This window comes from Bacillus sp. ES1-5, assembly GCF_022487605.1.
Lineage (GTDB): Bacteria > Bacillota > Bacilli > Bacillales > Bacillaceae_G > Bacillus_A > Bacillus_A wiedmannii.
The window spans coordinates 1,359,939-1,417,609 of the sequence record NZ_JAKVPU010000001.1; the positions used below are offsets into that span (position 1 = coordinate 1,359,939).

Below are 57,671 nucleotides of genomic sequence, written 5' to 3' on the forward strand. Positions count from 1 at the left end.
TATGGCTGGTTTGTCCTTCTTCAGAGCTTTATCCCCTACCAGCCGTTGGAACGGGGTAAAGGGAAACTTTCTTTTGCGATTTTTGCAAAAGATCAGCCCGAACCAATCGGATTTTTGTAGCCTTCACTATTTTTACTAACAACTAGAAATTACTTATCATTAGGTTTTACCGTTTCAGCGGAGCAATGCAATCTACATAATTAGGGGGATTTCTATATGACATCAAATTTGAAGATTCGAAATATCATTTTCATTTTAATCGGTTCCGCTATTTTTTCTTTCGGTATTGTGAATATCAATATTGAAAATCACCTTGCGGAAGGTGGATTTACCGGTATTACACTATTATTGTATTTTCTATTTAAGTTTGACCCTTCTTACTCAAACTTAATTTTAAATATCCCTATATTTATTATTGGCTGGAAGTTACTTGGAAGAACGACATTTTTATATACGCTAATCGGCACCTTTAGCGTATCTTTATTTCTATGGATTTTTCAACGTTACGATGTTCTGAACTTACATTTAAATTTACAAAATGATATGACACTCGCGGCTTTATTCGCCGGGGCATTTATTGGTATCGGTCTTGGAATAATATTTAAATATGGCGGGACTACTGGCGGTGTAGATATTATCGCGAGACTCGCTCATAAATATGTTGGCTGGAGTATGGGGAAAACAATGTTTATGTTTGATGCTATCGTCATTATCGTCTCGATTCTTACATATTTATCATACCGCGAGGGCATGTATACGTTAGTTGCTGTTTTTATCGGGGCGAAGGTCATTGATTTTATGCAAGAAGGAGCCTATGCGGCGAAAGGAGCAACTATTATCTCAGATAAAAACGATGAAATTGCTGCCAAAATTTTATCTGATATGGAACGCGGAGCTACTTTTTTAAAAGCTGTTGGATCGTATACAAAAGTGGAGCGGAACGTATTATATTGCGTTGTTGCTAAAAATGAAATCGTGAAATTAAAAAATATTATTACTTCTGTAGATCCTCATGCCTTTGTTGCAGTAAGTGATGTACATGATGTAGTTGGTGAAGGTTTTACATTAGATGAAAATAAAAATCCGTTACATACATAAATGCAACTAGAAAAGCTCTCTAGCTTTTCTAGTTTTTTATTACATATTTTTTAAGTTTCTCTAAATCCTCATAAATAAGCTCCAATAAACTCCGATTATAAAAAATGGAAGCAGGATGAAAAGTCGGAAAGATATGATATTCTTGCTCTGACCATGTAAACGCTGCACTTTGCATATCCTTTAATTTTTGAATAGGCTGTTTTAATAATTGTCCGTGCACATCTGTGATTTTTGTATTTTTTCCCGTTAAACGTTGAAGACCGATATTTCCAAGTGTGACAATAAGCTTCGGGTTTATTTTCTCTAATTCATAATCTAACAAAGGGGCATGGGCAAGTATTTCTCCTTGATTTGGCGTTCTATTATACTTTTTCTGTATGATTTCACCATTTCGTTCTTTTTTCTCTCGCCACTTATAAGGTCTACTTCGAACAGCGCTCGTAATATATACTTCTTCCCTTGTAACATGAATCCGTTCTAAAAAACCCATTAATTGTTTTCCAGCTCTCCCGCTAAACGGAATCCCATTATGAATTTCTGTTTCACCAGGCGCTTCTCCTAACAACATAAATTTTGGATTTTCAGGACCTTGTCCACTTAAAAAGCCTTCTAACTGATAAGAAGCGCTTTGTTCTTTCACTTGTTTTACTAAATGGCTTGGATATTTCACTTCCCACACTGCCTTTCCGCATTACTTCTATTGCTTCTATTATTTCTATTTGCAGTACATTATATAATTCAATCCACAATACAAAAAAAGACTATCAAATGATAGTCTTTAGTCGTCGCTACGCTGCATACCAGTATACATTAATACGAGACGTAATAATTCAAATACCGCTACAGCTGCAGCCGCTACATATGTTAATGCCGCCGCATTTAATACTTTACGAGCTTGGCCATATTCATCTGTTGATACGATACCTAACGCTTCAATTTGTTGCATTGCACGCTTTGATGCATCAAACTCAACTGGTAATGTAACGAGTTGGAACACAACACCTGCTGCCATTAAAATAATTCCTAATAACAATAGTTTTGACATTGTCGCAAATATACCAATCATAATAAATACCCATGATATATTCGATCCAAAATTCGCCACAGGCACTAACGAATGACGAATACGCATAAAGTTATAATCTTTTGCATCTTGAATTGCGTGTCCTACTTCGTGTGCTGCCACTGCTGTACCAGCAACTGAATGACCATAATAGTTATCTGTTGATAATCGAACTGTTTTGGCAGTTGGATCATAATGGTCTGATAAATGACCTGGTGTTTCTTCTACAGCTACGTTGTATAATCCATTTTCATCTAAAATCTTTCGAGCCACTTCCGCTCCTGTCATACCTGATGTTGAATAAACTTGTGAATACTTGCTATAAGCACTACGTACTCTTGACTGTGCATACAACGGTATGATCATTATGATCGCGAAGTAAATTAAATAAAACATCATGAACCTCCATTGAAGTTTTAATTATAGTACTTCTCATTCTATTTTCTTCTGCCATCATTGTCAATGAATAAACCTTACAATCCATATCTTTATTTATTGCATTATCTATTCTTAGAGTGTACATTACTTTTTCTTTTTTCTCTCTCTCCTTTATATTTTCTCCATCCAACATAAGTTAATGTGAATAAAATAAGACCTCCAGTAATTGTCATAAACCAAATGAGAGAGGGTGCAATTTCATCTTTTTTTACTGTGTGAAATATTTTTTGCAAATCCCCTTTAATGATTCCTACTTGCATTTGCCCACCTTTCGTATTTAACATAACGTTACGAAATTCATCCAAATAAGATAAATGGGCATTTACACGCTGCACTTCGTTTTCTGGCAGGGCAATCATTAAACTTGGATAAATAATATTAAATTCATGTAAAAATGTGTTTAACGTTTGCTGAAACTGTCCCGTATCTTCTTTTTTCATCGCTTTTTCCATTTGAGAAAAGGCACCCATTACTTTTCTTTCTCTTTCCATCCAAAGTGGTTGATATTTCGACACTTGCGCATCAACAGCGAGCTGCAGGGCTAACACATTATCAATTTTAACTTGTTTACCTACATCTGTTTCCGAGAGAGATTGTTTCGCCTTGTCGTAAGCTAAAGAAATAACTCTAACTTGATCTGGCGTTACTTCTTGCTTCTTTTCATTCCCCTTGATAACAAACTGCTCGGAGAAATGTTGTAATACTTGTACTGCTTTTTCATCTTCATTACGCTTCACTAATTGTAATGAGTCGTCTAACAACCCTGTTAGTTCACTCCACTCTTCAGCATATATACGTAACGGAAACATTATAATTAGAAATGCTATTAATCCAATTAATGTTCTCTTCATCACGGTCCCCCCTATAACTACTAGTACAAAATATGTTAATTTGGACAAGAATAGAACAGTACTAGACCGAAAAATATATTATCGTTTTACAAACAAAAAAATTCTCTTTAAACAGAGAATTTTTCCTTTGAAATCCTTTTCTTTTTTACGAAATATCTATACAAGCTGTAACAAAGTATGCTGCCGCATAAAATAAATAATAAAATTGCACACGCAGCATGCATAAAGAATTCTTCTGGTAACATTAATATAATTGGATCCGTTTCAATATCAAACATCCAATAATCATTACTGAATAAAAGCTTATGGAATAATACAAAACTCTTTTCAAAATTAATAGCGATCGGTAACATGAGCGCTATCGGTAACATAATTGTTAAAATTGATCCGTGCAGTAAAAACTTTTCATTTTTCTTTTTTAATAAATAAATCCCGCCTATTATTGAAATCATAATTGTCACATACATTACATATTGAATCTTTACTAAAATATTTTTAACATCTACAAAATGAATACGTCCATTTGTAGACATATCTAATGTTGGCAACTGCAATGCTCCATCATAAAACGGCGATAAATATGTAATAAGCACATCATAATTTCTTTTAATATCATCCTTCGTCATATCCGCTAAATCTGGAATGTTTAAAAAATCAATTTCAAAATAATATAGCCATTTTCCGTATACAACCGCCGTTGTTGCGAGTGCAAATATAGAAAATGCTATGCTATATGAAACAATTATAGTAATCAATCGATCCAATATTTTTGTACCACTCTTATTTTTTTTCATTTTCTCCCCCTAAATGTTCTAGCTATCATAAAGAAAACTGTTTTCGGTTCTCACGCAAGCAATAATAATATGTAAGACATAGTGTGACGATGCTTAGCCAAAACGTAAAGTAACCAATTTTTTCTACAAACAAATGCATAATTCCATATCTCGGCATTTGCCAAAATAAATAATCAATTGCATCATTATGTAATGTCCATATAGCCGCTACCGCAAAATGCCATTTTTTTATACGGTAAAACGGTGCATATAACAATCCTTGTACTGCCATCGCAAAGTGCGAAAGCATTAACATATACCCCATAAGACCAATAGGACCTTTTACATAGATCATAATTGCATTTACAACAACAGCCCATATACCATATTTCATTAAAGTAACAATCGCTAGCGCCTCTATTAATCCCCAATTTCTCTTCCTTAAAAAAGCAATTAAAACAAAGACAAAAAAGAGACTCGCCATCGGGCTATCGGGTACAAACGGCCAAAATATAAGTGAGGTTTCTTTTAATTGATTTCCATACCATATAAATCCGTATATTGTACCTAATATGTTAATAACTAATAAAAATAATAATATAGAGCGTTGTCTTAACATTGCATACAAGTAAACCAAGCTGTATGTCCAACACCTTTCAAACAAAGTCATTCTTTCCTCAAACTCTACTCTATTATATAGTAAACTTTCTTTCATCAAAATAAAAAGCTGACTACAAATTTTGTAGTCAGCTTTTTATTATTTTTTATTATACTTTGCAACGAATTCCGAAAGTTTCTTCAGTTCCTCATCTGTACCTTTAAATACACCTTTAGGCATGGAACCTTTTCCATCTTTCGCAATTTTAGCAATTTCTTCTGGCTTTAAAGTTAAATTTTGCAGTGTCGGTGCTGCTGCCCCGCCCTGTAAATTGTCACCGTGACATGTTAAACAAGTATTTTTTTGCATTAATTTATAGCCGTCATCATTTTTATCAACTGGTGCTGTTTTTACAATTGCTCCTTGTTTTTTTGCAGCTTCCCAGTCGTGGTGTGCTACAGATTCCCAAGTTAAAAAGATAATCGATGCAATTGCTAAAAGCATAAATCCAGTTGCTACAGGACGCTTCAATGGGCGTCTTTCTGGTCCTCGATCAAGAAATGGAGCTAACAGTAATGCGCCAAACGCAATCCCTGGCATAATAAACGCTCCAATTACAGTAAATGAACCAGAAGCATAAGAATACTTTAATAACTGATACAAGAATAAGAAATACCAATCTGGAAGTGGTATATATCCAGCATCAGTTGGATCCGCCATTCTCTCAAGTGGTGACGGATGCGCCACTGTTAAACATAAATAACCGATTAAAAAAACTGCACCAACCATCCATTCTTTTAACAAGAAGTTCGGCCAAAACGCTTCTGTTTTTCCTGGGTATTCAGAATAGTCTTTTGGAATATTTGGTTTCCGAGCTACTGGTACCCGAGAATCTCCTACAAACTTCATCCCTTTGCCGCGATGCATAATCTCCCTCCTTTAGTTCTTTCCCCTTTAATTTAGCAATCTCTTATAGCGGACCGGAAATACCTTGTTTGCGAATCATGATGAAGTGGAAGGCCATTAAACCTAGAAGTGCTGCTGGTAAGAAGAAGACGTGAATAGCAAAGAAGCGAGTTAATGTTTGAGCGCCAACAATTTCGGAATGACCAGCGAGTAATGTTTTAATATAAGGACCAATAAGCGGCGTTTGCTCTGCAATTTGAATCCCTACTTTCGTAGCAAATAATGCTTTCATATCCCACGGTAATAAATATCCGGTAAAACCAAGACCTAACATAACAAAGAAAATAAGAACACCAACAATCCAGTTTAACTCACGAGGCTTTTTATACGCACCCTGGAAGAAAACTCTAAGTGTATGTAAAAACATCATTACAATGACGAGACTAGCGCCCCAGTGGTGCATACCACGAACAATTTGCCCGTATGCAACTTCATTTTGTAAATAATAAACCGATTCCCAAGCATTTTTAATATCAGGCACATAATACATCGTCAAAAACATTCCTGATAAAATTTGAATTACAGTAACGAAAAAGGTAAGTCCTCCAAAGCAATAAACGAATGCAGAAAAGTGATGTGCCGGGTTTACATGTTCAGGTACTTCATGATCAGCGATATCACGCCATATTGGTGTAATATCTAACCTTTCATCTACCCAATCATAAATTTTATTTAGCATCTACTTTGCACCCCCTTTTGGCTTCGCTTTGCCTAAATACAGCGTTCCATCTTTTACTTTGGACTCGTATACATCAAGCGGAGCAAGGGGCGGCGTGCCTTTAATGTTCATTCCGTCTTTTGTGTAACGGCCCCCGTGACATGGACAAAAGAATTGATTAGGATGTGCTTTGTCCGAATTCCAGTTAACTGTACATCCTAAATGTTTACATACTGGAGAGAACGCAACAATGTCTCCGCTTTCATCTTTATGAACCCAAGCTGATTTTGGCTCTTCGGACTTGTACCAACCATCAACCTGCTTCACCTTAAAGTCGAAACGTTTCGGCTCTGTTGTAATATCCTTTACTTGTGCAACAGCAACCATATCCGTTCCCGCTTCTTTTCTTAACACCGGATCAAGCGCAAATCGCGTCATCGGCATTAAAATACCCGCTGCCATAAAGCCTCCTACCCCTGTAAGGGTGTAATTTAAAAACTGTCTTCTTGATACACGATGTTCTTTCTCGCCCACGAAAATTTCCCCCCTCTATCAGAAATTGTCCCCTCGTGATAAATTATATAAAAAATAAAAACTAGGACACTATCATGATATAATACGCTTAGGTACAGGTCAATATCATACTACTCATAATAATAAGAACTTTCTGTTTATTATTACTTTCCCCATTTTTCTTCTAACATCACCATTATATTTTTTATATGTGCATGAATAACTTCTCTTTTCGCTTGATCACTAAATTGTTCTAACGCTAATGAAGGAAACCAAAATAAATCTCCTTGTAACTCTTGCATATCTTCTTTCCATGAAAAATCACTTGTAACATAAGCAATATGCTTAAAACCTTGCTTTTGCAAATGATTTGTCCATTCTTGCAAACGACCTTTTTCATTTTTTTGACTTTCTACTAAATACGTAAATGCCGGTAGTAAAAGTACTCTTCCTTTATATTCTCTTTCCAACTCCATACTCAACAATTCGATAAATTCACCTTGTTCTACTACCATTTTCATTTCTTTTGCTGCCGAAATTGATAAAAGTGGTATAACACCTGTATCTACATACTCTCTTGCTTGCTCAAACTGCTCCACATCTTTTACACTCCATTTCAAATGTCTTCCCTCCCCTCACCTGTAAATGACAGAACTTTCACTTTATATATATTAAACCATACTAAAAGAGGTAAAAAAAGAAAAACTACCTATATTAAGGTAGTTTTTCTTAAAAAGTCTGAAATTTGTAAAATTTTATGAATCCAAATGAATTCTATAACATCTTTAACTCAGCTGTTAACTTATGAAAGGCTTCCTTATCTTGCTTATCCAGCGCTTCATCAATTTGTTTCAAAATACGTTCTCTTCTAAAAGAAAATACACTTTCTTCTAAAAATCTTTCTGCAAGTAAACGATCTTTTTCATTTACTTCAATATGCTTTGGTAAATACGGGTTTTCTTCTAATACAGCTACATAATTGGCATTTTGAAACGATGATTTAAAATTGAGTTGAATATAAATATCTTCATCTCGATTTAAACGAATATCATGAAACGATTTTTCAGCATCTGTTGTCATAACATTTTGTTTAAAAAAGTGAAATGGTGTGTCCTTCACACAATTCGCGGACATCACTAAACCACGTGGACAATATTTTGCATGCTCTACGAAGTGGACTTTATGCATCAATTGGTCATGACTCATTAAATAATTCAAAATCCATACGCATTCACGCTGTTTCAGTTGGTAATTATTCAAAAACCATTTTACAAAATCCTTCTTCTCGTTTACAGAAACAGGGGTATTCATAGCAATTAAGTCCCTCCTCTGTCTTTCTCTTTTCTTTTTAGATTCAAGAAGCGGCATTCAGTTTCCTTCCAACTTATGAAAAATCCTCTAAATTATATAACAATTCTTCAATATGAATTTGTGTCGGGTCTAGTTGTATTAACTGAGTAAATACTTCTTTCGCCTCTTTTCGCATACCTTCTTCCAATAAGAAATAACCGTACTCTTCCAAGAAGTCTGGATGATTCTTAAAAGAAGTATATGCACTTTCATAGTGTTTTAATGCATCCGAATACATTTCTAATTGTTTTTTTGCAAACGCAAGATCCCAAAGTAGTTGTGTATCTGGTTCTCCGCTATCAATCGCACGCTCTACAACTGCAATTAGCTCTTCATACTTTTCTTGTTCTTTTAAGATATACGCATATTTTAATATCGCACCTAAATGTCCTGGATCTAACTCAAGCGCTTTTTGAAGCACTTCCTCTGCTTCTGCTATTTTTCCTAATTTCGCCGCAATGTTCGCTAATTCTACATAAAATGGTACAGAAAGCTCATCTACTTTAATTCCTTCTTGAAGTGTTTCATAGCTTTCTTGAAGCATTCCTTCTTTTTCATAGCTTTTCGCTAAATACATGTACAGCGATGCATACTCCGGATCTAATTCTTTTAGTTCTTGCCAAGCACCAATTGCTCTTTGGTATTCTTCACCTTGGTATAATGTGAAGGCATATCCAAATAATGAGTGGATATCTTTTTGTTCCTCTAAACCTGCTTCATAGTAAGAGATCGCTTCTTCCCAATTTCCAATCGCACTTAACGTTTCTGCGAGGCGAAGTGCAATGACAACACCACCCATGACTTTATGTTCTGCTAATAGCGACTCATAATGAGTGATTGCCTTTTGTTCTTCACCTTTACTACTATATAGCTCTGCTAATCCAAACGTAATAACAGGTTCGTCAGGCATCATTTCTTTCGCCTTTAATAGTTTTTGTTCTGCTACATCATCGAAACCTTGCATTTGGAATAAATCTGCAACAAGTAATAACGATTGAACATATAAGTCATCATTTTCTGGAATATCATGAAGCACTTCAATCGCTTCATCTTCTTTGTCTAGATCAATATATAATTCCGCTAAAAATACAGTGAATTCACTTTCTTCCGGGTACAATAAACGCAAGTCTTCTGTAATAGCTAACGCTTCATCCGTAAATCCAAGTGTATGATAATAGCGAGCGATATCATACTTCTCTTCATCATTCGCAATTTGTAATTGTTCTTTTAATAATTGTAATCCTTTTTCCGCTTCACCATTTTCAATATATGAAACAGCTTGTTCAAACTTTTGCATAAACGTCTCCTTTAATTCTAACAAATATTATTTTCTGTTCATTATCATAAGCAACTAGGTGTATGAACGCAATCTTTAGAATGAGCATACTTCTTCTTGTACTTTCACTGATAACGATTCGAATATGACACCGATACCGCATTACTACTTTCTATTGTACCGTTTTCTTTCATTACCGTGCAAATAACTTCCCTTATTAATTATTAACACGCACGGATCAAGCTTTACAGGCCTTCATTTAAATAAAAAAGACTCCTATATTAGGAGCCTTCACAAACTCTTAAGAGTATGTTTCTTCTTTCTTTACTTGCTCATTTACAAGCTCTTTCAATAATTCTATAATTTCATCATTTTCTTCTTTCAAACCGACAGTAATACGAATACCATCATGTATACCAAATGCAGCACCAGAACGAACAATATATCCTTTCTTCATTAATCGTTCGAAAGCCTCATTACCAGGAATACCGAGTTTTAAGAAAATGAAATTTGTTTGAGATGGATAATAAAATACGTTATATTCCTTACAAAATGCGTAATATTGATTTAATCCTTTTTCATTCTTTTTCACACATTCTTGTAAAAATACTTGATCTTCTAATGCAGCGAGTGCTACAGCCTGCGCTACAGTCGATGTATTAAATGGTAACCTTGCTACTTCTAACTGCCCGATTAAATTTGCATTACCAACCGCATATCCGATACGGAAAGCAGCTAAACCATATGCTTTTGAAAACGTGCGTAAAACCATAAGATTTTCATACTTTTCAAGAAGTGGTAATGTTTGCGGATAGTCTTCTGCCCCCACATATTCATAATATGCTTCGTCCATAATAACGAGCGCTGACTTAGGAACTGATTCTAAAAATGAAAGTAAGTTTTGTTTCTCTACATATGTACCTGTCGGATTATTTGGGTTACAAATCCATACAATCTTCGTTTTATCATCTACTCGCTGTAACATCGCATCTAAATCGTGAATGCCATCTTTAAGTGATACTTCACGAACTTCTGCTCCTTCAATAACAGCATGGTGATGGTATTGCGAGAATGTTGGATTCGCCATTACAACATTTGTTCCTTCATGTAGTAATGCACGGCTAATCATTTGAATGACTTCATCTAATCCACTACCAAACAACAGTTGTTCTGCTTTGACACCTAACTGCTCTGCTACTTTTGTCCGAAGTTCAAATGCATATCCATCTGGATAAAGAGCGTATTGACTCGCTAAAGAAGTTAATGCTTCTGTTACGCGTGCTGAGCAACCGAATGGATTTTCGTTCGATGCTAATTTCACAATTTTTGATAATCCATATTCCCTTTTTACTTCTTCAGTATTTTTCCCAGGTACATATGCTCTCAAAGTTAACAATTGCTCTTTCACTCTCATTTTTCTTCCCCCAGTCATTTTATTCAATTACAATATGGTTATAATCCCTTACTATAATCGTTTATCATTACCGTCACTATTACGAGAATACCTCTAAACAAGCACTTCGCACCTTTTAAACCATATCCTTTTGAAATGCCTCTAACGCAATATGAACAGTCTCATCTGGAATAGATACGACATTCACTACCCCATATTCCTGCATAAGCACCATATGAATCGCTCCAGCATTCGCTTTCTTATCCTGTTTCATCAATTGAACGAGGTTCTCTACATTCAAATCACTTGGCATTTTGGGATATCCGTACTTCAAGAACCACTGCTTCATCTCTTCATAGGAAAGATCAACCTTGTACACTTGCTCACTTAAAAACAAGGCAAATAACATTCCAACCGCTACTCCGTCACCGTGAGTAATATTTCCATATCCTAGTTCTTTTTCAAGAGCATGGCCTAACGTATGTCCAAAGTTCAAATGCGCACGTACACCTTTTTCTGTTTCATCTTGTGATACAATATTTGCCTTTACAGGAATTGCCTTCGTTAATATATGGATTAACTTCTCATCACGAAGATCCGCTAATGTTTGCACTTCTTCTTTTAACCAATGATACAGCTTTACATCACCAATAAGAGCATGTTTTATCACTTCTGCATAACCTGAACGCCACTCTTTTTCAGGAAGTGACTGTAAAAACGGCGTATGATATACAACTACTTCCGGTTGATGGAATGCACCGATCATATTTTTACCTAACGGATGATTGATCGCTACTTTCCCACCTACTGCGCTATCGTGAGCTAATAAAGTCGTTGGAACTTGAACAAAGCGAATTCCACGCATAAACGACGCAGCAACAAAACCAGCTAAATCTCCAATCATCCCGCCTCCAAGTGCAATAATTAAAGAATTTCTATCTAATTTATTTTCAAGAGCTGACGTATGAGCCGCATAGAAATTTTCAAAAGACTTCTCTTTTTCGCCACTCGGTACAATGAATGAAAATACTGTTTGCTCTATTTGCAACGCGTCTACAACTGTCTGTAAATGTAAAGTTGCAACAGCTTCATCTGAAATAATCATGATGTTTGATACAGATGGCTGCATGTTTTGAATGATTGTTGTCAAATGTGACAACGATTCTTTTCCTACATGTACATCATATTCTTTTGATTTCGTTTGAATATGTATGTTTCCCATTAAAATCCCCTCGCATATTCATTATGTTTCTCAATATTTTCACGAATAAGGTCCATACGATCTAATCCGAATTGTTCTATTAAAGCTGTCGCTAATTCCCAAGCCACAACCGCTTCTGCAACGACACTAGCTGCTGGCACAGCACAACTATCTGAACGTTCAATGCTCGCTGTAAAAGGCTCTTTCGTTTCAATATCTACACTTTGAAGAGGTTTATATAGTGTAGGTATCGGTTTCATCACACCGCGCACCACAATTGGCATTCCAGTCGTCATACCGCCTTCTAATCCACCTGCATTATTTGTTCTTCGTGTATATCCATGTTCCTCATTCCACAGAATTTCATCATGAACTTCACTTCCCGGTCTATGCGCTGCTTCAAAACCAATTCCAATCTCGACGCCTTTAAAAGCATTAATGCTCATAATTGCGGCTGCTAATTTTGCATCCAGTTTTCGATCATAATGCACATAGCTACCGACCCCAATTGGCATTCCTTCCACAATCACTTCAACGATTCCACCGATTGAATCTCCATTTGCTTTTGCATCATCAATTGCTTTCATCATTTGGTTACCTGCTTCTTCATCTAAGCAACGTACAGGTGATGCTTCCGTAATACTTTTTAATTCTTCAATTGAACTATACGTAATTTCCTTAGCCTGTACACCGCCAATTTCAATTACATGGCCCGCTACTGTAATACCAAGTTCTGCTAACACCTTTTTAGCAACCGCACCAGCAGCAACACGCACTGTCGTTTCGCGTGCTGAAGAACGCTCCAGTACATTTCTCATATCTCTATGACCATATTTAATCGCACCATTTAAATCAGCATGTCCAGGTCTTGGTTTTGTTACTTTCCTTTTCATTTCTTTTTCTTCTTGTTCCGTTAAAGGCTCTGCGCCCATAATTTTTGTCCAATGTGCAAAATCACGATTTTCAACAACAAGTGCAATTGGAGAACCTAATGTCTCTCCATGTCTAACACCACTTACAATTTGCACTTGATCTGTTTCAATTTGCATGCGTCTACCACGCCCATGCCCCTTTTGCCTTCTAGCTAACTCTTCATTTATATCATCCGCTACTAAAGGCAGTCCTGCTGGAACACCTTCTATAATTGTTGTAAGTTGTGGACCATGAGATTCACCAGCTGTAATATATCGCATACGTTATTCCTCTTTTCGTATATGTATTTATCTCGCTATATTAAGCAATGATATTATCTTTCCTTACTCTAAAAATATGAAAGAAATTATATATTTGATCAGCCATTCGCTTATTCTCCGATAGGCCTTTTACTTTACATATCAATATATCATAACAGCTCTAACTTCGTAACTAATTGAAATAAAAAAAGTGCAAGAAGAATACCCCTATTCTCCTTGCACTTTCTACTATTATCACAGTGATTAAAGCGTTTACAAATTATTTCAAAATAATTAGTAAATCCATTCATTCATTAATTTTGAGTAGTCAACTAATTCTTCTTCCTTAAAGAAAATAGCAATCTCGCGCTCTGCACTTTCTAACGAATCAGAACCATGGATAATGTTTTTCGCAACAGTTACACCGAAATCTCCACGAATTGTTCCAGGAGCTGCTTCATGTGGTCTTGTTTTACCCATCATGTTACGAGCTGTATCTACTACACCTTCACCTTGCCATACCATTGCGAATACAGGGCCAGATGTAATAAAGTCTACTAATTCACCAAAGAAAGGTTTCTCTGTGTGCTCAGCATAGTGTTGTCCAGCAATTTCCGGAGTGACTTGCATTAATTTTGCACCAACTAATTGAAAGCCCTTCTTCTCAAAACGAGCTACGATTTCCCCAATGAATGCACGTTGTACACCGTCTGGTTTTACCATTAGAAATGTTTTTTCCATAAAAAATCTCTCCACTTCTGAATTATGTATGTAATTGTATATCCCCACACACATATTAACACCCTTATCACAATTGTGCAATAGTTTTGAAATAGAGAGATTATTTTATTTTTTAGAAAAAACACTAAAATTTTCGTTTCCCAATATACTTTGCTACATTTTGTAATGCATACTTCGCTTGTCCACGCGGGAGTGGTTTTATGATTTCTAATGCTTTATGTAAATAACGTTCACTAAACGCAAATGCTTGATCAATAGCGGTACTATTTTTTACAGCCTCAATAATTTCTTTCATTTCGTCCGCTGTTGTATTTTCATGTACAGATATGATTTTCTTACGAAGCACTGGATCTTCCATAGCGTATAGGGCAGGAAGCGTAATATTCCCTTGTAGTAAATCTCCGCCAGCAGGTTTTCCAAGCTTCTCTTCTGTGGAAACGAAGTCTAAAATATCATCAATAATTTGATACGACATTCCTACAAAATATCCATACCAAAATAGTCGATTTACCGTATCACGATTAGCACCAGCAGCAATCGCTCCTAGTTGGCAACTCGCAGCAATTAATAATGCTGTTTTTCGCTTTATTCTTCTTAAATACGTTCGTAAATTTTGGTCATAATTGTATTTATCTTTAATTTGTTCAATTTCACCTTTACACACTTCTAAAATGGTATGCGATAGCGCCTGATGCGCCTCTGGAATTTCAATATTTGTAATACATTCAAGAGACTTAGCAAACAAATAGTCCCCTGTATACATTGCAATACGATCTCCCCATTTTGCATTCACAGTTGCACTACCACGTCGTAAAAATGCAGCATCAATAACATCATCGTGAACGAGAGAAGCCATATGAATAAGTTCTAACGCAACAGCTACATGCTTAATTGCATCTAACTTATAATCTCCAAATTTTCCCGCAAGCAACACAAATACAGGACGAATTCGCTTCCCACCAGCTTCAATAAGTTGTAATGCCGCCTCTTCTACCAATGGCTGTTCAGAAGCAACTGTCTTTTTTAATTCTTTTTCTATCACATTAATATCCGATCGTAAAAAAGAGTACATAAGTTGTAACTTCATATTGTTCACCTTAACCTAAAACTTCTTTTTTCTTTTTTCTTTTTTCTATTTCGATTCTGGTTTCATACCTAAATGCATCGCTGCTACCCCAAAAGTAAACGGCTTCACTTGTACACGTTCAAGTCCAGCTTCTTCAAACATATGAGCCAATTCTTTCATACCCGGGAATGTACTAGCAGATTCTTGCAGCCATGAATATTCTTTAAAACTTTTCGCAAATAACTTTCCAAATAACGGCATGATATATTTAAAGTATAAAATATACCCTTGTCGAAAACCAATCATTGTTGGTTGAGATGTTTCTAAACAAATTACTTTTCCACCTGGTTTTACTACACGCGTCATTTCTTTTAATACGTGCATATAATCCGGTACGTTACGTAAACCAAATCCAATCGTTACATAATCAAATGTGTTATCTTCAAATGGAAGTTCCATTGCATTCCCATGTAGAAGTTCTACTTGTTTTAATTGTAACGCCTCTACCTTTTGCTTACCGACAGATAACATATTTTCACTGAAGTCTAAACCAACAACCTTGCCCTGTTCACCTACCGCTCCAGCTAGCGCAATTGTCCAGTCTGCTGTCCCACAGCATACATCAAGAGCCTTGTTACCTGGTTTTACATCCATAATGCGCATCGTCTCTTTACGCCACGCTTTATGTCTTTGAAAACTAATGACAGAATTCATCACATCGTATTTATCAGAGATTTTCTCAAATACATCATGTACTCTTTCTTCTTTTGATTGTTGCATGCTCGTACCTTCTTCCAATGTAAAATTGCTTATGTCTTCGATCTATCTCTTAACACAGAGTTTATTTCACTTATATCTGTGTGGTTTTCCAAAAATTGATTTTCTTTCTTTCTGAGTTCCATCATCCATCCATGAATAACTCTTTCTGCCTCCGCTTGATCCTTCGCAATCCCTTGAACTGCTTGAAAAACAGGTGAATGTTGTTTTTCAGCATGCAGTTCACATTCTTTTTGAAGACGGTTTTTTCCTAGTACATACGTTATAAACGGCTTCCAATGCGATAAATGAAAATGATCACATGTTTTTTGCAAGAGTGCAGACTCAATCGTTACTACACTTTCTATTATGTCATCCATCGTTTCATGCGCTTTTTGATATAACATTATTTTGTGTTCATTAATTTCTTTAATTCCTTCAGCAAGCGCACGAATTAAAACAATATCACGATTCATAGACAGTAAGTAATAATATAACCCACTATAGTAATCACCAGCAAGCACTGTTAACTGGCGACGTTTATGCGATTCATTTGCTTCTTCCCCTGCTTTATTTGATACTCTTTCATGTGTATCAAGCGCAATTTGCACAAGCATAATCGTTACTACATAATGCTCAATTTGTTCTATATGTAAATTTGCACTTTTTAAAGCACCATATAACAATGCTATTTTTTCTTCATCAATAAATGGTTCTTCAATATAGTTTATAAAATAAGGATGGCGTAATTTCTCCATCAATTTCTCTCTTATACCCGCATACCCTCCGTAGATGTCACACACAAAAATCACCCTTGTTTTCTAATTCATAAAACTTATTATAACACATACATTCTATTTTCTATAACCAAAACTTGGCTACTCTTTCCAAACTTCCACCGAACTAAATAACATCTTCCATTCTTTTTAGTAGTCTTTCTATTCTCACTCTGCCTTGCTAAAACTATATCATTTATTTACATAAAAAAAAAAGAAAAGCAGTTTCCTACTTTTCTTTACTTCGTTTTAATAAAAGATAAAATCTCACTACGTGCCGCTGCATCATTTTCTAACACACCACGTACTGCTGTTGTTACTGTTTTCGCGCCCGGCTTTTTCACACCACGCATCGTCATGCACATATGTTCCGCTTCTACTACTACCATTACACCATGCGGCTCTAGTACTTCCATAATAGAGTTCGCTACTGTTGATGTAATACGTTCTTGCAGTTGTGGACGACGTGCAATTGTATCTACAGTTCGAGCTAATTTACTTAACCCTGTCACTTTTCCGCCTTGCGGAATATATGCAACGTGAGCAACTCCATAGAATGGAACTAAATGATGCTCACACATCGAATAAAACGGTATATCTTTTACTAGTACAAGCTCCTCGTGATCTTCCCCGAACACTTTATGCAAATGTTCTTTCGGATCTTCATGCATACCCGCGAACACTTCTGCGTACATTTTTGCAACACGCTTTGGTGTATCAAGTACTCCCTCACGATTTGGGTCATCTCCGATTGCCTCTAAAATAAGGCGTACTGCATGTTCAATTTGTTCTAAATTAACTTTTGCCATCCGCTAGCCCTCCCGAAAACCTAAAAGTGATACGAACACATTCTAGCATATTTGTGTTTTTAAAAGCAAAAAGAAGAGTTCCCAAAAAGGAAACTCTTCTTCCCTGTTAATATGTAAGGATTATTTAACCGCATCTTTTAACGCTTTACCAGGTTTGAATGCAGGTACTTTACTTGCAGCGATTTCAATCTCCTCACCTGTTTGTGGGTTACGACCTTTACGAGCCGCACGCTCACGAACTTCGAAGTTACCGAATCCGATCAGTTGTACTTTATCACCTTGTTTTAAAGCTTCTAAGATAGAATCAAAAACAGCGTCTACTGCTTTTGTTGCGTCCTTTTTAGAAAGGGAACTTGCTTCTGCAACAGCATTGATTAAATCTGTCTTGTTCATGCCATTCACCTCCTCCCAAAGATAAGACTGTATAATGATCATAAAATGAGTCTTACTTTCATTTGTAGGCAATTTTTGCAAATTCTATACTACAAAGATGTAGATAAATCATTATCAACGCCTATATTATACGATTCTCCTTTATAATTCAATATTTTTAAGGAAATTGTTACTCTTAAAATGTGAAAATCTGATGAAACTTGACAATTTACAACAATATATTAGATAATGACTATTTATTTTGCTATTCTATACGCGAAAATCAAAAAAATCCCTCTACGATGAGAGGGATTTTTTCTTATAATATAATCGCAATTAATCCGCCAGATCCTTCATTAATAATTCTTTCTAGCGTTTCCTTTAATTTATATCTCGCATTTTCTGGCATTAAAGATAGTTTCGCTTGAATGCCTTCTCGAACAATAGAGCTAAGTGAACGTCCGAATATATCAGAATTCCAAATTGATAATGGGTCATCTTCAAAATCCTGCATTAAATAACGAACTAATTCTTCACTTTGCTTTTCAGTACCAATGATCGGCTCAAACGTTGACTCCACATCTACTTTAATCATATGAATAGACGGAGCTACAGCTTTTAATTTCACACCAAACCTTGAACCGTGACGAATAATTTCCGGCTCATCCAAGCTCATGTCAGCTAACGCAGGCGCTGCTACACCATATCCTGTTTGCTTTACCATACGCAGGGCATCCGCCACTTGATCGTATTCTACTTTCGCATGAGATAAATCGAGCATAAGCTTCAATAAATGATCTTTCCCTCGAATTTCTACTCCTACTACTTCTTTTAAAATTTGATCATATAATTCATCTGGTGCATATAAATCAATCTCTGCTACACCTTGCCCCATATCAATGCCAGCTAGGCTCGCTCGATCAATAAATTCATACTGACTAAACTGCCAAACGACACGGTCCACATCACGAAGACGTTTTATATCCTTCACAGTCTCTTGAACAGCTTCTTGATAACTTTGGCGTAACCAATGCCCTTCATTTAACACCATCACCCAGCTCGGAAGGTTAACATTCACTTCTAAAACAGGGAACTCAAATAACGCTTCTCGAAGCACATTGTACACATCTGTTTCCCTTAAACTCTCTACACTCATCGCAATGACTGGGATATCGTATTCTTCAGATAAACTTTGGCGCAATTGCTCTGTATCTGGATGATACGGCTGTACAGTGTTGATGATCATAATGAAAGGTTTTCCGACTTCTTTTAACTCATTTACTACGCGTTCTTCTGCCTCTATATAATCTCTTCTTGGAATTTCACCAATCGTTCCATCTGTTGTAATTACAACACCAATTGTGGAATGTTCTTGAATTACTTTACGTGTTCCGATTTCTGCAGCTTCATGGAATGGAATAGGTTCTTCATACCAAGGAGTATTAATCATGCGTGGGCCATTCTCATCTTCATAGCCTTTTGCTCCTGGAACCGTATATCCAACGCAATCTACCAATCGAATATTCACTTCAAGACCTTCATCTACCTCGATAGAAACCGCTTGGTTTGGAACAAACTTCGGTTCCGTCGTCATGATTGTACGACCAGCAGCACTTTGAGGCAGTTCATCCTGCGCCCTTTGACGGTCAGACTCATTCTCAATATTAGGAATAACTACAAGTTCCATAAATTTTTTAATGAATGTTGATTTCCCTGTTCGAACAGCTCCTACAACTCCAAAATAAATATCACCGCCTGTGCGTTCCGCAATATCTTTAAAAATATCTACCTTTTCCAAGTGATTCCCTCCCTCAATATTTTTGGGAATAATTCCACATTTATAGTCAACCAATACCTTCTCTAACGTTGCCTATAATATCTGATATAATATAATGGTATTCTAGAAGTTCGGACAATATATCATATAATTTTGTCCAATTTCATATGACTATTAAAAAATACCTTTTGTTTGCATCGTAAGTTGTGTAACATAAAAAACCTTTCTTCTAGAACTTATTCACTAGAAGAAAGGTTCATGACTTATGATTTTAAAAAAATTGGTTCTCCATTCTTTACCGTATACGGTAAAGAATATGCAGGTACAAATGGAGAATCTTTCGAAAGTATATTCCGAATATCTTCCCCCTCCTTAAATTGCCCTTCATTTTTTTTCAACGCTTCATATAAGTCGATTCGATAATCAACATAAATTTCTCCCTTTTCATTGATTACAAAAGGAAGCCCTTTACCAGAATACGGACTTGTCACTTGCGGTACATCTTTATATCCTAGTTTTTTGAAATCTAATTCATACACACCATCTGAAATTACCTTTTTAAAAGGTGGATATTGATGTTCATCTCGATACATCCTAAGCTTTAATGATAATTCCTGGATTTGTTCAGCCATCCTAACATCAATTAACTTTACTGTTGGGTTTGTTTCAACGTCTATTAATACGTATTGGTATACTCCTCCGCTTTCATACGCATTTCCTGGCGCTTCTTGTATGTAACGCGGAGCAATCTTTTGAAAATCGATTGGATACTTTTGATAAATAGGCGTACTCATATCCCGCGTCTTAATTGGCAATATCCCCTCATTTTGCTCCTTAAATGTCACTACAGCTTTTTGAACAACCTGTATCTGATCTTCATAAGGAACGGCATTTTGTTTCATACTTTCTTTCGGATACAGACATCCTGTTAAAAGGCTCATACAACAAAATATTAAAATAATATGGACTTTTTTCACTAGCAATCACCTTTTCATACTAATATAACTTGCTCCGTATGTAGCATTTTCGAGACCATTCCCTTTACTGCTGTACAGGTCCACTAAATACAACAAGAAAAATAACAATTCCTGACACAATCATAAGGGTGTACGCTACTAACGCTGTAATCCCTTTCAAAAATTTATTCTTTATTTTGTATCTACTTAGTAAAATAAAACTTACTGCAAAAAACATAAATCCAATTGCTCCTAAAGCAAACCACATTTTCATGAGCCCTTCTGACATATACACACCCCTTTTTATCAATCTATTTTTATACTATTTTAACAAATTAAAATGTTTAAACAAATACAAAAAGAACATTTTACTACAAATTACGAATATATAACTTTAATCAACAGGTTTTTTCGCATCTTCCACTAATCTAAATAAAAATAAAACCGAAGCGAGTGTATCTCTCGCTTCGGTTGACCAAATATGCCCAAAACAGCTCTATTCCCATACTTTCATGGCTATCATATGCAATCTACAAACTCTTTGTTTCTTATATTTTATTTTTTAAACATTTTGCTTAACGAACCAAAATCAGCGGGCATATTATTGTTAATGATCGCTTTTACAATTTGATCCTCTTGTTCTTTCGGCACTTCACGTCCTGCCATAAGAGCCACTTGATGAATCAATTGACGAAGCACAGTCTCATCACGTAAATTCGCATTCTGTACAGATGATGCTAATTTAAAAATATCTTCTTTATTCACTTTCGCTTCTTTTTCAATGTTATTAAAAATGTTATTATCCATTCTTTTCACCCTCTCCTCAAGTTACTCTTCATCCTATGCAAAATTAAAAAAATGGTGAAAAGACCCATAAAAATAAAAAGCGACAGAAGTACAAATGTACTTCTGTCGCTTTTCTTTAAAGTAAGTCAGGTATAGCTTCCACTTCATGTTTTCGAACACGTCCCATCAATGAGCCTACTGCATCTTTCACATTATTCCCATTGAATAGCACGTCATATAAAGCAGCTGTAATCGGCATTTCAACTTCCATTTTCTCTGCTAATTCGTGAGCAGCTTTCGTTGTTCTTACACCTTCTACAACCATACCCATGCTTTCTAACACCTCTTCTAAAGAGTGTCCTTTTCCAAGCATATTTCCAGCGCGCCAATTTCGGCTATGAACACTTGTACAAGTTACAATTAAGTCTCCCATACCAGTTAGACCAGCAAACGTTAACGGATTTCCGCCCATTTTTCTTCCTAAACGAGCAATCTCCGTTAAACCACGTGTCATTAATGCCGCCTTTGCATTATCACCTAATCCAAGTCCATCAGTTATCCCAGCAGCTAATGCGATAATATTTTTTAACGCACCACCAAGCTCAACCCCAACAATATCCGGATTTGTGTATACACGGAAGTAACTATTCATAAACAAATCTTGTACTTCCTCAGCAGCTTCCATACGCTTTGCTGCAGACGTAACCGTCGTCTCTTGACGTAAACCGACTTCTTCAGCATGACTCGGTCCAGACAGTACAACAACGTCTTTAATCAAGCCTTCTGGAATTTCTTCCTCAATCACTTCCGAAATACGTTTTGATGTACCAGGTTCAATCCCTTTACTTGCATGAATCCAAGTAGTCGGACCTGCTACATATTTCTTCATATCTTGTAATACCTCTCTATACGCTTTCGTTGGTACTACAAGAAGTACTACATTTACATCTACTAATGCTTCTTCTAAAGAAGAGTAGGCTGCGATTGTGCTTGGCAATGTAATTCCTGGAAGGTATCGACTATTCTCATGTTTTGTATTAATCTCATCCATAAGTTCAGAACGATTTCCCCAAATACGTACATCATGTCCATTGTCAGCTAATACCATCGCTAACGCTGTTCCCCAGCTACCTGCTCCAACTACTGTGATTTTTGTCATAAAATCACATCCTCTCCATTAGTCTCTTGCTCTAGCGATAATGTGAATCGGCGTTCCTACAAAACCGAACGCTTCACGTAAACGATTCTTTAAGAAGCGCTCATATGAAAAGTGCATTAATTCTGTATCGTTTACAAATATAACAAATGTTGGTGGTTTTACCGCAACCTGTGTCGCATAGAAGATTTTCAGACGGCTACCATTATGAGTTGGTGTTGGATTCATCGCTACCGCATCCATAATTACATCATTTAATACGTTCGTTTGAATACGGATACTATGGCTTTCATTTACTTCATTAATAACTGGTAATAATGTTTGTGTACGTTTTTTCGTTTTCGCAGATAAGAATACAATCGGTGCGTACTCTAAAAATTGGAAATGAGCACGGATGTTTTCTTCAAATGCTTTCATTGTTTTTTCATCTTTTTTCACTGCATCCCATTTATTTACGACGATAATAACAGCACGTCCTGAATCATGAGCATATCCAGCAATTTTTTTATCCTGTTCAATAATTCCTTCTTCTCCGTCTAAAACGACTAAAACAACGTCAGAACGTTCAATCGCTCTAAGTGCACGAAGTACACTATACTTTTCTGTGCTTTCGTATACTTTCCCTTTTTTACGCATACCAGCTGTATCGATGATTACATAATCTTGACCATCTTTACTATATGGTGTATCAACAGCATCACGTGTCGTTCCCGCTATATTACTTACAATTACACGTTCTTGACCAAGAAGTGCATTTACAAGTGATGATTTCCCTACATTTGGACGTCCAATTAAAGAGAAACGGATTGTTTCATCGTCATACGCTTCTTCTTCAATCTTCGGAAAATGATTTGCAGCTTCATCTAACAAATCACCAAGTCCTAAACCGTGTGTACCTGAAATCGGGAATGGCTCGCCAAATCCTAATGCATAAAAATCATAAATATCACTACGCATTTCTGGATTATCAACCTTATTTACCGCAAGTACAATTGGTTTTTTAGAACGATATAAAATTTTAGCAACTTCTTCATCTGCTGCAGTTACACCATCGCGACCATTCGTCATAAAAATGATAACATCTGCTTCATCAATCGCTACTTCCGCTTGTTGACGAATTTGTGTCAAGAACGGCTCGTCTCCAATATCAATTCCACCTGTATCAATAATGTTAAACTCATGATTTAACCATTCTCCCGCACTATAAATACGGTCTCGCGTTATACCTGGTATATCTTCTACGATTGAAACTCTTTCTCCAACAATTCTATTGAAAATAGTAGATTTTCCTACGTTCGGGCGGCCTACTATTGCTATTACTGGTTTCGGCATATACTTTCATCCTTTCAACTTGCTTCTGTTTATTATGTAAAAAACCCTTCTTTGTGCAAGAAGGGATTTGCATTCCAGAATATTTCTCAGCGTATCAAAACACCTCACATTATACCACACGTTACTAATGTTTCACAATAATATATACATTCTCTTGTAAGCGATGCGCAATACCATCTAAAATTGCCTCTAAATTATTTGCAACAAATTCTAACTCATCTGTCGATTCACAAGTAAACAAAGGGGCACCACCAGCAAATTTCTCCGGCGTTGTTGTAATAACCGCAAGAATTACACTTTCTAACATCATCTTTTATCTCCCCTTCCTTTCGGGGCTTCCGATGACATATGAACAGCACTTTCTAACGTCGGCACATTCCCTATGACACCTATCGCTTTCTCTGCATCTTGATCTTGCGGCAAGACAAAAATCCCAACCCTACCATCTTCTAAATCACGCTTAGCTAACGGCACAAGCGCTGGCGTACCAGAATCTCTATAAATACCTAAAGCAACAGAAACATCATGTAAAATAGCTTGTCGTTGTCCTAAGTTTGAGATTGTCACCATCGCATCAATTGTTTTCGGCCTTAAAATAAAGCCCATTCCATATTTCATAATTTCCTCTTGCCTTGCTGGCAATCCAATATTCATAATGTAAATATTATCAATATACAGCCCCGCTCCTTCAAAACGAAGTGGAACATGCTCGATATCAACAAGATCATGTAACCTTCTGCCAGACATTAATTTTTTTGCGATAATAAATGCGATTATAGCCATAATTACTCCAGCAATCCATGAATGGAATCCTATATACGCAAACGTCGTTGCAAACGACGTTAACATCGCCAAATAGTTTCGACTTTCAAAAACTAATGCAATCCCTTCAATATATGTATTTCCACGCGGTACGAGCTCATATCCATCTAATTGTTGAAGGGTATTTCTTTCCATATTACGCACATCACGAAACTGTGTTGCTGCTAATGTAAGAAATGTAATAGCAGAAAAATCTTTTTTCAAAATTGACGGAATCGCAATCGCTCCTAAAGCCGCTGCAATTAACCCCATCGCAACGTGAATAATTTTTCCGTGGAGCCTCGTCGGATATTGACGCGTATCTGTCCGGAGCATTAGCACTCTCGTTACTGTCCCCGCTATTACTCCGCATAAAATGGCCGGTGTATATTCAGTCATGTATTACCCTCGCCTTTCTTTTACGTGCTTTCCTCTTGAACTGTTCCATATATACTGATGCTTTTGCAATCCAAAACAAAATTGCCATGAAAAATGTAGCAACGGCGACGATATCAAAAAACGCTAAACTTCCGTAATCATAAGGAAAATGTAGTTTTCGAAAAATAAGTGTCACTAACAATTCCCCCTGTAACATTCCTATATAAAGAGAACATAATCGCAATATGCGATCCTCATGCAATAAAACCGATGCATACACAAGAGCACCACTCAACAAAAACAACCTGTCCACCACAATCCAAATCGGATCATATACTTCTAACAAATGAAAACTTGTATATAACATTGCAATAATAAGTGCCGAAAGTAAGCTATATAATTTTTTCCAAATAGAATATAGTGCGATTCCTATAAAAGCAACAATACAAAGCAAAAGTGCATTTACTGATACCGTGAATGAAGCAATCGTTACATGTAACGGAGAGCAAATAATAAAAATCAATATACAAGCGCTTATCTTCCACCGCATAGAGTCCTTTTTCATAAAAAAAGTTACAACAATCCACCCTATCCAAGCTAAAAAATAAAAAATACTCCCTTCCATCATTTCACCTCCTATGTTTTCCATTATGGGAACTTTTTATGAAAGTTAATCCACTTTCTTCGCGCATAGTTTTTTCATATAACAGCAACACTTTTAATAAGGAGGTGCTATTCATTATGGGTAAAGATCGTCAAGAACGAAAACTAAGAGAATCACGCCGCGTTGAATCTGATCGTGACCAATCACTACAATATCCGGGTGCAACTGGACTGGATACACCAGAGCAAGCCCGAAAACAAAATCAGCACTAATGAACACAAAAAGACGGTTTCGATATTGTACGAAACCGTCTTTTACATAATTACTTTAATGATTTTTACTTATATCAAAATAACATTTAATATCCAAATTTTTCTATGGCTTATTTTTATCTCCACCTATTTTTCCTTTGCAAAATTAAACCCTCCCCAATAATTCAGTAGCACACTATCTACATTTTCCAACCTCTTTTTCAGTCGCAACTTGCACAAGATAGTATTTACATAGGAATAATTTTATTTTGATAGAATATTAATTCCATTCCTCACCTTATATTACTAAAACGAACAGAAAACAAAAAAATCAACCAAACGGTTGATTTTTTATCTTCTACTATAATGTGTCGTATCAATACCACGCTGCGTTAACCAATGATATGTTTCGCCCGTTACAACAAGAGGTACAGACTGTAACTCTTCTATCGTCTTTGCACCAAGAGCTGTCATAATAAATTTCAAATCTGTATGTAAAAGATCAATTTCATCCACTAACTTCTCGATACCATCTTGCATTAAAATACGTAAAAAGTATCCAGCAAACGCAGTTGTATTCGCCCCTAATGCGATTGCTTTCGCTACGTCAAGCGCTGTTTGTATACCCCCAGATGCAATAAAAGAGAGGTTATTATTTGTAGAGGTTGCTTCAATAATCGAGGTTGCAGTTTGTATGCCCCAGTTATTAAAATAAGAAAGCATTCGCTGTCTTCTTTCATTTTCAACAGCAGCAAAATTTGTACCACCTTGTCCACCAATATCAATTGCCGTTACACCTATGCTCGCTAACTGTTGTACAGTTTCCTTACTCATCCCAAATCCAACTTCTTTCACAATGACAGGAACTTTACTATTTAATACAATTTTCTCAATGCGCTGAAGTACACCAGTAAAGTCACGGTCCCCTTCTGGCATCGTTAACTCTTGTATGACATTTAAATGAATTTGCAACGCATTCGCTTCAATCATATCAACGGCACGCTCTGCTTGTTCGATAGTTGCCTCACTACCTAAATTAGCAAAGAAAACACCATTTGGGTTTACCTTTCTGATAACCTTATAAGAAGCAGCCTCACTTTCATCTTTTAACGCCGCCATTTGCGACCCTACAGCCATAGCAAGATTATGATGTTTCGCTACATATGCTAATTGCTCATTAATATGTAACGTTCTCTCTCCCCCACCACCAGTCATCGCATTGATAAAAATCGGCGAACTTAGTGAAAGTTCGCCGATTTTTGTTTCACATGTTATTGTGTCATAACTTGAATTTGGCAATCCTTGATGCACAAAATCAATATCATGAAAGCCATGCGTACGAGACTGACCAGTAGAAAGAGCGTATTCAATATGATCTAATTTACGTTTTGCCCTTACCACTTGTACCCCTCTTTATTTCTTCAATTTTTTCAGTTGTTCACCAATAATATCACTTAATTGGAAAGTAGCAGAATCAGCATTTGGTTCATACTGACTGTAATCCTCAATTACATTATTTTCCTCAAATGTTTCTTTTATACTTAAAGAAATACGTTTCTCTGCAACATGGACTTCAAGCACTTTCACTTTTACTTCTTGTCCCATTTCCAATACTTCATTTGGATTTTTCACGTGACGATTTGCAATTTGAGATACATGCACAAGACCTTCAACGCCAGGTAAAATTTCAACGAATGCACCGAATGTAACAAGACGTTTTACTACTCCCTCACGAATATCTCCAGCTTTTATTTCGCCAGCAACATTCTCCCAAGGTCCTGGTTGAGCTGCTTTAATTGATAAAGAAATACGTTGTGTATCAGCATCAACAGATAATACCTTTACCTTTACCTTTTGACCTTGCTCTAATACTTCAGAAGGTTGCTCTACACGTTCGTGTGAAATTTGTGAAATATGAACTAAACCGTCCACACCACCAACGTTAACGAAAGCACCAAAATCCGTTAATCGTTGCACTGTTCCTTCAACAACGTCTCCTTCTTTTAATGAAGAAATCGCTTCTTTTTTCTTAGAATCTAGTTCTAATTCTACTACTGCTTTATGCGAAAGGATTACACGATTTTTTTCGCGGTCTAATTCAACAATTTTCACGGCTAATGTTTTGCCTTTATAGTCAGTAAAATCTTCTACATAATGTACTTCTACAAGTGAAGCTGGGATAAAACCACGAACACCAAGGTCCACAACTAATCCACCATTCACGATATCTTTTACAGTAACATCAAACACATGACCAGAAGTAAATTTTTCTTGTAATTCTACCCATGCTTTTTCTGCATCAACAGCACGTTTAGATAAGACAAGATCATCTTCTTCTAATTTAATAATTTTCAATTCTAGTATTTGATCTAATTCTACAACATCGCTTGCTTTTTCAATATGAACGTTAGCTAATTCACTAATTGGAATTACGCCATCTGTTTTGTATCCAACATTTACAAGCACTTGTTTCTCTTCAACTTTCGTTACAGAACCTGTAACAACGTCACCAACTTGTAATTCTTTTGAATTCATAACTTCTTCATTCATTTTCTCTACCATGGAAATACCTCCCTACAGAATTGACAAAGCATTTTTTATGTATATACGAAATGAAAACATATGTTTTCATTTGCATGTTTAAGAATTTATCATCACATACTCAGTTTTCATACATTTCACTAGAAAATATATTAAACCTATATAAATAGTATACAGCAAAATCATCTTGAAGAAAGTATGTTTTGAAATATAATAGCGAATATATTCTGAAAGTTTTATCCTTCTTTTACTAACTTCTTACAAATCCGATTATTTGTCAAGGAAAGAGACTCACAATTCACATAACCTTTACACTTCTATATAAACAAAAAAAGAAAGAGGTTATCCCCTTTCTTTATTTCGCAAACACTCCTGAAACAATACTCATAATTTTTTGGACAACTTCTTCAATTGATAAAGAGGTTGTATCTAATTCCAATGCATCATCAGCTTTCTTTAGAGGAGAAACCTCGCGTTCTGAATCTAATTTATCACGCTGAGCAATTTCTTTTTTTAACTGCTCTAAATTAGAATCGAAACCTTTATTTATATTTTCTAAATGTCTTCTTTCTGCTCTTTCTTCAACAGAAGCAAGCATAAAGATCTTCACTTCAGCATCTGGTAACACATGTGTACCAATATCACGGCCATCCATTACAACGCCGCCTTTTTCCGCTAACTCTTGTTGACGACGTACCATTTCTTCACGAACAAGGCGATGTTTCGCCACAATAGATACTCGATTCGTCACCTCAGGTGTACGAATTACTTCAGAAACATCTTGTCCATTTAAAAATACAAGTTGTGTATTTTCTCCTTGCTGAAACTCAATATTTACATTCTTTACAACTTCCATTAACTTCTCTTCATTTTCAATGTCCACTTTTTGTTCAAGGGCTGCATATGTAATCGTGCGGTACATTGCGCCTGTATCAATATAAACGTAAGAAAGTTTCTTTGCCACAACTTTTGCAACCGTACTTTTTCCAGCAGCTGCTGGACCATCTATAGCAATTGAAATTCGTTTATCCATTGTAACACCTCATTTTTTCACTTATAAAACAAAACGAAAAGCAGGTATTCTCCTGCTTCTTCTCATTTGCTTCACGTCATTAAATCCTCAATTATTGTAGCATAATCCTTCATAGAAGAAAATGAAAACTACCTATTCACCTGTAAGATTTCTGCTTTGTTTTTTACCATGACACCTTCATAATAAACAATTTTAGATAAATATTTCACTGATGACTTATGTATAAATAACAATTGCACAACAGAAAGACAAATGAATTGTATTATTAATATACGAATAAAAATTCTCTCCATCTTTTTCAATGTAATTGCTCCCTCCTATCCTAAATTTCCACATTTCGTTTCATGATTTTATACATCGTATATATAGCAGCTAATTTTATTGTCATTTTCGAGGCATACTTTTATACATTTCCATTGTCGAATTTACTCAAAACATGTTATGTTCTAAATGTATTTTTCAACTTGAAAGGGGTATAAGCATTGAAAAGAATCCTAGTTTTACACACAGGTGGAACAATTGCAATGGAGGAAGATAAAGAAACTGGGGTCGTACAACCAGGTGAAAAAAATCCTCTTTTAAAATTTATTCCTGATTTAGAAGGCGATGTTGATTTAATCGTTGAAGATGTGTTCCATCTACCATCTCCTCATATGACACCGAGCGAAATGTTACAATTACAAGTCATCATTGATGAAAGAGTAAAACAAGACAACATTCATGGCGTAGTCATTACGCATGGTACGGATACATTAGAAGAAACAGCCTATTTCTTAGATTTAACAGTGCAAGCAACTATTCCAATCGTTGTAACAGGTGCAATGCGTTCTAGTAATGAATTAGGTGCTGATGGTCTATATAACTTCTTATCAGCTGTAAAAGTAGCTAGCTGTAGTGAAGCTACTGAAAAAGGTGTTCTAGTCGTATTAAACGACGAAATTCATTGCGCTACAAATGTAACGAAAACACATACAAGTAACGTGGCAACATTCCAGAGTCCACAGTATGGACCAATTGGTATGGTAACAAAGCGCGGCGTTGTATTCCATCACGCTTTAGTACATCATGAAACATATTCAGTAAATAAGGTTTCTAAAAACGTAGTTGTTCTAAAAGCATACGCTGGTATGGACGATACATTGTTAGCAGCAATTGAAAAACTTCCAGTAGACGGGATTGTTATTGAGGCACTTGGACAAGGTAATTTACCTCCAAGAACACTTCCTAGTCTAGAAGGATTAATCAACAAAGGAATTCCTGTCGTATTAGTTTCTCGCTGTTTCAACGGCATCGTGCAAGATGTATATTCATATGAAGGTGGCGGCAAACAATTAAAAGATATGGGCATTGTATTCACATACGGTTTAAATGCTCAAAAAGCACGTATTAAATTATTAGTTGCATTAGAGAATACAAATTCTCATGAAACAATCCAAAATATGTTTATGCACAATTAAAAAGAAGCTGTCGAAGTTTATTTCGACAGCTTCTTTTTATATTTCCCTTGACGCAATGGTTTGCGCAATCGCATCCCCATGAAATCGACCGTTCTCAATAAATATTTCATTCGCATTATTTCCAGCAGCAATTACACCTGCAATGAAAATATTTTCAGCGTTCGTTTCCATTGTATCCTCTGCATAAATCGGACGTCCTGTTTCTTCATCAATCCGAACACCCATCTTCGTTAAGAAACTATGATCAGGATGGTAACCAGTCATCGCAAATACAAAATCATTTTGGATTGTATTTGCCTCATCATCGACCGTAAACGTTACTGTATGTTCAGTAATTTCTTTCACGTGAGCCCTGAAATGCATTTGAATTGTGCTGCTTCTTACTAACGCCTCAAACTCCGGTAAAATCCATGGCTTAATGCTTGGTGAATACTCACTTCCGCGATATAAAACCGTTACACGCGCACCGGTTTTAACAAGTTCTAACGCGGCATCTATACTCGAGTTTTTCCCACCTATAACTACTACATCTCGATCAAAATAAGGATGTCCCTCTTTAAAATAGTGAGCTACTTTCTTCAGTTCCTCGCCGGGAACATTCATATAATTTGGGTTGTCATAATATCCAGTTGCTACAACAACATATTTCGCTATATATATTTCTTTACTTCCGTCACGCTTTGTTGTCTCAACATGAAAAACTTCTCCATCTTTTTGTACTTTCTCCACTCGCTCAAAAGCATTTACACGTACAGATTTACGCTTTACTACTTCACGATAATACGCAAGCGCTTGATTTCGAACTGGCTTACGATTTTCTGTAATAAAAGCTACATCACCAATTTCTAATTTTTCACTAGAAGAGAAAAATGTTTGATGAGTTGGATAATTATAAATCGCATTTACAATGTTTCCTTTTTCAATTACTAACGGATTTATCCCTACCTTTTGCAACGAAATTGCTGCTGCTAATCCGCACGGACCGCCTCCAATTATGATAGCTGTTTCTTTCTGCATACTCAGCTCACTCCTAGTCTTCTACCAATACGCTATTTATAAAAACAAGAAAAAACCTACTTACAGCAGTAGGCACCTATCTTTATTGTATTCATTTTTCATATATTTGTCATCTAAACGAAACGTACATCCGATAGACATCTGCTAAAAACTGCTGAAATTTAATACCTTGTTTCCCTAATACATTTTCAGGATCAATCTTTCTAGCTGGGTCAAGTGTTTTATGTGATACAATATCTTTCTTCGGATTCAAGCCGAAATTTTGACATAAATACGCATGATACCATGTAAAACGGGTATATGCTTCCCAAAAGTTAACATCACCGCCATAACAAAGTTCCACTCCAATGGCAGCCTTATTGGCATCATAACCATATAAGTCATTATCTGTCGGCACACCATATCGAACGTGATAGGCAACTTCATTTATAGGAACAATTTCCAATATTGTTTTATCATCTATAAATGTATGTGCCGAAGCTTTCGGTTGTATTTCATTAAAATAATCCCGATTCCCTATCGCATTGCTACCAGGGTTCCCCGTATCATGACTTACAATAAACCTTACTTTAGAAAGAGGAATTCCCGGTCGTGAACTTCCATACCCAATATAGTTACGCTCTATAGGAAACATCGCCATTACTACCAACTCCCACTTCAGAAGATTACCTTACTTCTTTATATATGTATTCGGTAGCAATGTCCTTATCGCATATTTCTTACGCGAAGAGAAAATCGAAAATATTTGATGTGAACACCATAAATAATAAAATACTTACAGCAACTCCATAAAAACCGTAAAACCAAACACAATCTTCTTTCGTATCTAAACCGAAAAATTTATTTACAGATTGCAATAATGTGCCGCGCTTACTTTGTTTGTTTCTTAATACTTCCACTCGTTCTACAACATCTGCTGGCATCATAAATCTTTGGTCTACTGTCATTTTCATCATTTATCTCTCCTTAAAATCATTTCCGTTTTGTTTATCTAAGGAAAGTATAGCACGTTTGTTCGTGTAGAACAAGCGTTCTTTTTTTGTTTTTATTCTATTTTTCAACAATCCAAGTAAGAATCGAGATTACAAAAGCGATAATCGGCCCTACTACAACTGCACCAAATATTAAAAACAGTAGTCCTTCTCCGAACATCCGAACGTTACTTGTTTTTCGGGCTTTCATCGTTCTTGAGAGTTCTCCCTCTAACCTCTTAACCTTTTCTTCTAATTGTTCTACTCGTTCCATCATTTCATTTTCCATATACAACACCTCACACTAATACTTCAACAAAAAAACGTGATTCCCTCGAAAGGAATCACGTTTTCTCACGATATAATATTATACCCAACCTCTGAAGCGACTTGCTTCAGCCATTTTACGAACACCGACCATATACGCAGCTAAGCGCATGTTCACTTTACGAACTTGTGCTGTTTCATAAATAGAATCAAATGATCTTACCATTACTTTTTCTAAACGTTGTTCTACTTCTTCTTCAGTCCAGTAGTAACCTTGGTTATTTTGTACCCACTCAAAGTAAGATACTGTCACACCGCCAGCACTTGCTAATACGTCTGGAACAAGTAAAATTCCGCGATCTGTTAAAATTTTAGTTGCTTCTAATGTTGTTGGACCATTTGCAGCTTCAACAACGATTTTCGCTTTAATATTATTAGCATTTTCTTCGGTAATTTGGTTCTCAATTGCAGCTGGAACTAAAATGTCGCAATCCAGTTCTAACAATTCTTTGTTTGAAATTGTATTATTAAATAGTTTTGTTACTGTACCGAAGCTATCACGACGGTCTAATAAATAATCAATATCTAATCCGTTTGGATCATGCAATGCACCGTAAGCATCCGATATTGCAATAACTTTCGCGCCTGCATCATGCATAAATTTAGCTAAGAAGCTACCAGCATTACCGAATCCTTGAACAACAACGCGTGCACCTTTAATATCAATGTCGCGTTTTTTTGCAGCTTCGCGAATACAAATTGTTACACCTTTCGCCGTTGCTGTTTCACGTCCATGTGATCCACCTAATACAAGTGGCTTACCTGTAATAAATCCTGGTGAATTAAATTCATCAATACGGCTATATTCATCCATCATCCATGCCATGATTTGAGAGTTTGTGAATACATCTGGAGCTGGAATATCTTTCGTCGGTCCTACGATTTGGCTAATTGCTCGTACATAACCACGGCTTAATCTTTCTAACTCACGGAATGACATTTCACGTGGGTCACAGATAATTCCACCTTTACCTCCACCGTATGGTAAATCAACAATACCACATTTTAAACTCATCCAGATTGAAAGTGCTTTCACTTCATTTTCTGTTACATTCGGATGGAAGCGAATTCCACCTTTCGTTGGACCAACAGCATCATTATGTTGTGCACGATATCCTGTAAATATTTTAACAGTCCCGTCATCCATACGAACTGGTATTTTCACTGTCATCATACGAATTGGTTCTTTTAATAATTCATATACTTCGTTTGGATAACCCAATTTTTCTAATGCTTCACTAATAACAATTTGTGTCGAATTCAATAGTTCAAAATGTTGTTCCCTTTGTTGTTGTGTTTTTGTTTGAGTTCCCTTTTCGGCTACCATAGTAAGTAAACCCCCTGTAATTTCACTTGTTTAGTAAACCTTCATTGCCTAGTATACACCGTTAAATTTGGAATGCAATAGAAAACGCTAACAAATATATACAAACTATTTCCTATTGCAAGCGTTTTCACTATCATTATAGTCCTTTTATTGCTTTTAGAAAAGTAAAATACTTAAATATTTAAATATTTTTTATTTTACCTATATATAACAACTTAAGAAGATATTTTTAAGTATAGTAAAGAGCGCCCAAATATTTATGACTCCCGTTATACCATTAATCGCTTTGACATTTTCAGGCCAACATTTTAGGTTTCTCCAAATAAAAAACAAAACCTTAGCTTTGTTATATTAGCTAAGGTTTTGTTTTTTCACAAAGTAATTGTGTATTTGTTCAATTGCTTGAGAAGCCATTAATTCTTTACCATACTCCATTAGACGATAAATAGTTGCTGTAGACGGATTACCATATTCCGCTAAAATAGCTATAAAATCTGCCTTCAGTAATTGAACTTGCTCCTCTTCTTCCATCCAAAGATAGAAATGCCCATCCCACGTATATAGTTTTCCGCCAGTTACATCAAGGTTATATAAACGATTCGACAGGTTAATTACGTCATCTAGTGTAGCAAACTCATAAAGTATATGCTCGCTTTCATCTAGAGTCACTTGCATTTCAATAAACTCGTCACGGAACTCATCATCTGTATCCACATCTTGATGTTCTTTCGTTACAATTACGACCATTCCTTGCGCTTGTAGAGAAAATACTTCAACTGCAATCGGGCCATCCGCTTCAAACCCTAGTTCCTTATTTGCTTCTTGCATCATATCACGAAATAATTGCTGTACTTTCGGTGCATTTCTCCACAAATCTTCTTTCGTTAATCCTCGTTCAGATAAATCATCAAATGTTAAGAAAATTTTTATCTTATTGTAATTTAATCGTTCCAGCCTCATCTCATACCCTCCCTACGTAACCAATGAATATAATTTTTATTATATGAAATAGAAAATAGATGGTTCTTTTCGAACAACTATTCTAACATTTTTAACCAATCATCCCATTCTTCTTTCGTATCGCCAATTAGGCATGTTTGAATGTTCAACTGATCTCGAGCACCTATTTCTCCTATAAACCCAACAGAAAGTTTCTCACTTTTTTCTTGCAACAAATTCATGTCTTTCATCGCGTTCTTAAGTTCTCGTTCCTCATCAAAAGAGACTACTACATATGTAGGTTGTATTTGCTCAACAGCTAGCAAAATACCATCTTTCACTAAGCTTGACCTAATATATATCACCTCATATCCTTTTAAGCGTAAATACGTTGAGAAAACAAACCCTTTCAACATATTATTTTCTAACACGACAACTTTGTGTATAGAAGAAAATGATGATGCATTATGATACACCATTCCTAGACGAGTTTGTAAAAATGATACGACATATCGGAATTGCACCATTGTAACTTCATTATTATTTTTTAACGTTAACAATTTATTTGACACTTGAAGAACAATACTTGCTATGACTTTTTCTGTTGCATAAATACTGAAAGCCTCGTTTAACAATGCAGAAGTTGTAATTTCATCAAATTTTAACAAAGCTTGCAGTAAATCGTCCACTAAAACAACTTCTCTATCGTAATGTATTTCTTTTTGAACATTACTCTGCAAACGATTCTCTTCTAATAATTGAACTGCTTGTCCAATCATCATGCCGGAAGAAACCTTGTCCATTAACCATTTCAAAATTTGAATATGCTCTTCTGTATATAATCGATGCCCCGCATGATTCCGCTTTGGGGCAATAATTTGATATCGTCTTTCCCATGCACGAAGCGTACTCGGCTGAATTCCAATTATATTCGAAACAGCTTTTATGTTATATTTCCCGTTTAGAGTTGGCATCATTTCCCTCCGCATAACGTAATAATATGTGTTTGAGCAGGTGCTCGGAAGCGAAGTGGAATCAACGTTGTTCCATACCCATTACTAACAAAAAGAGTCATATTTGAATGCTTATATACGCCACCTTTTAAATATTTTTTAGATGGGAATAATCGAATCTGTCCTCCGTGTGTATGTCCACTTAACACAAGTGAAATTTGTTCTTTTCCAGACATTTTATTTATTATATCAGGGTTATGGCTAATTAATATGCGAAAACCACCTTCTTTGCAATCAGCCAACGCTAAATCTAAACGATCACGCTTCAAACCAACATCATCTACACCGAGTAAACAAATTTTTTCTCCTAGTTCAGACTCAAATACAACTCTTGTATTATCTAAAACTTTCACATTATTTTCTAATAACAAAGCATCTAATTCATGATATTCAATCTCATAATCATTATTTCCCCACACAAAATATACAGGAGCTATCGCTCTTAACTTTTGTATATTTGCAGAAATTTTCGAAAAAGGGACACCTCTTTCCGCTAAATCACCGCCAATAATCACAAGGTCTACCTTTCCTTTTACTTGTTCAATTAATGAACTTGAAATGACCCTTCTATGAATATCAGAAATAAAAAACACCTTTACTTTTTGAAAACTTTTCGGAAATTCTTCAAAAAGTAAAGTATGTTCTAACACAGTATTACGCATCGCTTCTGTATACATTACAAGAAGAAATATAATACCAATACATATGAGAGCACTTAATAAGATAATCCATATCATATATTTTTTACTCCCTTCCTCATAAAGATAATCCTCCGTTTTTATAGTAGGTATGTTACTAGCTATCCTGCTTTGCGGACTTATCTTTTATCGGAATTTTTATTTCTTGACCTACATTCACGTCATCTTCTTGTAAATCATTATACTTTTTAATCACTTCAATCCCAGTTTCATCTGAAAAATATTGCTTCGCTATACTTTCTAAAGTTTCTCCTTCTTTTACCGTATGCGTTACTACTTTCTCAGATGTTGCCTCAGACTCAGATTTAGCTGAATCAAAGAAAATGACCTCAAACGCACTTTTCCCAGCGTTATTACCATCACTTTTCACCTGAATATATTTATCTGTATACCATAAGATACTAATTGGTAGTAATATGAATAGAAATGTTAAAACTCGGACAAAAATATGATTCATTTTAAACTTTTCTTTTTTCTCTTTATTTCTATGAATTTCACTACGCGGCGGTAAACTTTCTTTTTCTTCCACTCGCTCAACTTCTAATTCCTCTTCGAAATCAGGAATTCGTTTTCTCATGTTGTTCACCACCACCTTCCATTTATTTTCTTAATTGGAGTCCCATTATAAAATCAACAAGAAAGTGTGCAAAGATTGTTATAAACAAATTTCCTGTCCATTCAAATACATAACCAAAGACAAAACTAATGAAACAGACGAAACAAAACAAAAATGGCTTTGTTATATACCGAATATGTAACACTGCAAATACTAAACTCGCTATTACAATTCCAAAGTGAGTCTGCACTACACCTCTAAATAAAAATTCTTCTGCAAAGCCGATAATGAACGTAATAACGAGTAGGTGCATAACTGACATTCCTTGAAACATCCTATCGTTAATACCACCATCATCAAACCAAGACTCTGGAAATACTCGCATTGCAACATAATCTAATAACACAATACCAATTGCCAACAAGCCGCCTATTATAAGTATAGATACCGGTTCCCACTTCCACAGACTATACACCGATTTTATATCTCGGAATAATACATATGCTAGTAAACAACCGATACCGATAATAATGAACTGTGTGATATACAGATTCAGCCTTATTTCTTTCGGACTCATATCTTCAATATTATGCCTTTGAATGTTCATCATTCCCCCATCTTTTCTAGACCGAAAAGCTTTTGTAACTCTGTTTCCCAATTATAGTCGAAATCCGATTGTTGCGCTTGTCTTTTTTTATAATCTGTTTTTGTAATACCACAATAGTCACAGCAATTTTTCAACTCGTTCTCTTTTCTATAACCGAACTGTTGTAACAAATATTCACGCCTACATTCTTTCACTTGTATCCACGATTTCATGTTTTCTAGTTCACTATATTTATTACGTAGCCTTATTTCTACTTCAGCTATTAATCTGTTCATAATTTCATCTGACAAGCTCTCTAATTTTAATTTTCGCTGTTGTATGATTCCAAGCTGTTCAAGATGATAGCGGATGAAACGCCAATATTGTTCATTAAATCTTGCTGCATTATAACAAATTTCTTCTACCTCTTCTATTGGTAATTCTTTCGTTTGAAACATTCTTTCTTGTAGTAAAGAGAATAAAAATTGTATTTGCGACTGACTTGGCAATTCATCTTCAATTATTGAAATTGGTAAATCGTGATCTAACGGACTACATAGTAAGATAGCTATACTCGGTTCACCATCTCTTCCAGCTCTTCCGATTTCTTGTAAATAGGAAGCTATATTAGTCGGATAATGAAAATGAATAATATAGCTCGTATTCGACTTATTTACTCCCATACCAAAAGCACTTGTACATATTACAAGCTGCAACTGGTCATTCATAAACTGTTGTTGAATTAACATACGCTCTTCATGTTCCATACCACCATGATAAAAAGCGACACCAGTCACGCCTTTTCCTCTTAAATACTCCGTTAAACGTTCTGTCCACGCTCTGCTTGAACAATATACAATCCCTGGCCCTTGTAAATACATCACCTGATCCAAAAGCGCTTCTTTCTTCTCTTCTATCGTCTCCACAAATTGTACTTCCATCGCAATATTTGGACGATCAATAGAGTATACATGCTGCGTCACTTTCTTCAAATCTAAACTCTCTGCTATATCTCGGAGTACATCTTTTGTCGCTGTTGCCGTTAATGCTAGCACCGTAGGAGACCCGATATTTTCAATGACTACATTTAGTTTTTTATAGTCTGGCCTAAAATCATAACCCCATTGTGAAATACAATGAGCCTCATCCACAACAAATAATGAAATATGAACTTTCTTCAATTCTCTTATTAACACTTCCGACTGCAACATCTCTGGTGAAACAAAAATAAATTTATATGAAGCTAATTTTTTCATCGCTTCTCTTTTTTCATGTAATGTCCGAAAACTATTAAATGCTATTACTCGGTTTTTCACAACATACTTTAATTGTGTAACCTGATCTTCCATCAAAGATAATAATGGTGATACAACAAGCACGGTTCCTTCTTGCATTAGCCCTGGAAGTTGATAGCACATAGACTTCCCTCTTCCAGTCGGAAGCATTGCTATAACATCTTTTCCTTCTAATAAATCTGTAATTACCCCTTTTTGCCCTGTACGAAATTCAGAATATCCAAACCATCTATATAAATATTCCTCAAGCTTCATTTATACCCTCCATACGCGCCAATACAAGACGAACTTCAAAATAAGAGATACCCTCTCCAACCGCTTGTTTCAACTCACGCAACTTACGTGTTTGTAATGCCTCAATTACTTTTGTTACTTTATCTATTTTGTCTTTTTCCATAAACATCTCGATTGAAAACTCTTTTTCCCGCAAAGCAATTTCAACAAAATGATCTTCTATCGTTGCAACCTTTAAATTTCTAATTGTCGCTATTTCATCTAAAGAGCGTCCTTGTCTCCAAAAATTATATGTTTTTTTCGTTGATAAACTAAATAATTCAGCTCTCTCATTTGGATAAGAGATAATCTCAGCTAATAGCGGAAATTCATTTTCTTTATCGTGAACTTCTTGTATAAAGAAATGAATTGTACCCCAAAATAAAAAATACACCCGGAATATATCTTGTTTCGTAATTTCCGCTAATTGCTGCAATGTACAACCGATACGTTCATATCCTGTTAATCTATATGTTACAATCGTCGCTTCTACCACATCACCTTTTCCTAAAAGATTATGTATTTCTTTCCATAATCTTTTAGCCAATTCACTTCGCCTATATGGTATACCTGTTAAAAAACGTTTTACCCACATCATTATTTCTGTATCTTGTTGAATGGGAATAAACTTCGTATTATTCTGTTGTAAATTAGATATAGTTTGAATAATTAATGATAATCGCTTCCAAAATGTTTCACCTAATTCACCATAGTGTAAACCATGTAAATGCACGGGAAAAGCATACACTTCCTCCCATGTATGTAACTGCATTTTACCTTTAGATGTTAACAAATATGTATTTTCATGTATTTCTCGAATCAAATCTGCTTGCAACAACTTTGCAACTTCACGATCATAGTCTGTTCTATTTAACGATTTATATATTCCAAACAAAAATGAAATTCGGAACATATTTCCATCTTGTAACGTTTGCGAAGATCGTTTTCCTTTTAATAAATAATAAATAGAAGAAACGGTCCTTTCACCATTCAATTGTTTTAAACAATACAATAAAGTATATTGTAGTTGCATTACCGCTTCCACCTTTCAATCTAGCTTAATTACTTTTTAGTATGATTGCACCATTCTATGTTACTCATTAAACTTATCATATCGGCATTATGTACTTGTATATAGTATATTGTACCAAACGAAATAACATTTACGTATTTTGAAAATCTTATGACATAATGCAAAAATTAGTTGACACCCTAATTGATAAGGATTATCATTATAATTTTATGTTGAAAAGTTTTAAAAACCGTTTTACAATAAGGTTATAATTTTTATGGCGAGCTTTTCACATACATATTATCAGGAGGGAAAAAAGATGGCAAAATATACAATCGTTGATAAAGATACTTGTATCGCATGTGGTGCTTGCGGCGCTGCTGCACCAGACATTTATGATTATGATGATGAAGGTATTGCATTTGTAACGTTAGACGATAACCAAGGTATCGTTGAAATTCCAGATGTATTAATTGAAGATATGATGGATGCATTCGAAGGTTGTCCAACTGACTCAATTAAAGTTGCTGATGAATCATTTGATGGCGACTCTTTAAAATTCGAATAGTCTTTTATTAACTTCAAAAAATATCCCTCATTAATATGAGGGATATTTTTTGTTTTCTATTTTCATTCCACTTAATAAAAAACCACTAGTAGTTCCATACTACTAATGGTTTTATTTTATATTTTATGCATTTTTCATTTTTGCAAACACCCATACTTTCAGGCGTGAGAATAACGCTATAAATACAATTGTCACAACAATTCCTTTAATCAAATTAAATGGTAAGATTGCCGTTACAACCGTTGTTCTTATAGCCTCGCTAGACATAGCTGGTGAATTTAAAAACCAAGTGTAAGCTGGGAATATAATGATGTAATTTAATACACTCATAATGAGCGCCATTGTAATTGTCCCTAGCATTAATCCTGTCGTTAAACTCTTAACAGTACGATACTTTCTAAATAAGAAAGCTGCCGGTCCAATAAATAAACATCCTGCAATAAAGTTAGCAATTTCTCCAACTGGCACTCCCGTTAAACTCCCTTGAATTCCGTAATGTAAAATATTCTTTATCGCCTCTACAATTATCCCTGCAACTGGCCCGAAAATAATTGCTGCAATTAGAGCTGGTACATCACTAAAATCAATTTTTAAAAATGGCGGAAGCCCTGGAAACGGGAAATCCAACATCATCAGTAAATATGCAATACTACTTAGCATCGCTACACTCACCATCTGCACTACACTGTTTTTTTGTTTCATCTTTCTCTCTCCTTTTCCATCGATCATCTCATGGAAAGTGGAAAGGTTCTGCTATGCCTACTTTTTCATAGAACGAAAAAACCCTTTGTGTTTTACACAAAGGGAGAATTTAAGGCACATCAAACAGACGTTCAAATTCATATCTTTTTTGAACGCTTGAACCTCCATCTTCTCCCATCCAGACTATACTGTCGGCTTTGGAATCACACCAAATCCTGCCTTAACGGCTCGCGGGCTTAGAACAAAATCACATATAGTTCATCACCGCCGGTCGGGATTTTCACCCTGCCCCGAAGATAGACCGATATTCTATTTTCCACTTTATTATACAACAACATAATCGTATTGTGAACAAAAAAAGTGTAACTTATTAAAAATAAGTTATTAATTTTATATAATTAAAACCAATCACTATATTTTACAATACACCCCAGATTTTTTAGTATTCGGCATTTCCCCTACGAATCCCCTAGTCATATATAATGAAAAGTGATAAGATGTTGAATTGTTAAGATAAGAACATTTTCTGGATTATGGAGGAAATGTCATGAAAAAAGAAAAGAGACACTCTATTCGAGAAGCAATGAAAAAAAACTTAAGAAAAGAATACTTTTACTTAAAAAAAGAATTACTTTTCTACTGTCCAATTGATTTAGGCACATTCTCAAGCGAGACATACTATGCTGTTTTCGATGAAGATGGCATCAGTATTTATCAGTATGATAAAAAAACAGAGAGTAAATTAAAACTGTGTGAGCGTCACCCGTGGAAGAGTTGGAATAAAGTGAAGGTGGATCATTATTTGACAACTTCTCAATTTATTTTTCAAGGTGAGCGAAACTGGATATTATCCCTTTTCCAAAAAGGAAAAGAAGCTCAAAAAATAATTGAAGAGCACACATCTTTACAAACTGAAGTTGTTTCCCGCTCTTTCTTAAAAAAACTTCCAGGGTTCCGTTCTAATGCACCGTTGAATAAATACATCGGCAGCATTTGCTACACTGCACTTATTGCATTTTTATTAAAATGGATGATTCCATTTCAAGCACCACAAATCGCCCTGTACTCCATTTCAATCGGTTGTATGCTTCTTGGTTTACTTTGTTTGACAATCGGTTTAATTGAACCAACTATTGTACTATTTCGAACGAACGAAAAAACAAGAACGAAAGTATTTTACTTATATAGCTACTTAGCTATTTCTGGATTTATATGTGTCTTTATTTTTTGGTAAAAAAAGAGCTAGTTTAACTAGCTCTTTTTTTATTTGACGTATAATTGTTGATTTGGATAAATCCGATCTTGCTGCAGTCCATTTTTATCTTTAACTTCCTTAACTGACATACTAAATTTCCGTGCAATACTAACTAAAGTGTCCCCTTTTTGGACGACATATAAGGATGAGGAAACAACTTCATTTCTCTGTTCATTTAGAACAAGTAATGGATTCATCGCATTCTTTTTCGCCATCGTCCATCTTCCTTGATGAACTTCTAAATGTAAGTGTGCACCTCTCGATTCTCCTGTATTTCCTACTTCTCCAATTATTTCTCCTTTTGAAATATAATCCCCTTGAACTACATATCTCTTATTTAAATGTGCATACACGGCCTCATATTCTCCATGTTTAATAAATACAACGTTTCCATAACTACTTGAATAATAAGACTTTGTTACCTTACCTTCTTGAATAGCTGCCACAGATGTGCCAATCGGTGCCGCTATATCTATACCGTAGTGTTTTCCATGCCTTGTCCCAAAATAATCACTTATCTGCCCTTCAACAGGCCATGTCCATTGATTTCCCTCTGCGTACACATGTAATTGGGATAAAAACAATACCGTCAATAACATGACGCCACATTTTAACACTTTCATATACATCCTCCGTTTTCTAATTAACACCATACCTTCTCTATTTTGGTATATTACAGAAAAAAGTATACAAAAAAAAGAAAGTGAATCACTCCACTTCCTTCTCTTTTTTATCACGAAAAACGATTGCACTGCGATTATACTCCACATCTTTTACTTGTAATCGAGCATTTATTACTCTAGCTACCGCAAACAAATAATCAGATAATCTATTTACATACTTTAGAACAACTTCATTTATTTCCCCTTCTTTTTGCAAGGACACTACACATCGTTCTGCTCGCCTTACAACTGTACGTGCAATATGAATAGCAGCTGCCGCTTCGCTTCCACCTGGTAAAATAAAACGCTCTAACGGCGGTGCTTCTTCTATATACGAATCAATCATTCTTTCTAAGCTTTCAACCATTTCAACCGTTACTTTATAAGGAATTTTCCCCTCTACTATCGCCAAGTCTCCCCCGCAATCAAATAGTTCATGTTGAATATTTTCAAGTTCATTGTAAATATCTCCAAAAGATCCGCCTTGTAGCTTAGTCATTGCATATCCAATATGAGAATTTGCCTCATCTATCGTGCCATATGCTTCAACTCGGATATTATCTTTATCCACTCTGCCACCTATTACACTTGTTGTCCCTTTATCTCCTGTTTTCGTGTATAATTTCATCGCTTCACGACACCCCTCTTACTATTCTTCATTCGACTAAGATAGAAAAAAAGTTCTACTGTTATTTATTTAATTGATTTTACAAAAAAATAAAAAACAGTAGAACTTTATTCATTATCAACTTTAAAAACGTATATCTAAATTATACGATTCGGTAAATATACAGAGAATGTAGTTCCCTCTCCAACAACACTTGAAACAGCAATTTTACCATCATGGCCTTGCACAATATTTTTTGCAATCGCAAGCCCGAGCCCTGTTCCACCTTTTTTTCCGCGTGTTCTCGCTTTATCAGCTTTGTAGAAACGATCAAATAAAAATGGAATATCTTCTTCTGGAATACCAGCGCCCGAATCTTGTACTTCAAAAGTAAGACCATTATTTTTCGTATCAATTACAAGCGTTACATGTCCGCCTGCATTCGTATGACGAATTGCGTTATCAATTAAATTCGTCAATACTTGTTCCATACGATCTGCATCAAACGGGTATTGTTCAATTGGATTCTGGAAATCAACCGTTAATGCGACTTCTTTATCCTTTGCAATGCCTTGGAATTTACGACCTATTTTTTCAACGAAAGGATGAATATCAACTTCACCTATATGTAACTCTACATTACCACTTTCCATACGCGCTAAATCTAATAGTTCATTTACAAGTTTACCTAAACGAACGGATTCATCATAAATGATTTGAACAAACTCATTAATTTCTTCTTTCGTTTGCACAATATCATCTAAAATCGCTTCACTATACCCTTGAAGCATTACCATCGGTGTACGAAGTTCATGTGATACGTTTGCAATAAAGTCTTGACGCATCTTCTCAAGACGACGTTCTTCCGTCATATCACGTAATACAGCTACAGCACCACGAATTTTCGTTTGGTTGTAAAGCGGCGTCATAAGAACTACATAGTTCCCTTTTTGTAAATTAATTTCAACCACTTGTTGTTGTTCACTTTCTACAACGAGATGGAATAGTTCAACAAGTTCAGAAGGTAGTTTTTTACTGAGCTCTACTTCCTTTTCCTCTTGCCAAACTTGTAAGAAATGTTCAGCCGGCGGATTAATTACAACGACTTCACCTTCTTGATTTAACGTAATAACCCCATCTGCCATACTACTTAAAATACTAGCTAACTGTTCTTTTTCTTGCTGCAGGGCATTCATATTAAACTTCAACTGTTTCCCCATTTGATTTAAGGCCGTTGCAAGCTCACCAATCTCATCCTGAGATACCATAGGAGCTTTCGCATCAAACTTCCCACGCGCGACCTCAAAAGCAACCTCACGCATTTTACGGAGTGGTGCTGTAATTCGAGTAGATAAGAAGAATGCAAAGAACGTTGTTAATATAATCGCAATCCCTGCTGATAAGAATATAAAATCAGTCGTTCTCTCCATACCTTGTATCGGTACTTGTAAAGATTCGTATACGAACACTGCACTTTGATTTTTTGAATGCACTGGTTTTCCGACAATCATAATATCATTTTCAGTGTTTTTATTCTTTCTACTATTAGAGGCTTTTCTAATGTTATTCTTAATTTCTTTTTTGTCTGTAAAAACAGCCGCTAATTCTTTATCTTCTTTCAAATCATCCATTGTAAGAGTGACTAACCCTTCTTGTTTCGGCGAAGAAGATATTTCTTTACCATCTTCTACAATAATGATCCTTGAAAGGGGATCAGAGAATTTGTACGCGATATTCTCAATCGTTTTTACATCGGCACCTTCTTCAATTAACTCTGAAACACTTGTTGCAACTTTTTGAAGCCTAGCTTCACTCATATCAACGTAATATGTTCTAAAAAACTGTGAAAGCAAAATCGCAACAAATCCAAGCACAAACGAAACGAGAAGTAATATGGTCATCCATAACTTCCCTACTACACTTCTCCAAAGCATCAGTCGTTCACAACCTCAAACTTGTAACCTACGCCCCAAACGGTAACAATCATCTTCGCAGCATCTGGTGATTTTTTGCTTAACTTCTCACGTAAACGCTTTACATGCGTATCAACTGTACGTAAATCTCCGAAGAATTCATATTGCCATACTTCTTTTAACAATTGCTCACGATCAAATACCTTATCAGGCGCTTTCGCTAAGAATAATAGTAATTCGTACTCTTTCGGTGTTAAGTTTACTTCATTACCATCTGCTGTAACACGGTGTGCATCATTATCAATTGTTAAATGAGGGAACACAGTAACATCTTTTGTCGTTGTATCTTGTGTAAAGAACGTTGTTGGTACAGAACGGCGTAAGACCGCTTTCACACGAAGTACTACTTCACGCGGGCTAAATGGTTTCACAATATAATCATCAGTTCCTACCTCAAACCCTTGTACTCGGTTTACTTCTTCACCTTTTGCCGTCAACATAATAATTGGCGTCGCTTTCTTCTCACGAACCCCTTTACACACTTCAATACCATCTTTACCAGGCATCATAAGATCTAGTAGGATCAAATCGTAATCATTTTGCAGTGCCATTTCTAAAGCTGTATCACCATTGTCCGCTTCTTCAATTGTGTATTGTTCTCTTTCTAAATACATTTTCAACAAACGACGAATACGATCCTCATCGTCTACAATTAAAATTCTTGATTCATTTTCCATTTCTACCCGTTGCGTACTTTTACCACAACGGTTTACACCTACCCTTCTACACTAATATGTTGCGCTATTCTCGTTTATTTAAGCAATCTTCTAAATGTTTCACTTCCCATATTATGCTTCACAAGAATAATAAAGTTTGTTCAATTTTTTTCCAAAACTATGTATTTTTTTTGAACAGTATATAATGTCCTCGACATCATTTTACAAAATCAATCGCTACTTTGTCATGTTTTTCTCAAAAAAGAAGAAAAATTGACAAAAATAAAATAGGAAAGTGACATTCACTCTCCTATTTTATTTCTCTATGCGTATGAATGTAAACCCGCGATAATTAAGTTTACTACAATAAAGTTAAACATAATGATTGCAAAACCAATTACCGCTAACCACGCTGACTTCTCTCCGTGCCACCCTTTTGATAAGCGTAAATGTAATACCGCCGCATAAAAGAGCCAAGTAATAAGCGCCCAAACCTCTTTTGGATCCCAACCCCAAAAACGCGTCCACGCTATTTGAGCCCAAATCATGGCGAAAATTAATGCACCTAATGTGAAAACTGGGAATCCAATTGCAATAGAACGATATCCGATTTCATCCAGTAAATCACTATTTGTATTCTTTACTAACGGCTGAAGTGCTGCCGATACTCGTTTGCGTAAAACAAGTCTTAATACAATATAAAGTAATGTCCCAACTAACACTGACCAAATAACAGTATTTAATTTTTTCGCATTTACAATCGCTGGAACTTCAACTGTCGGTTCTAATTTATTTTCTGTCAATAACTTTCCTTCGTGCGGTCCCACTAAAGCCGGAAGATTGTACTTCATTTCCACTTGTTGTTCATTTTTATCAATCCATTGAAACTTCGCTTCATATTTCATACTAGAAAATACCGTTGTCACTCCAATAAAACCAACTGTACAAACAAGTGTGAACACTACCGTTTCTAACCAAAATGTACGTTTACTTCTCGTTGATTGATCTACATTTTTCAATAAATACATAACGCCCGTAATAAAACTAATTGCTAAAATTGCTTGTCCTGCCGCTGCAGTCGTCACGTGAATATGTAACCAATTACTTTTTAAAGAAGGAATAAGCGGAGATATTTCCCTCGGAAACATACTTGCATAGGCAATTAATAAAAGCGCAACTGGTAATGCAAAGAGTCCGATTATACTTACGCGATACATAAAATACATGACAATAAATGCTCCGACAAGCATCATGCCGAAAAATGTACCGAATTCAAAAAAGTTACTAACTGGTGCATGTCCTGATGCAATCCATCTTGTAACAAAATATACTGTTTGTGCAATAAACCCTAAAATTGTAATCGTTATTCCTATATTTGCCCATTTATGACCCTTTTCTTTAATTGCTCCCCCGAAAAATAGAGTTGCAATTAAATATAAAATAAATGCGGTAAAGAGAAAGTTACTACTTATTTGCACCATATCGTTTCCCCACCTTAACTAATTTTTTTATCCACTACTTTATCACTCGGCTGCGGAATTGCTGTACCTTCTAGTACTCTTTCAATATCTTTCTTTAAACCGAACCAATTTTTATTCGTATGTCCTGCAATCCACCATTCATCATTAACCCGTTGTATCCAAATACGGCGATGATTCCAATACATCCCTTGAATCACACCAACCATAAATATAAATCCTCCGATACCGAGAATCCAAAGCGTTAAATCTTTCCTTACAGTAAGTGCTGTTGCATTTTGCATTTCAACACCTGCAAAGGACATTTTATATTTGTTATTCCCATCTGGTTCTATATTTTGCTGAATACCAACAAAACTCACTTCACCATCTGGTGTTTCAGGCGTAAACATTTTAAACACAAATGCAGGGTTGTTTGGTAATTTCGTTTTCGTATTTGGTCTTCCATTATCGTCAAAATAAAAATCTGGAAAATAGCTTAATAGTTCTAAAGAATAACCATTTCCTAAATCGAATTTTTCTGTGGGATTCGTTAAATCTACTTTAATCGGTCCCCACTTTTGATTATTTTCTTTGTTTTGCAAATGGAATGACATGCTTTTAAATTCACTTTCTTTGTAATCCACTTGATAAACAGCAAATTGATCAAATTTCAGCGGTTCATTCACTCGAATTTCCGCTTCTTTTACTTTTTCTAATTTCGGTTTTTGTCCTGCTATATTTTCGCCGACCGCTTTATACAATACAGCATTCGTTTGGAAGTTTTTCGCAATCATTTTATCACCTACACGGTCAATTGCTTCATCAAAAACTTCCTTGTCCTTGCTTTTATCATACACTTCCTTTATAAATTTCTCGTTTTTTAAGTAGTATTGCCCATCCGTTCCTGGTATTTCTTTCGTTTCACCATCACGTAACCAAAGCGCTTCGTCTACGTACATACTCGGTAAAAAACGGAGCATTGCACCGAATAAAAAGATAATGAGACCGATATGATTCACATATGGACCCCAGCGTGAAAACCGTCCCTTTTCAGCTAAAATGTTACCGTCTTCCACTTTCACGTTATAGTTCGTTTTCTTTAAATTCATTTGGATTTTTTCCAAATCACCATCTTGCGGTGTACCAGTGCCGTATAATCTTTGTCTCTTTAAAAAGCTAGGATGTCTTTTCACCCCTTGCTTCTTTAAAGCTTTATAAAGCGGAATGACACGATCTAAACTGCATATTACAAGTGAAATACCAATTGAAGCAATTAAAATCATATACCACCACGAACCGTATAAATTATTAAATCCTAATTGATAGTATAATTGCCCTAAAAATCCATATTCTTGCTTATAATATTCAGCTGGTGCAATCCCCGGAGTTATGTACATTTCTTGCGGAAAAATAGTTCCAATCGCCGATGCAGCCAAAGTAATTACAATGAGCCATACACCCACTTTTACAGAAGAGAAAAAGCTCCAAATTTTATCGACTATCGTTTTTGTTTGCGTGAGAGATCTCCGAGCACTCCCCTCATAGCGCATATCCAATAGTTTTATATTTTCATTGCTTTCAAATGGTTTCCCACATGCTTCACAAAAAACAGTTCCTATTGGATTAACATGTCCACATTCACACTTAATTTCTTTCAACACTCTCACCGCCCCTGTATCTATATGTACTATTGTATATTCCAACCTCGAGTTACCGCAATACTCAGAATTTTTAAATCGGAGGCGCTATATGAATGCACCTCGTATGTAAAGGCTTTCTTTATTACGGAGTAATTTTCTTTAAATATCCTTCTAACTGTTCTTTCGTTTGTTCACCTATAATTTGCTCCACTACTATTCCATCTTTATCAATCAAAAAGCTTGTCGGTAATGGTCCTACCCCATATGTGCCTATGATTTTTGTTCCTTTATCAATAGCAACTGGGAATTTCAAATCATATTGTTTCACAAAGTTCTTAACAGCAATATCTGTTTCGTCTGCATCTAACGCAATAATTTCAACGCCTTTTTCTTTATACTTTGGATATAATTCATTCATATACGGCATTTCTTTTTCACACGGTTTACACCAAGTGCCCCAAAAGTTTAAAAATACACCTTTTCCCTTTAAATCTTTTAGTTCAATTTTCTTTCCTTCTAAATCTGTCACAACAAAGTTAGGTGCTTCTTTTCCGATTTGCATTTTCTCCTTATCAGCAAAGAACCCTTGATAAAGTGTAAATCCTACAGCACCGCTTAAAATGAGCAGAATAATAACGCGAAATAATAAGCGATTTTTCTTCATATTGTCTCCCCTCTCTTCGACGAGTGATAAATATATGTATTTTTTAATAAATCACCAGCGGAGCATTCCACTGGTGAAAGTTTCACACTATCGATTAGCGTGGCTTTGTAGAAGCCAATGCACGTAATTGTTTCACCTCATGTGGTGACAATTCTCTAGCATCACCAGGGCGCAAGCTACCCACTTCTAAAAAGGCGTAGCGTTCACGCTTTAGTTTCACTACTTTACAATCTAACGCTTCAAACATGCGGCGTACTTGACGATTACGTCCTTCATGAATCGTTAATTGTACAATCGCAGTCTCTTTACGCTTGTCCCAAGAAATAATTTTCACTTGTGCTGGTGCTGTCTTCCCATCTTCTAATGCAACACCTCGTTCTAACATGCGAATTTTCTCACCTGTTAATGGCCCTTTAATTTTTGCAACATACGTTTTTTCAACTTTATATCTCGGATGCATTAATACATTTGCAAATTCCCCATCATTTGTCATCAATAATACGCCAGACGTATCATAATCTAAGCGTCCGATTGGGAATAAACGTTGTCTAATTTCAGGGAAAAAGTCTGTTACAACGCTTCTTCCTTTATCATCTGATACACTTGAAATTACGCCAGTTGGTTTATATAGTAAAAAATAAACAGGTTCTTCTTTTTCAAGAGGGATGTTATTTACTTCTACTTTATCTTGAGGAGTTACTTTCGTTCCTAACTCCTTCACTATTTTTCCATTCACTTTTACTTTTCCTTGCTGAATTAATTCCTCAGCCTTTCTTCTCGATGCAATACCTGCTTGCGCAATCACTTTTTGTAATCGTTCCATTTCTTTTTTTCACCTCGAATTTATCTTACCTTACATTAGAAAGACTTGGCAACCGCATACGCTTGACGGCTATTCGCTTCATCTTACTTAAACAACATAGCGATGATAATAAACATATAAAGGGCAAATCATGTTTTTACCTTTTATTATTGTCCATATTCTTCATATTGCTCACAATAAAAGTTCATCATTTTGTCAAAAATACCGCATAAAAAAACCACTATTAAGCAACACCTTAATAGTGGTCGTATACGTATTATAAGCGAAATAGCATAAAAAATGAATAGCCGCCTTACTTAAACATTAAAGAAACAAACACAATTGAACAAATAATCCCGATTAAATCGGCAAAAAGTCCTACTTTTAATGCATCTCCCATTTTTCTAATTCCAACAGCTCCGAAGTATACTGTTAAAATATAAAAAGTCGTATCTGTACTCCCTTGCATCGTAGAAGCCAATCTTCCAATAAACGAGTCTGGCCCATATGTGGCAATTAAATCGGTCGTAATACTTAAACCAGCAGAGCCTGAAATAGGGCGTATAAGTGCTAGTGGAACAATTTCTGCTGGGACATGAATTAAATCTAACATCGGCTTCATTACTGATATCATTGCATCTAATGCACCTGAAGCTCGAAATATAGAAATAGATACGAGCATTCCAACCATAAACGGTAAAATGGAGATTGCAATTTGAATTCCTTCTTTTCCTCCCTCAACGAACGATTCATAGGTTGGCACTTTCTTTATCGTGCCATATAAAAGGATAAAACCAATTACACAAGGGATTACCCATAATGAAATTGTATTTACAATGCTCATTTTTTCCGCCCCTTCCTACTCCTTCTTCGGTAAAAATAGCGATCAATCCAAATCGCTCCGATCATAGAGAGTACTTGTGCAATGAATGTTACCCCAACAATTTCAGTAGGATTCGCTGATTCATACGTCATTCGAATCGAAATGACAGTAGTAGGAATTAAAGTAATCGCTGATGTATTTAACGCGAGAAACGTTACCATAGAACGGCTCGCCGAATCCTTCCCTCCATTTAACTCTTTCAATTGTTCCATTGCTTTAATACCAAGAGGGGTCGCTGCATTCCCTAATCCAAAAAAGTTCGCCATCATATTCGATAAAATAAATCCCATTGACGGATGATCTTTCGGTATTTCTGGAAACAACCTTTTTACTATCGGCATAAAAAGTGACACTAACTTTTTTAACAACCCTGCTTCCTCTGCAATTTTCATTAAACCGAGCCAAAATACTAATACACTAATAAGTCCTATACAAATTGTTACTGCATCTTTTGCCCCGTCAAATACGGCTTTATTTATCGCTTCCATCGTTCCATTTATCATGGCATATATAATCCCTATGACTGCCATCGCTACCCATACAAGATTAACCATCGCTCCCAACACCTATCATATGAGAAAAAATTTCTTTCACATTATTCCAATACAGTCCCGTTGTCGCTACTAACTTTCGTTTACTATAAAATAAATTCCGTTCTCCAACTTTCTCGTTGCCAACATAAATTTCTGTCTTTCCAACTTTTACGCCATCATTAAGCTTTGCACTTTTATCGAGTTCAACTTTTAATACGACATTCTTTCTTTCCTGCTCAGTTAATGGCACCGCAAAACTATTTTTCGTATATACATGATTGGCATATTTCTTTTCAGTTATTTCAGCAAGAGCTCCTCGTCCTACAACGTTCGTTTGCTTGAAACGTTCAAAACCTTTATCAAATAAATTCATATGATCATCCCAATCGCTAGAAGCGCTCAAAGTTACGACAATTAGATCTAGTCCATCTTTTGATGCTGTTGTAACAAGTGTCCGCCCTGCTTTCTTCGTAAAACCTGTTTTTCCTCCTGTCGCAAATTCATAATAAGACGTCACGAGTTTATGTTTGTTTTTCCACGGATAATCCCACGAATCTGATTTATACGTTTTTGTCCCAAAAATCTTCTTAAAGGTTTCGTTCCCCATTGCATACTTTGTTAAAAGTGCCATATCATAGGCTGATGAATAATGAGATCCATCTCCATCCAAACCATGTGGGTTTGAAAAGTGAGTATCTTTCATTCCAATTTGTTTCGCCTTTTCATTCATTAAATATACGAATCCTTCTATACTTCCTCCTACATTTTCAGCAATTACTTGTGCTGCATCATTACCAGATCTAAGCATGAGTCCGTATACTAAATCCTCTAACTTCACTTTCTGTCCAGGCTTTAAATAAATTGCTGATCCTTCTACTCTCACCGCTTCATTACTAACCGATACCAGTTCTTTCATTTTTCCTGATTCAGCAGCTAACAAGGCTGTCATAATTTTTGTTATACTAGCAATTTTTTGTGGCTCATGTTCTGCTTTTCCATATAATACACGACCGGACTGTTGCTCCATTAATACAGCATTTCGAGCACTGACATTACTGTTCATCTTTGCATATGTAGGAATTGGCATAACGCTTGCATACATAATAAGAAGCGTGATTATTACACAAATTCGTCTCATATTTCCCCCCACGTCCTTTTGGCACTTTTTGTACAAGTGTATGCTTGGCCTTTTAAAATATGAACGAAATCTCCTTCTCCTTCTAATAAAAAAGACGCAGAGAACCTGCGTCTAATACGGTGTCCATTCAATTTGTTTCGCACTTTCAAATCTTTTTTCTACATCAGGCCAATTTACAACATTCCACCAGTTTTTAATATATTCATCTTTTCGATTCTGGTATTGTAAATAATACGCATGTTCCCACACGTCTAGTACGAGGAGCGGTATCGTATCCCATTGTGTAAATAATTGATGAAGTGTACTCTGCAAAATTTCTAATCTTCCAGATCGTGGTACCCAAACGAGAAGCGCCCAGCCTGATCCTTCCACTTTAGAAGCTGCTTCTGTGAAATGTTTTTGAAAACGTAAAAAACTCCCAAAATCTTGTTCAATCTGTTGTGAAAGAGCCCCTCTCGGACTTCCACCACCATCTTTTTTCATGTTATTCCAAAATATCGTGTGTAAGTAATGACCTGATCCATGAAAAGCCGCTTCTCTTTCCCAATGCTTAATTAAATCAAATTGATTCGTTTTTCTCGCTTCTTCCATCATCTTCTCTGCCTTATTTAATCCTTCCACGTAACTGCGATGATGTTTATCATGGTGTAACATCATAATTTCTCTAGAAATATACGGTTCTAACGCATTATACGGATAAGGTAATGGTGGAAGTGTATGCCCTCCAATTGGAACAGCTCGTTCACTATCTCCTCTTTCATATAGTTCATATTCCTCTTCTCCCTGCACGAATACTTCCTGCAAATGATGCTGAATATGTTCTACATCATCACTTATTTCATACATAAACTCTGCATCTGTATCATACTCATGCTCTTTCATACGATCTAATAACGTTTGAATTTTATAAGCAAGCATATGGACATCATACACTTCCATTGCACGGCTATCTAATACGTGAAGAACACTTTCACACCAGTTTTCTACTTCATGAAAGTAATCTGTAAATACACCTTGCTGACTCATGTTACACCTCCTTAATGCTATCCCCATAAATATATTCAAAAGAAATCCCTTATATAACTTTACAAAAGGAAAAGAAGCTAAGTCCCCTTAGCTTCTTTTTCGCAATTAATATTTGTGTAACATCTTTGTTTGGTAATCCGTCTCATAATATTCTAGTTCTTCACGCATCAATTGAAATTTTCCTTCTAAACTCTTCATCACTTGCTCTATAGATGCTGGTGGCGTTTGTTGAAAAACGATGGAGTTTTTCCCTGTATAGGCAGACCGACTATTTTCATACCAATGATCACTCTTTGGTGAGAAAAACTCTGCAATTACTTGATGATAAATTTTATATAAAATTTTCTCAGCTGCTGTTTTTCGAAATGGCTGGCTATTTAACAAAACAAAACATGCATCATGTCCTTCTTCACAAAAAACGAGAAGACGTCTTATTGATGCTAATAACCCTTTATAATATTGCTCGTTCCCTGCTGGTGTTTCTTCTAATAAAGAAGGCAACGTATGATAATTTACATAATTGGTTATCAAAGTAATAACATCTTCTAAAAACATAGAAACTTGTTCTGTTTGATTTTCAACCATTAGATTAGACATTTTTTCCCTCTCCTTTGCCATTTCACGCTATTTCTACTCTTTTATTTTTATGTAATTCAGCCAATATTTCTTGTACTTTCACCACTGTTCCCTCATCAAAATATTGTTGGAATGCTTCTATATTATTTAAATATAAACGTTTTTGCATGCGATGCTCATTCTCTTTCAGTAAACAACATATCGCTACAATATCCCGTAAATATATGTCTTGTTCTTCTACTTTACATACTGGATTTCCTTCAAAAGGAGTAATTTCTTGTAAAACTTCTTCAAAATATCGAACGTATAAAACGGAAAAAGTTCTCTCTTTATTATTTAATATATATGTCACTTCAGATCTATTAAAGAAATCTTCTGATGTATTAGGTTTTGCTTTCTCTAACTCATATCCCGCATAACCTATTATAATCATCTACTTCCCCTCACTTCCTTCTTTCAATTCATTTTAACTTAATTTTCCGACAAACGAAATACTCTTTTAAATATAACCCATATAAAAAATAGCTTCCCTATACAGGAATTTACCTTTTTATTTTTCTTGAAGTTTGTCATAATAATATTATTGTCTCAGTTTTCTTATACAAGGAGAGTTGTATTTATGTCGTTTTCATGGAAACGTTTCTTACAAATCGGGAAAATTATCTTCCCATTTGTTGTATTAACAATTGTATTCTTTCAAGCAAAAAAAGAATTAGCAGGCATTTCTTTTTTAGAAGCAATCAATACAATTAAAAACATTCCAACCGGAGGAGTCTTTTTAGCAATTACACTTGGTGCATTTGCCGTATCAACAATGTTCTTTTATGACTATGTTATGCTTCGTTATTTAAAAGCTGATATACCAGTCCAAAAGATTTTTCGTATCTCATGGATTGCTAATACTTTAAATGGATTTATTGGGTTTGGTGGTCTCGTTGGAGCTGGTGTACGCACAATGCTTTATCGTCCATACATAAAAGAAAATGGCAAACTTATTAAAAGTATCGCCTGGATGACAACTGCTTTTATTAACGGACTCGCAATTCTTTCTTTCCTCGGTCTTATTGGAATATTAGACACAAGTTTTATTTTGCATGAAAAACCGTGGCTATGGCCTGTTCTTATTTTCTTTGCCCTTTTCGTCCCTATATACATTGGCTTTTCTAAACTAAAAAATAGAAAACCAAAGCAAATCGAAGGGCAAGAAGAAGGGGAAGAAGAGAAAAATCCAACTGTTTTATACTCATTAGTTTCATTAGTTGAGTGGGTATCTGCCGGTATTGTTATGTACGTCATACTAATATTATTTGGTATCGATATCGAATTTCAAAAGTTTTTAGGTGTGTATGTAATTGCTGCTTTAGCTGGTGTTGTTAGTCTTGTTCCTGGTGGACTTGGTTCATTTGATCTTGTCTTTTTAACTGGGCTCGGACAGTATGGCATTGATACAGGCGTATTACTACCTGCCATGTTATTATATCGCCTCGTCTATTATATTTTACCTTTCTGCCTTGGTCTTATTTTTGCAGCTTTTGAAATGACAGGCGTGGCCATTAAAAAGTTTGAAGAT

66 protein-coding genes and 1 riboswitch (1 of these 67 only partly in view) are annotated in these 57,671 nt (G+C 35.6%); of the genes, 6 read left to right on the top strand and 60 right to left on the bottom strand.

Translation table 11 applies throughout. The features are described 5' to 3' along the window. Positions 1-216: 216 nt before the first annotated feature. Entirely contained in the window at positions 217-1,098 is an 882-nt protein-coding gene (locus tag MKO96_RS06930) for a YitT family protein (protein ID WP_064476612.1), read from the top strand. A 28-nt stretch (positions 1,099-1,126) separates the two neighbouring features. Here the strand turns inward: MKO96_RS06930 and MKO96_RS06935 are convergent, their stop codons facing one another. From MKO96_RS06935 to MKO96_RS07075, 29 genes are all read right to left on the bottom strand, one after another. Further along, positions 1,127-1,768, bottom strand: coding sequence for a uracil-DNA glycosylase (locus tag MKO96_RS06935; RefSeq protein ID WP_131934796.1), 642 nt, complete (start codon positions 1,766-1,768; stop codon positions 1,127-1,129). 108 nt (positions 1,769-1,876) lie between these two features. Beyond that, positions 1,877-2,560 (bottom strand): zinc metallopeptidase, encoded by a 684-nt coding sequence (locus MKO96_RS06940; protein WP_073517780.1) that lies wholly within the window; start codon positions 2,558-2,560, stop codon positions 1,877-1,879. A 101-nt stretch (positions 2,561-2,661) separates the two neighbouring features. Next, the gene (gene ypjB / locus MKO96_RS06945) at positions 2,662-3,450 is read right to left on the bottom strand and encodes a sporulation protein YpjB (RefSeq protein ID WP_240587089.1); all 789 of its coding nucleotides are present in this window, start codon (positions 3,448-3,450) and stop codon (positions 2,662-2,664) included. A 107-nt stretch (positions 3,451-3,557) separates the two neighbouring features. Next, positions 3,558-4,244: a lipoprotein intramolecular transacylase Lit gene (lit, locus tag MKO96_RS06950; RefSeq protein ID WP_240587090.1), complete on the bottom strand. Its 687-nt coding sequence runs from the start codon at positions 4,242-4,244 to the stop codon at positions 3,558-3,560. 25 nt (positions 4,245-4,269) lie between these two features. After that, complete coding sequence (gene lhaT, locus MKO96_RS06955) at positions 4,270-4,860, bottom strand: lipoprotein heptaprenylglyceryl N-acetyltransferase LhaT (RefSeq protein WP_240587091.1); 591 nt, start codon at positions 4,858-4,860, stop codon at positions 4,270-4,272. A 120-nt stretch (positions 4,861-4,980) separates the two neighbouring features. Next, complete coding sequence (qcrC, locus tag MKO96_RS06960; RefSeq protein ID WP_240587092.1) at positions 4,981-5,748, bottom strand: menaquinol-cytochrome c reductase cytochrome b/c subunit; 768 nt, start codon at positions 5,746-5,748, stop codon at positions 4,981-4,983. Positions 5,749-5,791: 43 nt separating this feature from the next. Then, positions 5,792-6,466, bottom strand: coding sequence for a menaquinol-cytochrome c reductase cytochrome b subunit (qcrB, locus tag MKO96_RS06965; RefSeq protein WP_000932700.1), 675 nt, complete (start codon positions 6,464-6,466; stop codon positions 5,792-5,794). Beyond that, positions 6,467-6,979 (bottom strand): menaquinol-cytochrome c reductase iron-sulfur subunit, encoded by a 513-nt coding sequence (gene qcrA / locus MKO96_RS06970; RefSeq protein WP_087979989.1) that lies wholly within the window; start codon positions 6,977-6,979, stop codon positions 6,467-6,469. Between the two features lie 143 nt (positions 6,980-7,122). After that, positions 7,123-7,578 carry a YpiF family protein gene (locus tag MKO96_RS06975; protein ID WP_000872168.1) on the bottom strand — a complete coding sequence of 152 codons (456 nt, stop codon included), beginning with the start codon at positions 7,576-7,578 and terminating at the stop codon, positions 7,123-7,125. 154 nt (positions 7,579-7,732) lie between these two features. Then, on the bottom strand, positions 7,733-8,269 hold the full coding sequence (locus MKO96_RS06980) for a ReoY family proteolytic degradation factor (protein WP_240587093.1): 537 nt from the start codon (positions 8,267-8,269) through the stop codon (positions 7,733-7,735). Between the two features lie 73 nt (positions 8,270-8,342). After that, complete coding sequence (locus MKO96_RS06985; RefSeq protein WP_240587094.1) at positions 8,343-9,605, bottom strand: tetratricopeptide repeat protein; 1,263 nt, start codon at positions 9,603-9,605, stop codon at positions 8,343-8,345. A 280-nt stretch (positions 9,606-9,885) separates the two neighbouring features. Next, on the bottom strand, positions 9,886-10,998 hold the full coding sequence (hisC, locus tag MKO96_RS06990) for a histidinol-phosphate transaminase (RefSeq protein WP_240587095.1): 1,113 nt from the start codon (positions 10,996-10,998) through the stop codon (positions 9,886-9,888). 115 nt (positions 10,999-11,113) lie between these two features. After that, a complete protein-coding gene (gene aroB / locus MKO96_RS06995) occupies positions 11,114-12,199 on the bottom strand; it encodes a 3-dehydroquinate synthase (RefSeq protein ID WP_240587096.1) in 1,086 nt (361 codons plus the stop codon). Continuing rightward, positions 12,199-13,371, bottom strand: coding sequence for a chorismate synthase (gene aroC, locus MKO96_RS07000; protein ID WP_087979986.1), 1,173 nt, complete (start codon positions 13,369-13,371; stop codon positions 12,199-12,201). Before aroC ends, aroB begins: the two co-directional genes overlap by 1 nt. Before the next feature lie 273 nt (positions 13,372-13,644). Next, on the bottom strand, positions 13,645-14,091 hold the full coding sequence (ndk, locus tag MKO96_RS07005; RefSeq protein ID WP_000415885.1) for a nucleoside-diphosphate kinase: 447 nt from the start codon (positions 14,089-14,091) through the stop codon (positions 13,645-13,647). A gap of 124 nt (positions 14,092-14,215) precedes the next feature. Then, positions 14,216-15,178, bottom strand: a complete 963-nt coding sequence (gene hepT / locus MKO96_RS07010; RefSeq protein ID WP_064476618.1) for a heptaprenyl diphosphate synthase component II — start codon at positions 15,176-15,178, stop codon at positions 14,216-14,218. A 45-nt stretch (positions 15,179-15,223) separates the two neighbouring features. Further along, positions 15,224-15,937 (bottom strand): 2-heptaprenyl-1,4-naphthoquinone methyltransferase, encoded by a 714-nt coding sequence (gene menG / locus MKO96_RS07015; RefSeq protein ID WP_001187660.1) that lies wholly within the window; start codon positions 15,935-15,937, stop codon positions 15,224-15,226. Between the two features lie 29 nt (positions 15,938-15,966). Beyond that, the gene (locus tag MKO96_RS07020; RefSeq protein WP_240587097.1) at positions 15,967-16,716 is read right to left on the bottom strand and encodes a heptaprenyl diphosphate synthase component 1; all 750 of its coding nucleotides are present in this window, start codon (positions 16,714-16,716) and stop codon (positions 15,967-15,969) included. Positions 16,717-16,928: 212 nt separating this feature from the next. Next, complete coding sequence (gene folE, locus MKO96_RS07025; RefSeq protein ID WP_001151478.1) at positions 16,929-17,498, bottom strand: GTP cyclohydrolase I FolE; 570 nt, start codon at positions 17,496-17,498, stop codon at positions 16,929-16,931. Positions 17,499-17,618: 120 nt separating this feature from the next. Continuing rightward, on the bottom strand, positions 17,619-17,891 hold the full coding sequence (locus MKO96_RS07030; protein ID WP_001043860.1) for an HU family DNA-binding protein: 273 nt from the start codon (positions 17,889-17,891) through the stop codon (positions 17,619-17,621). Positions 17,892-18,189: 298 nt separating this feature from the next. Next, positions 18,190-19,668: a stage IV sporulation protein A gene (gene spoIVA / locus MKO96_RS07035; RefSeq protein ID WP_000416522.1), complete on the bottom strand. Its 1,479-nt coding sequence runs from the start codon at positions 19,666-19,668 to the stop codon at positions 18,190-18,192. 242 nt (positions 19,669-19,910) lie between these two features. Next, positions 19,911-20,624, bottom strand: a complete 714-nt coding sequence (locus MKO96_RS07040; protein ID WP_098273456.1) for a hypothetical protein — start codon at positions 20,622-20,624, stop codon at positions 19,911-19,913. A 64-nt stretch (positions 20,625-20,688) separates the two neighbouring features. After that, the gene (locus MKO96_RS07045; protein ID WP_087979983.1) at positions 20,689-20,892 is read right to left on the bottom strand and encodes a DUF2768 domain-containing protein; all 204 of its coding nucleotides are present in this window, start codon (positions 20,890-20,892) and stop codon (positions 20,689-20,691) included. Between the two features lie 266 nt (positions 20,893-21,158). After that, positions 21,159-21,410, bottom strand: a complete 252-nt coding sequence (locus MKO96_RS07050) for a stage VI sporulation protein F (protein WP_000369753.1) — start codon at positions 21,408-21,410, stop codon at positions 21,159-21,161. 115 nt (positions 21,411-21,525) lie between these two features. Then, positions 21,526-22,548: an NAD(P)H-dependent glycerol-3-phosphate dehydrogenase gene (locus MKO96_RS07055; protein ID WP_000161770.1), complete on the bottom strand. Its 1,023-nt coding sequence runs from the start codon at positions 22,546-22,548 to the stop codon at positions 21,526-21,528. 18 nt (positions 22,549-22,566) lie between these two features. After that, positions 22,567-23,877: a ribosome biogenesis GTPase Der gene (gene der / locus MKO96_RS07060; protein ID WP_001125888.1), complete on the bottom strand. Its 1,311-nt coding sequence runs from the start codon at positions 23,875-23,877 to the stop codon at positions 22,567-22,569. A 124-nt stretch (positions 23,878-24,001) separates the two neighbouring features. Further along, positions 24,002-24,187, bottom strand: a complete 186-nt coding sequence (locus MKO96_RS07065; RefSeq protein ID WP_000979052.1) for a capping complex subunit for YIEGIA — start codon at positions 24,185-24,187, stop codon at positions 24,002-24,004. Further along, positions 24,184-25,077, bottom strand: coding sequence for a YIEGIA family protein (locus MKO96_RS07070; protein ID WP_000141603.1), 894 nt, complete (start codon positions 25,075-25,077; stop codon positions 24,184-24,186). Before MKO96_RS07070 ends, MKO96_RS07065 begins: the two co-directional genes overlap by 4 nt. Then, a complete protein-coding gene (locus tag MKO96_RS07075) occupies positions 25,070-25,681 on the bottom strand; it encodes a YphA family membrane protein (RefSeq protein ID WP_240587098.1) in 612 nt (203 codons plus the stop codon). The genes MKO96_RS07070 and MKO96_RS07075 overlap by 8 nt, the downstream gene beginning before the upstream one ends. A gap of 116 nt (positions 25,682-25,797) precedes the next feature. On the opposite strand from MKO96_RS07075, the gene MKO96_RS07080 reads away from it, so the two are divergent. Further along, the gene (locus tag MKO96_RS07080) at positions 25,798-25,932 is read left to right on the top strand and encodes a YpzI family protein (protein ID WP_000513900.1); all 135 of its coding nucleotides are present in this window, start codon (positions 25,798-25,800) and stop codon (positions 25,930-25,932) included. Between the two features lie 330 nt (positions 25,933-26,262). Here the strand turns inward: MKO96_RS07080 and MKO96_RS07085 are convergent, their stop codons facing one another. The 4 genes from MKO96_RS07085 to MKO96_RS07100 form a co-directional block, all read right to left on the bottom strand. Next, the gene (locus tag MKO96_RS07085; protein WP_240587099.1) at positions 26,263-27,312 is read right to left on the bottom strand and encodes a type 2 isopentenyl-diphosphate Delta-isomerase; all 1,050 of its coding nucleotides are present in this window, start codon (positions 27,310-27,312) and stop codon (positions 26,263-26,265) included. A gap of 12 nt (positions 27,313-27,324) precedes the next feature. Continuing rightward, positions 27,325-28,473 carry a 30S ribosomal protein S1 gene (gene rpsA / locus MKO96_RS07090; RefSeq protein WP_240587100.1) on the bottom strand — a complete coding sequence of 383 codons (1,149 nt, stop codon included), beginning with the start codon at positions 28,471-28,473 and terminating at the stop codon, positions 27,325-27,327. Positions 28,474-28,807: 334 nt separating this feature from the next. Further along, a complete protein-coding gene (gene cmk / locus MKO96_RS07095) occupies positions 28,808-29,485 on the bottom strand; it encodes a (d)CMP kinase (RefSeq protein ID WP_000361262.1) in 678 nt (225 codons plus the stop codon). 128 nt (positions 29,486-29,613) lie between these two features. Beyond that, positions 29,614-29,787, bottom strand: coding sequence for a YpfB family protein (locus MKO96_RS07100; RefSeq protein ID WP_023521499.1), 174 nt, complete (start codon positions 29,785-29,787; stop codon positions 29,614-29,616). Between the two features lie 180 nt (positions 29,788-29,967). Here MKO96_RS07100 and ansA point away from each other — a divergent pair, with 180 nt between their 5' ends. After that, complete coding sequence (gene ansA, locus MKO96_RS07105; RefSeq protein ID WP_276314096.1) at positions 29,968-30,942, top strand: asparaginase; 975 nt, start codon at positions 29,968-29,970, stop codon at positions 30,940-30,942. Positions 30,943-30,978: 36 nt separating this feature from the next. Here ansA and MKO96_RS07110 read toward each other — a convergent pair whose 3' ends face one another. The 12 genes from MKO96_RS07110 to MKO96_RS07165 all read right to left on the bottom strand — a co-directional run bounded on the left by MKO96_RS07110 (position 30,979) and on the right by MKO96_RS07165 (position 40,977). Further along, positions 30,979-31,959, bottom strand: a complete 981-nt coding sequence (locus MKO96_RS07110) for a YpdA family putative bacillithiol disulfide reductase (RefSeq protein WP_240587101.1) — start codon at positions 31,957-31,959, stop codon at positions 30,979-30,981. Positions 31,960-32,068: 109 nt separating this feature from the next. Continuing rightward, positions 32,069-32,599: a peptidoglycan recognition protein family protein gene (locus MKO96_RS07115; protein ID WP_001240648.1), complete on the bottom strand. Its 531-nt coding sequence runs from the start codon at positions 32,597-32,599 to the stop codon at positions 32,069-32,071. 79 nt (positions 32,600-32,678) lie between these two features. Further along, on the bottom strand, positions 32,679-32,915 hold the full coding sequence (locus tag MKO96_RS07120; protein WP_001983018.1) for a DUF3961 domain-containing protein: 237 nt from the start codon (positions 32,913-32,915) through the stop codon (positions 32,679-32,681). 94 nt (positions 32,916-33,009) lie between these two features. After that, entirely contained in the window at positions 33,010-33,219 is a 210-nt protein-coding gene (locus MKO96_RS07125; protein ID WP_000426773.1) for a hypothetical protein, read from the bottom strand. Positions 33,220-33,297: 78 nt separating this feature from the next. Further along, complete coding sequence (gudB, locus tag MKO96_RS07130; RefSeq protein WP_000225171.1) at positions 33,298-34,584, bottom strand: NAD-specific glutamate dehydrogenase; 1,287 nt, start codon at positions 34,582-34,584, stop codon at positions 33,298-33,300. Positions 34,585-34,935: 351 nt separating this feature from the next. Then, positions 34,936-35,544: a genetic competence negative regulator gene (locus MKO96_RS07135; RefSeq protein ID WP_240587102.1), complete on the bottom strand. Its 609-nt coding sequence runs from the start codon at positions 35,542-35,544 to the stop codon at positions 34,936-34,938. Between the two features lie 77 nt (positions 35,545-35,621). After that, positions 35,622-36,497: a MerR family transcriptional regulator gene (locus tag MKO96_RS07140; RefSeq protein WP_240587103.1), complete on the bottom strand. Its 876-nt coding sequence runs from the start codon at positions 36,495-36,497 to the stop codon at positions 35,622-35,624. After that, positions 36,497-37,273: a metallophosphoesterase gene (locus tag MKO96_RS07145; RefSeq protein WP_240587104.1), complete on the bottom strand. Its 777-nt coding sequence runs from the start codon at positions 37,271-37,273 to the stop codon at positions 36,497-36,499. The genes MKO96_RS07140 and MKO96_RS07145 overlap by 1 nt, the downstream gene beginning before the upstream one ends. Before the next feature lie 58 nt (positions 37,274-37,331). Continuing rightward, a complete protein-coding gene (locus MKO96_RS07150) occupies positions 37,332-37,811 on the bottom strand; it encodes a LysM peptidoglycan-binding domain-containing protein (RefSeq protein ID WP_001231545.1) in 480 nt (159 codons plus the stop codon). Between the two features lie 22 nt (positions 37,812-37,833). Next, positions 37,834-38,397 (bottom strand): CPBP family intramembrane glutamic endopeptidase, encoded by a 564-nt coding sequence (locus tag MKO96_RS07155; protein ID WP_087979973.1) that lies wholly within the window; start codon positions 38,395-38,397, stop codon positions 37,834-37,836. Next, positions 38,397-39,926, bottom strand: coding sequence for a RecQ family ATP-dependent DNA helicase (locus MKO96_RS07160; protein ID WP_088110187.1), 1,530 nt, complete (start codon positions 39,924-39,926; stop codon positions 38,397-38,399). Before MKO96_RS07160 ends, MKO96_RS07155 begins: the two co-directional genes overlap by 1 nt. After that, positions 39,916-40,977 (bottom strand): YpbB family protein, encoded by a 1,062-nt coding sequence (locus tag MKO96_RS07165; RefSeq protein WP_240587105.1) that lies wholly within the window; start codon positions 40,975-40,977, stop codon positions 39,916-39,918. The genes MKO96_RS07160 and MKO96_RS07165 overlap by 11 nt, the downstream gene beginning before the upstream one ends. 298 nt (positions 40,978-41,275) lie before the next feature. Between MKO96_RS07165 and MKO96_RS07170 the strand changes: the two genes are divergently transcribed. Next, complete coding sequence (locus MKO96_RS07170) at positions 41,276-41,524, top strand: ferredoxin (protein WP_001151994.1); 249 nt, start codon at positions 41,276-41,278, stop codon at positions 41,522-41,524. Positions 41,525-41,647: 123 nt separating this feature from the next. Here the strand turns inward: MKO96_RS07170 and MKO96_RS07175 are convergent, their stop codons facing one another. Next, complete coding sequence (locus tag MKO96_RS07175; RefSeq protein WP_087979971.1) at positions 41,648-42,226, bottom strand: ECF transporter S component; 579 nt, start codon at positions 42,224-42,226, stop codon at positions 41,648-41,650. A gap of 162 nt (positions 42,227-42,388) precedes the next feature. Beyond that, a riboswitch (FMN riboswitch) is annotated at positions 42,389-42,528 on the bottom strand. Between the two features lie 245 nt (positions 42,529-42,773). On the opposite strand from MKO96_RS07175, the gene MKO96_RS07180 reads away from it, so the two are divergent. After that, a complete protein-coding gene (locus tag MKO96_RS07180; RefSeq protein WP_240587106.1) occupies positions 42,774-43,460 on the top strand; it encodes a hypothetical protein in 687 nt (228 codons plus the stop codon). 29 nt (positions 43,461-43,489) lie between these two features. Here MKO96_RS07180 and MKO96_RS07185 read toward each other — a convergent pair whose 3' ends face one another. The 14 genes from MKO96_RS07185 to MKO96_RS07250 all read right to left on the bottom strand — a co-directional run bounded on the left by MKO96_RS07185 (position 43,490) and on the right by MKO96_RS07250 (position 56,534). After that, complete coding sequence (locus MKO96_RS07185) at positions 43,490-44,104, bottom strand: peptidoglycan DD-metalloendopeptidase family protein (protein WP_240587107.1); 615 nt, start codon at positions 44,102-44,104, stop codon at positions 43,490-43,492. Positions 44,105-44,189: 85 nt separating this feature from the next. Next, positions 44,190-44,771, bottom strand: coding sequence for a cob(I)yrinic acid a,c-diamide adenosyltransferase (locus MKO96_RS07190; protein WP_087979970.1), 582 nt, complete (start codon positions 44,769-44,771; stop codon positions 44,190-44,192). Between the two features lie 137 nt (positions 44,772-44,908). Then, on the bottom strand, positions 44,909-46,684 hold the full coding sequence (gene resE, locus MKO96_RS07195; RefSeq protein WP_000964664.1) for a sensor histidine kinase ResE: 1,776 nt from the start codon (positions 46,682-46,684) through the stop codon (positions 44,909-44,911). Then, positions 46,684-47,400, bottom strand: a complete 717-nt coding sequence (resD, locus tag MKO96_RS07200) for a DNA-binding response regulator ResD (protein WP_000426862.1) — start codon at positions 47,398-47,400, stop codon at positions 46,684-46,686. The genes resE and resD overlap by 1 nt, the downstream gene beginning before the upstream one ends. Before the next feature lie 302 nt (positions 47,401-47,702). Next, complete coding sequence (gene resC, locus MKO96_RS07205; RefSeq protein ID WP_088095753.1) at positions 47,703-48,860, bottom strand: cytochrome c biogenesis protein ResC; 1,158 nt, start codon at positions 48,858-48,860, stop codon at positions 47,703-47,705. 14 nt (positions 48,861-48,874) lie between these two features. Further along, the gene (gene resB / locus MKO96_RS07210) at positions 48,875-50,500 is read right to left on the bottom strand and encodes a cytochrome c biogenesis protein ResB (RefSeq protein ID WP_240587108.1); all 1,626 of its coding nucleotides are present in this window, start codon (positions 50,498-50,500) and stop codon (positions 48,875-48,877) included. Positions 50,501-50,621: 121 nt separating this feature from the next. After that, on the bottom strand, positions 50,622-51,143 hold the full coding sequence (gene resA / locus MKO96_RS07215) for a thiol-disulfide oxidoreductase ResA (protein WP_000742204.1): 522 nt from the start codon (positions 51,141-51,143) through the stop codon (positions 50,622-50,624). A 94-nt stretch (positions 51,144-51,237) separates the two neighbouring features. Continuing rightward, positions 51,238-51,966, bottom strand: a complete 729-nt coding sequence (gene rluB / locus MKO96_RS07220) for a 23S rRNA pseudouridine(2605) synthase RluB (protein ID WP_000440552.1) — start codon at positions 51,964-51,966, stop codon at positions 51,238-51,240. Positions 51,967-52,258: 292 nt separating this feature from the next. Then, positions 52,259-52,789: a spore maturation protein SpmB gene (spmB, locus tag MKO96_RS07225; RefSeq protein WP_000029511.1), complete on the bottom strand. Its 531-nt coding sequence runs from the start codon at positions 52,787-52,789 to the stop codon at positions 52,259-52,261. Next, positions 52,786-53,382: a nucleoside recognition domain-containing protein gene (gene spmA / locus MKO96_RS07230; RefSeq protein ID WP_240587109.1), complete on the bottom strand. Its 597-nt coding sequence runs from the start codon at positions 53,380-53,382 to the stop codon at positions 52,786-52,788. Before spmA ends, spmB begins: the two co-directional genes overlap by 4 nt. Continuing rightward, entirely contained in the window at positions 53,375-54,499 is a 1,125-nt protein-coding gene (dacB, locus tag MKO96_RS07235; protein ID WP_240587110.1) for a D-alanyl-D-alanine carboxypeptidase DacB, read from the bottom strand. The genes spmA and dacB overlap by 8 nt, the downstream gene beginning before the upstream one ends. A 111-nt stretch (positions 54,500-54,610) precedes the next feature. After that, the gene (locus tag MKO96_RS07240) at positions 54,611-55,525 is read right to left on the bottom strand and encodes a superoxide dismutase (RefSeq protein ID WP_098115431.1); all 915 of its coding nucleotides are present in this window, start codon (positions 55,523-55,525) and stop codon (positions 54,611-54,613) included. A gap of 105 nt (positions 55,526-55,630) precedes the next feature. After that, positions 55,631-56,122, bottom strand: coding sequence for a YpuI family protein (locus MKO96_RS07245; RefSeq protein WP_016088674.1), 492 nt, complete (start codon positions 56,120-56,122; stop codon positions 55,631-55,633). Positions 56,123-56,144: 22 nt separating this feature from the next. After that, the gene (locus MKO96_RS07250) at positions 56,145-56,534 is read right to left on the bottom strand and encodes a hypothetical protein (RefSeq protein ID WP_000583792.1); all 390 of its coding nucleotides are present in this window, start codon (positions 56,532-56,534) and stop codon (positions 56,145-56,147) included. A gap of 186 nt (positions 56,535-56,720) precedes the next feature. On the opposite strand from MKO96_RS07250, the gene mprF reads away from it, so the two are divergent. After that, positions 56,721-57,671 carry the start of a bifunctional lysylphosphatidylglycerol flippase/synthetase MprF gene (mprF, locus tag MKO96_RS07255; protein WP_240587111.1) on the top strand. The gene runs 1,635 nt beyond the window's last position, so 951 of the gene's 2,586 nt are visible here — the first part of the coding sequence; it begins with the start codon at positions 56,721-56,723; its stop codon lies off the right edge, out of view.

Bases quoted from the DNA above. Each gene is read 5' to 3' on its own strand.
- rluB (WP_000440552.1), bottom strand. From the start codon at position 51,966: ATGGAACGATTACAAAAAGTGATTGCGCAAGCAGGTATTGCATCGAGA.
- spmA (WP_240587109.1), bottom strand. From the start codon at position 53,382: ATGGTTAATCTTGTATGGGTAGCGATGGCAGTCATAGGGATTATATAT.
- MKO96_RS06980 (WP_240587093.1), bottom strand. From the start codon at position 8,269: ATGAATACCCCTGTTTCTGTAAACGAGAAGAAGGATTTTGTAAAATGG.
- MKO96_RS06930 (WP_064476612.1), top strand. From the start codon at position 217: ATGACATCAAATTTGAAGATTCGAAATATCATTTTCATTTTAATCGGT.
- cmk (WP_000361262.1), bottom strand. From the start codon at position 29,485: ATGGATAAACGAATTTCAATTGCTATAGATGGTCCAGCAGCTGCTGGA.
- MKO96_RS07050 (WP_000369753.1), bottom strand. From the start codon at position 21,410: ATGGATAATAACATTTTTAATAACATTGAAAAAGAAGCGAAAGTGAAT.
- MKO96_RS06985 (WP_240587094.1), bottom strand. From the start codon at position 9,605: ATGCAAAAGTTTGAACAAGCTGTTTCATATATTGAAAATGGTGAAGCG.
- MKO96_RS07075 (WP_240587098.1), bottom strand. From the start codon at position 25,681: ATGGAAGGGAGTATTTTTTATTTTTTAGCTTGGATAGGGTGGATTGTT.
- MKO96_RS07135 (WP_240587102.1), bottom strand. From the start codon at position 35,544: ATGAGGCTGGAACGATTAAATTACAATAAGATAAAAATTTTCTTAACA.
- MKO96_RS07150 (WP_001231545.1), bottom strand. From the start codon at position 37,811: ATGAGAAAACGAATTCCTGATTTCGAAGAGGAATTAGAAGTTGAGCGA.
- MKO96_RS07080 (WP_000513900.1), top strand. From the start codon at position 25,798: ATGGGTAAAGATCGTCAAGAACGAAAACTAAGAGAATCACGCCGCGTT.
- MKO96_RS07110 (WP_240587101.1), bottom strand. From the start codon at position 31,959: ATGCAGAAAGAAACAGCTATCATAATTGGAGGCGGTCCGTGCGGATTA.
- rpsA (WP_240587100.1), bottom strand. From the start codon at position 28,473: ATGGTAGAGAAAATGAATGAAGAAGTTATGAATTCAAAAGAATTACAA.
- MKO96_RS07245 (WP_016088674.1), bottom strand. From the start codon at position 56,122: ATGTCTAATCTAATGGTTGAAAATCAAACAGAACAAGTTTCTATGTTT.
- MKO96_RS07120 (WP_001983018.1), bottom strand. From the start codon at position 32,915: ATGATGAAAATGACAGTAGACCAAAGATTTATGATGCCAGCAGATGTT.
- qcrB (WP_000932700.1), bottom strand. From the start codon at position 6,466: ATGCTAAATAAAATTTATGATTGGGTAGATGAAAGGTTAGATATTACA.
- resC (WP_088095753.1), bottom strand. From the start codon at position 48,860: ATGGTGCAAATAAGTAGTAACTTTCTCTTTACCGCATTTATTTTATAT.
- spmB (WP_000029511.1), bottom strand. From the start codon at position 52,789: ATGAGCATTGTAAATACAATTTCATTATGGGTAATCCCTTGTGTAATT.
- MKO96_RS07070 (WP_000141603.1), bottom strand. From the start codon at position 25,077: ATGACTGAATATACACCGGCCATTTTATGCGGAGTAATAGCGGGGACA.
- MKO96_RS07160 (WP_088110187.1), bottom strand. From the start codon at position 39,926: ATGAAGCTTGAGGAATATTTATATAGATGGTTTGGATATTCTGAATTT.
- MKO96_RS07185 (WP_240587107.1), bottom strand. From the start codon at position 44,104: ATGAAAGTGTTAAAATGTGGCGTCATGTTATTGACGGTATTGTTTTTA.
- ypjB (WP_240587089.1), bottom strand. From the start codon at position 3,450: ATGAAGAGAACATTAATTGGATTAATAGCATTTCTAATTATAATGTTT.
- MKO96_RS07145 (WP_240587104.1), bottom strand. From the start codon at position 37,273: ATGATATGGATTATCTTATTAAGTGCTCTCATATGTATTGGTATTATA.
- MKO96_RS07180 (WP_240587106.1), top strand. From the start codon at position 42,774: ATGAAAAAAGAAAAGAGACACTCTATTCGAGAAGCAATGAAAAAAAAC.
- dacB (WP_240587110.1), bottom strand. From the start codon at position 54,499: ATGAGACGAATTTGTGTAATAATCACGCTTCTTATTATGTATGCAAGC.
- hisC (WP_240587095.1), bottom strand. From the start codon at position 10,998: ATGAGAGTGAAAGAGCAATTGTTAACTTTGAGAGCATATGTACCTGGG.
- aroC (WP_087979986.1), bottom strand. From the start codon at position 13,371: ATGCGATATATTACAGCTGGTGAATCTCATGGTCCACAACTTACAACA.
- MKO96_RS07190 (WP_087979970.1), bottom strand. From the start codon at position 44,771: ATGAAATTATACACGAAAACAGGAGATAAAGGGACAACAAGTGTAATA.
- MKO96_RS07115 (WP_001240648.1), bottom strand. From the start codon at position 32,599: ATGGCGATGTTTCCTATAGAGCGTAACTATATTGGGTATGGAAGTTCA.
- gudB (WP_000225171.1), bottom strand. From the start codon at position 34,584: ATGGTAGCCGAAAAGGGAACTCAAACAAAAACACAACAACAAAGGGAA.
- folE (WP_001151478.1), bottom strand. From the start codon at position 17,498: ATGGCAAAAGTTAATTTAGAACAAATTGAACATGCAGTACGCCTTATT.
- MKO96_RS07140 (WP_240587103.1), bottom strand. From the start codon at position 36,497: ATGCCAACTCTAAACGGGAAATATAACATAAAAGCTGTTTCGAATATA.
- MKO96_RS07065 (WP_000979052.1), bottom strand. From the start codon at position 24,187: ATGATGTTAGAAAGTGTAATTCTTGCGGTTATTACAACAACGCCGGAG.
- resE (WP_000964664.1), bottom strand. From the start codon at position 46,684: ATGCTTTGGAGAAGTGTAGTAGGGAAGTTATGGATGACCATATTACTT.
- MKO96_RS07030 (WP_001043860.1), bottom strand. From the start codon at position 17,891: ATGAACAAGACAGATTTAATCAATGCTGTTGCAGAAGCAAGTTCCCTT.
- MKO96_RS07055 (WP_000161770.1), bottom strand. From the start codon at position 22,548: ATGACAAAAATCACAGTAGTTGGAGCAGGTAGCTGGGGAACAGCGTTA.
- hepT (WP_064476618.1), bottom strand. From the start codon at position 15,178: ATGAAGTTACAACTTATGTACTCTTTTTTACGATCGGATATTAATGTG.
- der (WP_001125888.1), bottom strand. From the start codon at position 23,877: ATGCCGAAACCAGTAATAGCAATAGTAGGCCGCCCGAACGTAGGAAAA.
- MKO96_RS07125 (WP_000426773.1), bottom strand. From the start codon at position 33,219: ATGGAAAATGAAATGATGGAACGAGTAGAACAATTAGAAGAAAAGGTT.
- MKO96_RS07155 (WP_087979973.1), bottom strand. From the start codon at position 38,397: ATGAACATTCAAAGGCATAATATTGAAGATATGAGTCCGAAAGAAATA.
- MKO96_RS07045 (WP_087979983.1), bottom strand. From the start codon at position 20,892: ATGTCAGAAGGGCTCATGAAAATGTGGTTTGCTTTAGGAGCAATTGGA.
- resA (WP_000742204.1), bottom strand. From the start codon at position 51,143: ATGAAGAAAAATCGCTTATTATTTCGCGTTATTATTCTGCTCATTTTA.
- MKO96_RS06940 (WP_073517780.1), bottom strand. From the start codon at position 2,560: ATGATGTTTTATTTAATTTACTTCGCGATCATAATGATCATACCGTTG.
- MKO96_RS07175 (WP_087979971.1), bottom strand. From the start codon at position 42,226: ATGAAACAAAAAAACAGTGTAGTGCAGATGGTGAGTGTAGCGATGCTA.
- lit (WP_240587090.1), bottom strand. From the start codon at position 4,244: ATGAAAAAAAATAAGAGTGGTACAAAAATATTGGATCGATTGATTACT.
- ndk (WP_000415885.1), bottom strand. From the start codon at position 14,091: ATGGAAAAAACATTTCTAATGGTAAAACCAGACGGTGTACAACGTGCA.
- MKO96_RS07240 (WP_098115431.1), bottom strand. From the start codon at position 55,525: ATGAGTCAGCAAGGTGTATTTACAGATTACTTTCATGAAGTAGAAAAC.
- menG (WP_001187660.1), bottom strand. From the start codon at position 15,937: ATGCAACAATCAAAAGAAGAAAGAGTACATGATGTATTTGAGAAAATC.
- qcrC (WP_240587092.1), bottom strand. From the start codon at position 5,748: ATGCATCGCGGCAAAGGGATGAAGTTTGTAGGAGATTCTCGGGTACCA.
- MKO96_RS07165 (WP_240587105.1), bottom strand. From the start codon at position 40,977: ATGCAACTACAATATACTTTATTGTATTGTTTAAAACAATTGAATGGT.
- MKO96_RS07250 (WP_000583792.1), bottom strand. From the start codon at position 56,534: ATGATTATAATAGGTTATGCGGGATATGAGTTAGAGAAAGCAAAACCT.
- MKO96_RS07170 (WP_001151994.1), top strand. From the start codon at position 41,276: ATGGCAAAATATACAATCGTTGATAAAGATACTTGTATCGCATGTGGT.
- aroB (WP_240587096.1), bottom strand. From the start codon at position 12,199: ATGGGAAACATACATATTCAAACGAAATCAAAAGAATATGATGTACAT.
- resD (WP_000426862.1), bottom strand. From the start codon at position 47,400: ATGGAAAATGAATCAAGAATTTTAATTGTAGACGATGAGGATCGTATT.